The 57,671-nt window shown below is 59.3% G+C and carries 46 protein-coding genes and 1 pseudogene (2 of these 47 only partly in view); 19 read left to right on the top strand and 28 right to left on the bottom strand.

All coding sequences use genetic code 11. The features are described from left to right. The 4 genes from AS031_RS01235 to galE form a co-directional block, all read left to right on the top strand. On the top strand, positions 1-805 hold the 3' portion of the coding sequence (locus tag AS031_RS01235) for a hypothetical protein (protein ID WP_058266328.1). It extends 611 nt beyond the left edge of the window; only the last 805 of its 1,416 coding nucleotides appear in the window; its start codon lies beyond the left edge, outside the window; the stop codon is at positions 803-805. 75 nt (positions 806-880) lie between these two features. After that, positions 881-2,596 (top strand): GT4 family glycosyltransferase PelF, encoded by a 1,716-nt coding sequence (pelF, locus tag AS031_RS01230; protein WP_228379538.1) that lies wholly within the window; start codon positions 881-883, stop codon positions 2,594-2,596. Then, entirely contained in the window at positions 2,593-3,675 is a 1,083-nt protein-coding gene (locus tag AS031_RS01225) for a putative glycoside hydrolase (protein ID WP_058266326.1), read from the top strand. The genes pelF and AS031_RS01225 overlap by 4 nt, the downstream gene beginning before the upstream one ends. After that, positions 3,671-4,699, top strand: a complete 1,029-nt coding sequence (galE, locus tag AS031_RS01220) for a UDP-glucose 4-epimerase GalE (RefSeq protein WP_058266325.1) — start codon at positions 3,671-3,673, stop codon at positions 4,697-4,699. Before AS031_RS01225 ends, galE begins: the two co-directional genes overlap by 5 nt. Before the next feature lie 39 nt (positions 4,700-4,738). On the opposite strand, the gene AS031_RS01215 is transcribed toward galE, so the two are convergent. Then, the gene (locus tag AS031_RS01215; RefSeq protein WP_228379537.1) at positions 4,739-6,115 is read right to left on the bottom strand and encodes a DUF4832 domain-containing protein; all 1,377 of its coding nucleotides are present in this window, start codon (positions 6,113-6,115) and stop codon (positions 4,739-4,741) included. A 272-nt stretch (positions 6,116-6,387) separates the two neighbouring features. Here AS031_RS01215 and AS031_RS01210 point away from each other — a divergent pair, with 272 nt between their 5' ends. The 3 genes from AS031_RS01210 to AS031_RS19745 all read left to right on the top strand — a co-directional run bounded on the left by AS031_RS01210 (position 6,388) and on the right by AS031_RS19745 (position 8,624). After that, a complete protein-coding gene (locus tag AS031_RS01210; protein WP_306589352.1) occupies positions 6,388-6,852 on the top strand; it encodes an Hpt domain-containing protein in 465 nt (154 codons plus the stop codon). Between the two features lie 154 nt (positions 6,853-7,006). Further along, complete coding sequence (locus AS031_RS01205; RefSeq protein ID WP_058266933.1) at positions 7,007-7,471, top strand: Lrp/AsnC family transcriptional regulator; 465 nt, start codon at positions 7,007-7,009, stop codon at positions 7,469-7,471. A gap of 379 nt (positions 7,472-7,850) precedes the next feature. After that, on the top strand, positions 7,851-8,624 hold the full coding sequence (locus AS031_RS19745) for a hypothetical protein (protein ID WP_141688730.1): 774 nt from the start codon (positions 7,851-7,853) through the stop codon (positions 8,622-8,624). Positions 8,625-9,177: 553 nt separating this feature from the next. Here the strand turns inward: AS031_RS19745 and AS031_RS01195 are convergent. After that, a complete protein-coding gene (locus AS031_RS01195; protein WP_058266323.1) occupies positions 9,178-11,346 on the bottom strand; it encodes an acyltransferase family protein in 2,169 nt (722 codons plus the stop codon). 108 nt (positions 11,347-11,454) lie between these two features. Between AS031_RS01195 and AS031_RS01190 the strand changes: the two are divergent. Next, positions 11,455-11,904, top strand: a pseudogene (locus AS031_RS01190) (Lrp/AsnC family transcriptional regulator). 522 nt (positions 11,905-12,426) lie between these two features. Here AS031_RS01190 and AS031_RS19380 read toward each other — a convergent pair. Both AS031_RS19380 and AS031_RS01185 read right to left on the bottom strand, forming a co-directional pair. Then, the gene (locus tag AS031_RS19380) at positions 12,427-12,636 is read right to left on the bottom strand and encodes a hypothetical protein (protein ID WP_228379536.1); all 210 of its coding nucleotides are present in this window, start codon (positions 12,634-12,636) and stop codon (positions 12,427-12,429) included. A gap of 86 nt (positions 12,637-12,722) precedes the next feature. Continuing rightward, positions 12,723-13,967, bottom strand: a complete 1,245-nt coding sequence (locus AS031_RS01185; protein WP_228379535.1) for a MinD/ParA family ATP-binding protein — start codon at positions 13,965-13,967, stop codon at positions 12,723-12,725. Between the two features lie 958 nt (positions 13,968-14,925). Between AS031_RS01185 and AS031_RS19740 the strand changes: the two genes are divergently transcribed. From AS031_RS19740 to AS031_RS19730, 3 genes are all read left to right on the top strand, one after another. Beyond that, positions 14,926-16,452 carry a hypothetical protein gene (locus AS031_RS19740; protein WP_141688729.1) on the top strand — a complete coding sequence of 509 codons (1,527 nt, stop codon included), beginning with the start codon at positions 14,926-14,928 and terminating at the stop codon, positions 16,450-16,452. Positions 16,453-17,256: 804 nt separating this feature from the next. Continuing rightward, positions 17,257-18,378 carry a glycosyltransferase gene (locus tag AS031_RS01180; RefSeq protein WP_058266321.1) on the top strand — a complete coding sequence of 374 codons (1,122 nt, stop codon included), beginning with the start codon at positions 17,257-17,259 and terminating at the stop codon, positions 18,376-18,378. 152 nt (positions 18,379-18,530) lie between these two features. Next, the gene (locus tag AS031_RS19730; RefSeq protein WP_141688728.1) at positions 18,531-19,352 is read left to right on the top strand and encodes a hypothetical protein; all 822 of its coding nucleotides are present in this window, start codon (positions 18,531-18,533) and stop codon (positions 19,350-19,352) included. A 76-nt stretch (positions 19,353-19,428) separates the two neighbouring features. Here AS031_RS19730 and AS031_RS19725 read toward each other — a convergent pair whose 3' ends face one another. The 7 genes from AS031_RS19725 to AS031_RS01170 all read right to left on the bottom strand — a co-directional run bounded on the left by AS031_RS19725 (position 19,429) and on the right by AS031_RS01170 (position 27,833). After that, positions 19,429-20,454, bottom strand: coding sequence for a hypothetical protein (locus AS031_RS19725; protein WP_158505819.1), 1,026 nt, complete (start codon positions 20,452-20,454; stop codon positions 19,429-19,431). Between the two features lie 301 nt (positions 20,455-20,755). Further along, positions 20,756-22,036: a polysaccharide pyruvyl transferase family protein gene (locus AS031_RS19375; protein WP_158505818.1), complete on the bottom strand. Its 1,281-nt coding sequence runs from the start codon at positions 22,034-22,036 to the stop codon at positions 20,756-20,758. A gap of 29 nt (positions 22,037-22,065) precedes the next feature. Continuing rightward, the gene (locus AS031_RS19720; RefSeq protein WP_141688726.1) at positions 22,066-23,256 is read right to left on the bottom strand and encodes a polysaccharide biosynthesis protein; all 1,191 of its coding nucleotides are present in this window, start codon (positions 23,254-23,256) and stop codon (positions 22,066-22,068) included. Positions 23,257-23,285: 29 nt separating this feature from the next. Then, the gene (locus tag AS031_RS19370) at positions 23,286-24,479 is read right to left on the bottom strand and encodes a polysaccharide pyruvyl transferase family protein (protein WP_074446900.1); all 1,194 of its coding nucleotides are present in this window, start codon (positions 24,477-24,479) and stop codon (positions 23,286-23,288) included. Next, on the bottom strand, positions 24,476-25,777 hold the full coding sequence (locus tag AS031_RS19365; RefSeq protein WP_158505817.1) for a capsular polysaccharide export protein, LipB/KpsS family: 1,302 nt from the start codon (positions 25,775-25,777) through the stop codon (positions 24,476-24,478). Before AS031_RS19365 ends, AS031_RS19370 begins: the two co-directional genes overlap by 4 nt. A 25-nt stretch (positions 25,778-25,802) precedes the next feature. Beyond that, entirely contained in the window at positions 25,803-26,678 is an 876-nt protein-coding gene (locus tag AS031_RS01175) for an N-acetylneuraminate synthase family protein (RefSeq protein ID WP_058266320.1), read from the bottom strand. After that, complete coding sequence (locus AS031_RS01170; RefSeq protein ID WP_228379534.1) at positions 26,679-27,833, bottom strand: acylneuraminate cytidylyltransferase; 1,155 nt, start codon at positions 27,831-27,833, stop codon at positions 26,679-26,681. It abuts the gene before it with no gap. Between the two features lie 476 nt (positions 27,834-28,309). Here AS031_RS01170 and AS031_RS01165 point away from each other — a divergent pair, with 476 nt between their 5' ends. From AS031_RS01165 to AS031_RS01145, 5 genes are all read left to right on the top strand, one after another. Further along, a complete protein-coding gene (locus tag AS031_RS01165) occupies positions 28,310-29,770 on the top strand; it encodes a tyrosine-protein kinase domain-containing protein (protein WP_074446898.1) in 1,461 nt (486 codons plus the stop codon). 34 nt (positions 29,771-29,804) lie between these two features. Further along, complete coding sequence (locus tag AS031_RS01160) at positions 29,805-31,238, top strand: sugar transferase (protein WP_058266319.1); 1,434 nt, start codon at positions 29,805-29,807, stop codon at positions 31,236-31,238. Between the two features lie 76 nt (positions 31,239-31,314). After that, positions 31,315-33,147 carry a DUF4012 domain-containing protein gene (locus AS031_RS01155; RefSeq protein WP_228379533.1) on the top strand — a complete coding sequence of 611 codons (1,833 nt, stop codon included), beginning with the start codon at positions 31,315-31,317 and terminating at the stop codon, positions 33,145-33,147. A gap of 175 nt (positions 33,148-33,322) precedes the next feature. Further along, complete coding sequence (locus AS031_RS01150) at positions 33,323-33,922, top strand: LPXTG cell wall anchor domain-containing protein (RefSeq protein WP_058266318.1); 600 nt, start codon at positions 33,323-33,325, stop codon at positions 33,920-33,922. Between the two features lie 158 nt (positions 33,923-34,080). After that, complete coding sequence (locus AS031_RS01145) at positions 34,081-34,482, top strand: VanZ family protein (protein ID WP_228379532.1); 402 nt, start codon at positions 34,081-34,083, stop codon at positions 34,480-34,482. Positions 34,483-34,497: 15 nt separating this feature from the next. Here the strand turns inward: AS031_RS01145 and galU are convergent, their stop codons facing one another. The 7 genes from galU to glmS form a co-directional block, all read right to left on the bottom strand. Next, a complete protein-coding gene (galU, locus tag AS031_RS01140; protein ID WP_058266316.1) occupies positions 34,498-35,388 on the bottom strand; it encodes a UTP--glucose-1-phosphate uridylyltransferase GalU in 891 nt (296 codons plus the stop codon). 80 nt (positions 35,389-35,468) lie between these two features. Continuing rightward, on the bottom strand, positions 35,469-36,374 hold the full coding sequence (locus AS031_RS01135) for a nucleotidyltransferase family protein (protein ID WP_058266315.1): 906 nt from the start codon (positions 36,372-36,374) through the stop codon (positions 35,469-35,471). Positions 36,375-36,382: 8 nt separating this feature from the next. Further along, positions 36,383-37,921, bottom strand: a complete 1,539-nt coding sequence (locus AS031_RS01130; RefSeq protein ID WP_058266314.1) for a tyrosine-protein kinase domain-containing protein — start codon at positions 37,919-37,921, stop codon at positions 36,383-36,385. Continuing rightward, complete coding sequence (locus AS031_RS01125) at positions 37,878-39,137, bottom strand: ATP-binding protein (protein WP_176716488.1); 1,260 nt, start codon at positions 39,135-39,137, stop codon at positions 37,878-37,880. The genes AS031_RS01130 and AS031_RS01125 overlap by 44 nt, the downstream gene beginning before the upstream one ends. A 20-nt stretch (positions 39,138-39,157) precedes the next feature. After that, positions 39,158-39,436, bottom strand: a complete 279-nt coding sequence (locus tag AS031_RS01120; protein WP_058266313.1) for a PqqD family protein — start codon at positions 39,434-39,436, stop codon at positions 39,158-39,160. After that, on the bottom strand, positions 39,433-39,990 hold the full coding sequence (locus AS031_RS19715; protein WP_141688724.1) for a hypothetical protein: 558 nt from the start codon (positions 39,988-39,990) through the stop codon (positions 39,433-39,435). The genes AS031_RS01120 and AS031_RS19715 overlap by 4 nt, the downstream gene beginning before the upstream one ends. Positions 39,991-40,479: 489 nt before the next feature. Beyond that, on the bottom strand, positions 40,480-42,372 hold the full coding sequence (gene glmS, locus AS031_RS01115) for a glutamine--fructose-6-phosphate transaminase (isomerizing) (protein WP_058266312.1): 1,893 nt from the start codon (positions 42,370-42,372) through the stop codon (positions 40,480-40,482). A gap of 554 nt (positions 42,373-42,926) precedes the next feature. On the opposite strand from glmS, the gene AS031_RS01110 reads away from it, so the two are divergent. From AS031_RS01110 to AS031_RS01100, 3 genes are all read left to right on the top strand, one after another. Next, entirely contained in the window at positions 42,927-43,373 is a 447-nt protein-coding gene (locus tag AS031_RS01110) for a YdcF family protein (RefSeq protein ID WP_058266311.1), read from the top strand. 107 nt (positions 43,374-43,480) lie between these two features. Beyond that, positions 43,481-44,635, top strand: a complete 1,155-nt coding sequence (gene wecB, locus AS031_RS01105) for a non-hydrolyzing UDP-N-acetylglucosamine 2-epimerase (protein WP_058266310.1) — start codon at positions 43,481-43,483, stop codon at positions 44,633-44,635. Between the two features lie 521 nt (positions 44,636-45,156). Next, positions 45,157-46,323: a right-handed parallel beta-helix repeat-containing protein gene (locus AS031_RS01100; protein WP_074446896.1), complete on the top strand. Its 1,167-nt coding sequence runs from the start codon at positions 45,157-45,159 to the stop codon at positions 46,321-46,323. Positions 46,324-46,359: 36 nt separating this feature from the next. On the opposite strand, the gene AS031_RS20265 is transcribed toward AS031_RS01100, so the two are convergent. From AS031_RS20265 to AS031_RS01050, 10 genes are all read right to left on the bottom strand, one after another. Then, positions 46,360-46,614 carry a DapH/DapD/GlmU-related protein gene (locus AS031_RS20265; protein ID WP_058266308.1) on the bottom strand — a complete coding sequence of 85 codons (255 nt, stop codon included), beginning with the start codon at positions 46,612-46,614 and terminating at the stop codon, positions 46,360-46,362. 303 nt (positions 46,615-46,917) lie between these two features. Then, positions 46,918-47,790: a hypothetical protein gene (locus AS031_RS01090; protein WP_058266307.1), complete on the bottom strand. Its 873-nt coding sequence runs from the start codon at positions 47,788-47,790 to the stop codon at positions 46,918-46,920. Then, the gene (locus AS031_RS01085; RefSeq protein ID WP_058266306.1) at positions 47,783-50,065 is read right to left on the bottom strand and encodes a glycosyltransferase; all 2,283 of its coding nucleotides are present in this window, start codon (positions 50,063-50,065) and stop codon (positions 47,783-47,785) included. The genes AS031_RS01090 and AS031_RS01085 overlap by 8 nt, the downstream gene beginning before the upstream one ends. Continuing rightward, entirely contained in the window at positions 50,062-50,889 is an 828-nt protein-coding gene (locus tag AS031_RS01080; protein WP_141688722.1) for a hypothetical protein, read from the bottom strand. Before AS031_RS01080 ends, AS031_RS01085 begins: the two co-directional genes overlap by 4 nt. After that, positions 50,886-52,139: a UDP-N-acetyl-D-mannosamine dehydrogenase gene (gene wecC / locus AS031_RS01075; protein WP_058266304.1), complete on the bottom strand. Its 1,254-nt coding sequence runs from the start codon at positions 52,137-52,139 to the stop codon at positions 50,886-50,888. Before wecC ends, AS031_RS01080 begins: the two co-directional genes overlap by 4 nt. Before the next feature lie 18 nt (positions 52,140-52,157). After that, the gene (locus AS031_RS01070; protein WP_058266303.1) at positions 52,158-54,062 is read right to left on the bottom strand and encodes a glycosyltransferase family protein; all 1,905 of its coding nucleotides are present in this window, start codon (positions 54,060-54,062) and stop codon (positions 52,158-52,160) included. Between the two features lie 3 nt (positions 54,063-54,065). Then, complete coding sequence (locus AS031_RS01065; RefSeq protein WP_058266302.1) at positions 54,066-54,956, bottom strand: ABC transporter ATP-binding protein; 891 nt, start codon at positions 54,954-54,956, stop codon at positions 54,066-54,068. Then, positions 54,943-55,830: an ABC transporter permease gene (locus tag AS031_RS01060; RefSeq protein ID WP_058266301.1), complete on the bottom strand. Its 888-nt coding sequence runs from the start codon at positions 55,828-55,830 to the stop codon at positions 54,943-54,945. Before AS031_RS01060 ends, AS031_RS01065 begins: the two co-directional genes overlap by 14 nt. Then, positions 55,830-57,593 (bottom strand): glycosyltransferase family 4 protein, encoded by a 1,764-nt coding sequence (locus AS031_RS01055; RefSeq protein WP_058266300.1) that lies wholly within the window; start codon positions 57,591-57,593, stop codon positions 55,830-55,832. Before AS031_RS01055 ends, AS031_RS01060 begins: the two co-directional genes overlap by 1 nt. Next, on the bottom strand, positions 57,590-57,671 hold the 3' end of the coding sequence (locus AS031_RS01050; RefSeq protein WP_228379531.1) for a glycosyltransferase family 4 protein. The gene runs 1,109 nt beyond the window's last position; 82 of the gene's 1,191 nt are visible here — the last part of the coding sequence; the start codon falls outside the window, past its right edge — the gene reads right to left on this strand; the stop codon is at positions 57,590-57,592. The genes AS031_RS01055 and AS031_RS01050 overlap by 4 nt, the downstream gene beginning before the upstream one ends.

Here is a 57,671-nt window from a genome sequence, read left to right as displayed (position 1 = left end):
GGCCATCGCCTGGTCCGGCTACGCCGCCGCGCTCTTCATAGCCCCCACCGCCTGGTGGCTTCCGCCCGTGGTGGGCACACTGACCCAGCTCATCGCCATGCGCTCGGGACTCCGCCACCTCGGCTTCGCCCAGCGGCTGGGCATGCGCGTCGTCGGCCTCGACCTGGTCCGCGGCCTGCTGATGGGTGCGGTCCTCTGGGCGGACAAATTCGCCCTGTTCGCTGTGACCAAGGGCGACTTCAACGTCGTCGCCGTCTTCGCCGCCATGCTCCCGGCGGTGGTTGCCTACAACTTCTACTTCGTCCAGCTGGCTCCCACCGTGGACAAGGCCCTGGGCCGGCTCCACACGGACATTGCCGAGGCACCCATCAGCTCGCTAAAGGGCAGCTCACGCAGGCTCACCCGCGTTGTTGACCGCTCGGTCCTGCTGACAGGCGCCATCGCGGCACTGCTGACACTGGCGGTATCCCTGGTGATGGCCGGCGTCGACCCGGCCCAGACGTTCCTGGCCGTAGCTGCTTCCGCAGCCTCGTGGGGCTTCATGGTGCTGACCCTGCTCAGCTACGAACTGGACTTTATCGGCGAGAAGACCAGCCCCCAGATCCTGGGCGGAGTGCACCTAGCCGTGTGCGTCCTGGCCTTCGTGGCCGGCGGCCTGTTCGGCCCGCTGACGGGCGCCGCCGGCAGTTACCTGCTGCTGGGAACCGTGGACCTGGTCCTCATCGGCACCGCCTGGATGTTCTACAAGCACCACTGGAACCAGCCGGAATACACGCTCTTCTGGCGGCACGCCACCTCCTGGTGACCCGCCGCAAACAAACCCGCCCACACCACCTGAACCACACCAGCCGAATTACCAAGAATGCATAAGGGGAACATCTTGTACTCGACCGTGAAGCGCCCGAATGAACAGCACAAGGACGTCCTGCCCATGCGGCACGCCAAAGCCGCACCGGCTGCAGGACCTGAGTACGAAGACGTGGACGTGGCCATCGTGATGGAGTCCACCTACCCGTTCCTCAAGGGCGGGGTGTCCGCGGTGGTCCACGACATCGTGACCCACAACCCGGACCTGAGCTACGGCATCATCCACATCGCCTGGGACTCCAAGTCGCCGTCCACGGACCTGTACGGCATGCCGGCCAACGTCCGCTGGGTCCGCACCGTGTACCTCAGCATGGAAGAGCACCGGGACGATTTCCTTTCGGTGACGGCCAAGGACCTGGGCATGACCTCCCAGCAGCGCGAACAGCTCTCCCACCGGCTATTCGACGCGATCTATGCGCTCTCCGAATACGGCGAGGTCGAGGGCCTGTGGGAACTGATCGATGAGGGCCTGAACGAGCGCACCCGGCAGTACCCGCTCTGGGCGCTGCTGGGCTCCAGGGAATTCATGGAGGCGCTGCAGATGCGCATGCCCCAGCTGGACCTCTCCCTGGCCAACTCGTTCTGGACGCTGCGGAACTTCTTCTCGCTGGCCTTCGCGGTCCTGGGCGAAACCATGCCCCGTGCAAGCGTCTACCACGCACACACCACCGGCTACGCGTCGCTGCTCGGCGCGGCCGCGGCACGGGACCATGACACGTCCTTCCTGCTGACCGAGCACAACCTCTACGTCCGTGACACCGTCAACACGCTGCTGGACCGGAACATGGCCCTGTCCATCACCGAGGACGACTACCGGACCTTCGACGTCACCGCGGAGCAGCGCGCCTGGATGGCGTGGTGGACCGAGATGGGCCGCTTCTGCTACCCCAGCGCCCGGCTGATCACCTACCTTTACCCCAGCGCCATCACCGAGGCCGCCCGGCTGGGCACGGACATCGACAAGTCCGTGGTGGTTCCCAACGGCATGGTCATCGAAGAGTTCGATGACAAGTACCGTGCCCGCCAGCGGGCCCTGGCCACCATGGAAAAGAAGGGGTCGGACTACGTCTGGCACCTCGTGTACATCGCCCGGGTGGTGCCCATCAAGGGCCTCCTTGACCTGCTCTCCAGCCTCGAGATCCTGAGGGACCGCGGCTACCCGAACATCCACCTGGACGTCCTGGGCCCCACCGAGCACGTCCCCGAATACTTCGAGGCCTGCCTGGCCAAGATCGAGGCCCTGGGCCTGCAGGACCACGTCACCATCCACGGGACGGTCCACGTCCGGGACATGCTGGACCAGTTCGACCTGCTGGTGCTGCCCAGCTACAACGAGGGCCAGCCCATCGTGATCCTCGAAGCCATGGCGGCCGGCATCCCCACGGTGGGATCGGACGTGGGTGGCGTTGCCCAGCAGATCGCGGACAACCTCATCACCCCGGACGGGCGCACCATCGGCCCCTGCGGCGAGACCGTCACCCCCGGCGACGTGCACCAGATGGCGGATGGGATCCAGGCGGTCATCGGCAACCTGGACGAGTACGCAGCGTACGCCGCCAACGCCCGCACCCGGGTCCAGGAACTCTTCCAGATGCACGAGGTCATGTCCTCGTACAACCAGATCTACCGCGCCCTGGGCGACCTTCCGGTCGTGGCGGACACCGTGGCGAACACCGCAGAAAACACGGTGGAGCTCACCGACGGCCACAGGGTCCCGGCGGAGCTGTGAGCGGCGTCGGCGCCTGGATCAGGTACGGCGATCCGATCACCCCGGACCAGCTGGCCTTCGCGGCGGACCATTACCGCGCGGCGATCCTGCAGCCCTGGGAGACGGACGCGGCCTCGGAGCTGAAACGGCTCCGCCCGGACATGACGGTCCTCTGCTACAAGTGCCTGTCCTCCACCCGCGACTACGAGCCCGGGCCTGTCTACAGTTCCGGGGTCAGCCACCGGGAGGCCGAGGACGACGGCGGCACCTGGTTCGCCACCCGGCTGGACGGTTCCCGCATCCAGTGGAACGGCTATGGCGGGCACTGGCAGATGAACGTCCGCGATCCCGGCTACCGGGAGCGCTGGGTCCGGAACGTCACCGCGGAACTGGCTGACTCTCCCTTCGATGGGGTGATGGCTGACAACGACGTCTTCGACGACTACTACCAGCTGAACCTTCCCATCCGGGAGGCGGCGTCCATGGAGGACCTCCGGGAGGGGCTGGACCTGCTGGTCCACGCCGCCGGCCGGTCCCTGAACGGCGTCGGGAAAATCCTGGTGCCCAACATTGCGGAATCACGACGGCGGCCCGGGCGTTGGGCGTCGCACGCCGCCTACGGGGGCGGTTTCGAAGAGGTGTGGCTGGGTTTCGGGCCCACGGACCTTTTCGATCCGCACACCGCCGAGGCCCAGCTGCCGCAGGCGGAAGGTCCGGGCCTGTCCATCCTGCGGGTTCCCACCGACGGGGACGACTCCCACCCCAACTTCACGTACGGGCTGGCGGCCTTCTGGATCTTCGGCGGAGGCCGCGGATCCTTCTCGGCCACGGCCCACGACGACTACAGCCGCACCCAGCACATTCCGCAGCTCGACTGGAGCCTGGGCAGCCCGCAGGAGGATCCCCAAGGCCGCAACCACGTCTGGTCCCGGGAATTCAGCAACGGCTGGGCGGCAGTGAACTTCAACCAGGACGGCCGCCGCCGGCACAAGGTCAAAGTCCCCGCCGGCCTGGCGGACGCCGCCGGCAACCCGGCGCCGCGGTCCCTGGTGTTGCCGGCCCAACGGGGCGTTATCTATCAGCGAGGGCAGAACAATTAGGATTCTCATCACCGGCGGCTGCGGGTACATCGGATCGCACACGATCCTCCGCCTGCTCGAGGCCGGGCACGACATTACCGTCATCGACAACCTCAGCAACTCCCTGTCGGAGTCGCTGCTGCGCGTGGAGAAGCTGACCGGGCGGGACATCTCCTTCCTGGAGGGGGACATCGCGGACCGGACCTGCCTGCAGCGGATCTTTGAGCAGGACGCCATCGAGTCGGTGATCCATTTCGCCGGGTTCAAGGCTGTTGGGGAGTCCGTGGACCAGCCGCTGCGCTACTACGGCAACAACGTCAGCGGCACGCTGAACCTCCTGGAGACGATGGACGCCTACGGTGTCCGGAACCTGGTGTTCAGTTCATCCGCCACCGTGTACGGGGCGAACCCGGAGATGCCGCTGCGCGAGGACTTCCCGTTGCGGGCCACCAACCCGTATGGCCGGACCAAGCAGCACATCGAGGAAATCCTGGTGGACCTGCAGGCCGCTGACAGCCGGTGGCGGATTGCGCTGCTGCGGTACTTCAACCCGGTGGGCGCCCACCCCTCGGGGCTGATCGGGGAGGACCCGCAGGGCCCGCCCAACAATCTCTTTCCGTTCGTCACCCAGGTGGCGGTGGGCCGCCGGGACAAGGTCAGCGTTTTCGGCAACGACTACCCCACCCCGGACGGGACGGGGGTCCGGGATTACATCCACGTCATGGACCTCGCCGCAGGGCACGCTGCCGCGCTGGACTACCTGGCCGAACACCCGGGCCTGCACACGTGGAACCTGGGGACCGGCCGGGGCTACTCCGTCCTGGAAATCATCCAGGCCTTCGAGGCGGCCTCGGGTACCAGCGTGCCTTACGAGCTGGTGGACCGGCGCCCGGGAGACGCCCCCGTCAGCCTGGCGGATCCTTCCAGCGCCTTCCGCGACCTGGGCTGGAAAGCGTCGGAGACGCTGGAGAGCATGTGCGCCGACGCGTGGCGCTGGCAGCAGTACAACCCGGACGGGTACCGGGCAAAGGTCCTCCCTGTGTGAGGAGGCCGACGGCGGGACGCACCTGCCGCCGTCGGCCGTTCAGGGAGCGGGGAGGTACTTGCGGCCCAGGGTCAGCCAGCCGGTTTTGGTCTGGTCCTGGGTGGCGTTCGCGAAACGCAGCGGCATGCCGTTGGCCAGGGGATTCACGGGGCGCAGCAGCAGCGTGTAGTACCCGGGGGCCAGTCCGCTGACGCTGAGGGGTGCTTTCCACTGGACCGTCATCCCGGGCTTCACCGCAGGGAGCTTCCACGGCGTGGTCCAGGTCCGGGCGGTCTTTCCGGCAGCGTCCACGGCGGCGATCTGGACGGGCCAGTCGTAATAGAAAGGAGCCACCCCAACATTGCGGACCGTCACGCTGACATCGCTCTGGCCGCTCACCGTTCCGCGGGACACGGCGAAGGCTGTGGCCTGCAACCGGTAGCCGAGGGACTGCGACGCCGCGAGCGCGTTGCTGAGCGATTGACCGGTGTAGCCGGGGCTGAAGGCGTGCTGGTTCAGCAGCCAGGAGGCGTGGGTTGCCTTCACGCTGTCCGGAAAGTTGTTGTCCGCGCCGCTCTCCACCACAGGGCAGAGCATAGGGGCGTCGAAAATGCAGTGCTGGATCTCGGGCCGCAGTTCTCCGCCCACCGGCTGGGTAAGCCATTTGCTGGTGGCGCCGGCCTGGGCCATCTTGTCCATGAAGTGCCAGCCCGTTCCCGGGAGCGTGCTCACGGCGAACGAGTCGTCGTGGTAGCCCACGGCGAGGCTGCTGTTGGCGGCGTCGGGGTACCGCACCTGGAGCTTCGTCCTGGTGAACGCCTTGGTGTAGGCCTGCAGCACGCGCTGCTGGGACGCCGCGGATGCAAGCCAGTTCTCCGGGGACGCCCACCCGTCGTGGGGGTAGGTGTGCCATTCGCCCCAGAAGCCCAGGAGGCCCATTTGGATGAACCCGATCCGGGCATCGCCGTTGTACCGGGACCCTAGGGCGGCGATGAAACCGTCCAGGGCGTCCAGGAGTCGGGGGTCGTCATAGTTTGGGGACACGCTGATGCCGTTGTTGCCGTGATCCCAGTAGGCGCGGGTGGCAAGGCCCGAGTTCAGAAGGTAGGCGGGGACGCCGGATGGCCTGCCCGGGTAGTCCAGGTAGAACCGGAACACGGACTGGTGGCCGCGCGCGGCGATGGCGTTCAGCTGGGAGTCGAGGGCCGACCAGTTGTAGGTGCCGGGGCCGGTGACCACGGCGTTGACCGGCAGGTAGAACCACTCCATGGAGTGGGGCACTGCGTTGTAGCTGCCCGCGTAGGGGACGAATCCTGCCAGCGGGTTGGCCGCCGGGGCTGGCCCGGCCGCCAAGGGAACCCACTCCCCCGTGGTGTCGGCCGCTTCGGCCGCCGGCTCGGCGGATCTGGACGGGACCGTCAGCAAAAGAGCAGCCAACAAGAATGAAACAGAAACCGCAGTCAAAAGCCGTCCGCCCTGCCGGTGACCGCGCAGGCGATACCCCCATGTACCCATGTTCACTTCCCCCTGAGACCAAGCAGCGAAACCCAATAGTGAGACCAGGAACTTCTCACGCCGCTCCCAAACGGCGCGTCAAACTCAGTACTTCGGACTGATCCTAAAGCCAGTCACCACACTCTCCTCAAGGGTTTCCGGGAATCTTTTTGGACTCTTTTTCCGGACGCCCCCACTACCCCAAGGCAGATCGCATGACATCCATGACTTCCCCGTCCCCTTCGCTACCGGTCGATGGCGGGAAACCGGCTCCACCACGTACCGCCCTTGACCAGCCGCCGCTGGTGGACCCTTCGGTGCTTGAGCGGTTGCGGACGGAACTGGAGGACTCCTCCGGGTACACCCGGGTGTTCGTGGCCAACTACGTCAGGTGTCTCCCGGGCAGGGTGGAACGGCTCCGCGTCTCCCTCACCACCGGCGATTGGGCAGGATCCTTCGACGCCGTACTCAGCTTGAAGACCACCAGCCAGATGGTGGGCGCGGAACTGCTGGCATCCTTGGCTCTGGAGCTGGAGGCCGAACTGCGCAGTGCCGCCTCCGCGGACCCCACCGTTGCCCTGCCGCGGTACGCCGCGAGGTTCCTGGCACCGATCAACAGGTGCAGCACCAGGACCATCCGGAGCCTTGCCTCGCGGGGCCGCGGGTTGTGGGAACCGTGACCGTTCCACGCCGGCGGCGGCGCATCCCCAGCGGTCAAATCGAGCGGATTTGTATGCCTGCCCGGGGATCCCGTGGCGAAGTGCGCTTCCCGAACCTACACTGGGAGACGATTTGTAAGGGTGAGCCGGTTTTCCGGGACAAGAGGTGGACAACATGGCGGCGAGGGACGGCCGGGTGGAGCCGGCGGAGCTGGACGACATCGACCGGAGCATCATTGCGGAGCTGACCCGGGACGGCCGGATGTCCGTGACGCAGGTGGCCGAGAACGTCCACATTTCCCGCGCGCACGCGTACACGCGCATCAACCGGCTCACGGCGGACGGGGTGCTGTCACGGTTCACGGCGGTGGTGGACCCCATCAAGGCGGGGCTGAAGTCCTCCGCCTACGTGACGCTGAAACTGAAGCAGGACGCCTGGCGGGAACTGCGCGAGAAGCTCGGCGCCATCCCGGAGGTCCACCACATTGCCCTGGTGGGCGGCGACTTCGACGTAATCCTGCTGGTCCGCGCCGTGGACAACATCGACCTGCGCCGGGTCATCTTCGACCAGCTGCAGTCCATGCCCGGGGTGCTCGATACCCAGACGTTCCTGGTGTTTGAGGACGTGGATACGCGGTAGCTCGGCGCCAGATGTGGCGTTGCCTCGCCATGGCACATATTCAAGAAGTGCAGGTTTCTGCCACTTATGCCGGGGCGGATGCGGCGATTCGGTTGGACCGCCGCATTTAGGATCGGGGCCTGAATGTTCTCGATGCTGGCATGAAAGGTGACTGGACCGCGGATGACCGGGCAGCCCTTCAAGCTGCTATCGATGGGGTCAGTGCGGCATCGACCGGCAAACCCGCTCTCACTCTTCATGTCCCGTGGTCGCTACCGCGCCACCCGCCCCCTCACCGACCGGAACTCGGTGCTTGGTCATGAAGGACAATGTAGCCATCAAGATGGACGAGGGCGCTGTTCTGTAGCTGGAACCTACCGCCACACTATCGTCTACCCGCATGACCTTCGTGTCGCTGGGTACCTTGACAGCCGGCGTGAAGCGGGCATCCATCACGGGTCGCGGGGTGATTGATGCCTACCACCTCGACATCGCCGGTGATATGTCCTCCGGCGGCGTTCCCAACAATGGAGGTTCCATCTGGGGAGTCATGGACCGCCAGAACCACAACGACCCAACCGCCCACGTCGAGGACATCTTTGCCGGCGGTCGATTCACCATCCGCGACACCCGCATCGCCTTCGGCAGAACCAAGGCGTACAAGGCGAGCTGGCAGTCGCACCGCGAATACCCCCCCCCCCCCCCCCCGATCCCATACAACGACCTGACGCTGGATACTTGCTCCAACAGGATCATGGAGTTTGGGGAGACAGTCACCGGTCGCATCCGCAAACTCTATGTGCCGCTGTGCTACTTGGCGCCGCAGTTCCCCTTCGGGACAAACGACGTGCTGCTGGAGGACTTCACCGTCCTTTACCTTGACGGCGGACTCCGTGCTGGCCACGGCATACGATCTGACGCTCGCGAACCCCAACGTGGCGCCGCACTTCACCGCACCGACAAGCTCAGCGTCCGGAGCGCTGATCTCCGGCCTGGAGCCGCGGCCGGACTCGGTGGACACACGGCAGGTCCGATTCCGCAATGGGACGTTCAGCGACCAGCAGCCGAAGGTGAAGCGGGCCGTCCGCATGGCAGGACACGATGGCCGCCGTTTCTGCGACGTCCCGCGACATCCGCGCGGAGGAGACCATCTTCGACGGCAACGCGGACCTGACCCCTCCCTGCCTCCACGGTAGGAATTACGACGCTAAAGAGCATTGACCTAGGCCGCCCGTCGGACCTCAAGGGTGCCTAGACCGCCGCACCGAAGAGCCCGTCACGCCGCGGCACTGTGCTGTCCGCCCGGAAGAACGTGGATGAGAGTGATGTCCTCCACGACGGCTGCAGGATGCCGACGAGCTGTCTGTTGGTGCGCGCCGGCCGAACTAACGCATCGAGGCCCAAGTCATTTACGACGGCAGCACTGCTGGCGATATCAAATTCGGTCTCACTGCCCCGGCTGGGTCAACGCTAACATGGGGTTCCACGCTTGCGACGACCGGGCTGAGCTCCTCCACAGCGTCCATCCAGGCGAGCCCGGCTACGCTGGCGGGGACGATTGCGGGCGGCGCCAACCGAGCGGGAACGGACATTCACGCGCATTGTCGGGCTACTGACCGTCGACCCTGCCACGGACGGGCTGCTGCAGCTTCAGTGGGCACAAACGCATCGGCCCCAACCGCCAGCAAGGTAAACGCTGTCGGTTGGGTCCTGGTGACTCCGGTGGCTTAGCCCGCCGGGGCCTCGGATGCCTTGATGGCTTCGGCCATGATCGGGCCGAGGGTTTCTACGTAGGCACCCACAGGGTGGATGCCATCTACACGCACAGGGTTGTTCCCGATGAACGGGGGGCAGCCTTGTGCCGTGCAGAACCAGTCCCTTGTCACGATGTAGTCAATATTCTTCTGAGTCCGAGAGGCCGTCCCGACAGCCTTCTGTTCAGCGGCCGTGACATTTTCCCAGAACCCGGGAATTTTCTCGGTGCAGTCCTGTGGCTTGTTTACCGCGGTGACACATTCATTGAGGTTGGGCCCACGGGGTGGGACCCCGATCATGATGACGCGGTCCAGCGTGGACACCTGCTTAAAAAACTCCACGCCAGCATTGGTCCAGATGTCGTACGTCGTCTGGGTTGCTGGTCCGGATGGGGCTCCGGCGATTCGGCCGATTGCGTCCAGGTTGGCTGTGATCAGCAGATCGGGCTTGCGGTCATTGACCATCTGAATCGTCTTCGCCCGGTGGTCGTTGCACTGTTGGGCCGATTCCTTTGTGAGCGTCACGACGAACGTCGGGCACCCGGAGAGCGTGTACATTTCGATCCGGTAGCCCTGCGGTTCCAGAGCGCCTCGGATGGCGGGCATCCAACTAGCCGCCATGCTGTCACCAAGCACAATGGCCGTCTTTGCTGCGTCCTCCGAACCGTAAGTGCAAGTCCCCCAGTTCTTCTCCGTGACGCTGAGGCAGTTATCCCGCCACGTTTCCGGCGCCCAAGCCTTGTCGTCCAGAGCGTCCAGTGAAGGGGTCAGGTTATCCGGCCACTCACTGACGGCCAGTGACGCGTTGATCTTGGCTGTGAGCGCAGTCTGTAAGGTTGCCGGCCCGGCTGCCGCCGTTGCGCCCGGACTCGCGACGGGGGCCACTGGAACAGCTGCTGCGGAGACAGGGACCGGCCGAGAGTTGTACAAGGCCAGGCCGGCGCACGATACAGTCAGGATCGTAAGAAACACGAGCGCCGGGGTGGAAAGCCGCTTCAGCTCATCAGCGCGTCGCCGGCTGCGGGCCAGCTTGTCCTCCTGCCCCTTGCCGTTCAGCCACCGGGACCGGCGGATGGGATCTTCCAGCAAATGGTAGGAACAGGTGGATGTGAATGTCATCAGCGCTACGGCGGCGATGAAGTATTCAGGAGTTTTGCCCGGCATGATCGCGGCCAGCAGGATGATGACCGGGAAGTGCCAGAGGTACAGCGAGTAGGAGATGTCTCCGATGTAGCCGCTGACTCGGTTGGTCAGCAGGAACAGGTAACGGGCCTCGCCTCCAGTGCCTGCGAGGATGACAAGTGCCGTAGCGAGAACGGGGAGAGCGGCCCAGGGCGCGGGGAACGCTGCCTCAGTGGAAATCAGAAACACTGACGCGACGATGCCCAGGAGTCCCAGCCACGCGAGCGGTGTCCGCGCCCGTCCGGGCATCTTGGCTGCTACCCCCGCGAACACAGCCAGGAGCGCACCGACGCCGAGTTCCCATGTGCGGGAGAGAGTGGAGAAGTATGCAACGGTGGGATTGGTTGATGTTTCTATCACAGCCCAAGCGAAGGACGCCGTGACGATGATGATCATGGCGATTCCGACGGCACGGTGCGCGGCTCGCTTGTCCCACTGGGCCCGCCGTCCGCCCAGGAAGAAGATAAGCAGCATGATCCAAGGCCAGACGAAGTAGAACTGTTCTTCGACGGAGAGGGACCAGTAGTGCTGCAACGGGGAGATGGGGCCGGCCATCTGGAAGTAGTCTGTCCCTTGCGCGGCCATGTTCCAGTTGGCTGCGAAGAACGTCGCCCAGACCCCGTCCCAGAGTGTCGCTGTAGCCCTTGCCGAAGTAAAGAGGTAGGACGAAACAGCGACTGTCACGACGATGACGAGCGTGGCAGCGGGCAAGATGCGCTTTATGCGGCGCTTGTAGAAACTTGGAAAAGAAATCGTCCCCGTCTTGTCATGCTCGCGGAGCAGCAGTCCGGTGATCAGAAAGCCGCTGATGACGAAGAAGATGTCGACGCCGACGAATCCGCCGCTCGGCCAGCCAACCATGTGGTCGAGGACGACAGCAATGACTGCGAAGGCGCGGAGGCCCTGGATGTCAAGTCGGACGTTCTTGCCCGAACTTTCGCGGGCGATGATTTTAGCCATGGGGCGGCTAAGGCTTTTGAGCAGCAAGGATTCCCCCAGTTGAGACCCGGTTTGCTAGCATTCTACCGGGCAGATAAAGCCGGGAAAGCGCGTCCGCGGCCATCAGGCATCGCGGGAGGCGATAGAGTCATCGCGGAACTGGACGAAATTGACCGGAGCATCATCGCGGAGCTGACTCGGGACGGCTGGATGTCCGTGACGCAGGTGGCGAAGAACGTCCACGTCTCCCGAGCGCGCGGATCAACCGACTCATCACTGACGGGTTGCTGTCCAGGTTCACGGTGGTGGTGTGGGCACCATGACGGCGGGGCTAAAGTCTTCTGCCTTTGTGACGCTGGAACTGCAGCAGGCCGCTTGGCGGGAACTGCGCGAGAAGCTCGGCGCCATCCCGGAGGTGCATCGCATCGCCCTGGTGGGCGGCGACTTCGGCGTGATCCTGCTGGTCCGCGCCGTGGACAACATAAACTGCGCCGGGTCATCTTCTACCATCTGCAGTCCATGCCCGGACTGCTGGACACCCAGACGTTCCTAGTGTTTGAGGAGGTGGATACTCGGTAAATGAGTGGCCCGCCTTAGCCCTTTGGCCAGATCCTCGAAGCCGTCTTCACCGGGACGCCCCACCATCCAGGCCCGGTCGGGGAAGCCATGAATCTCTGCGATCTCGGACCACATTTCACCTGTGGCCCGGTGGATCGCCAGACTACCGGTATCAAGGTCTATGCGAAGGCCTGTGCCGGTGACCTCAACCGTGGCAATCACCGTGCCCGGGGTTGGTCGGCGCAGGACGTCCGCGTAGCCGAGGTCCTTCTCGCACCAGAGCCGATCATCCTGTCGAACAACCGGCCAAACGTAGCAGTTGAATGTGATGGGCCTACTCCCGCCGGCCCAGCAAGTCGGAACTGCACATAGTCGTTGAGGACAAATTCGACCGAGTACATCCGGCCGCCCACGAGCCGTGACAGAAGCGCATTCGGAACGTATGGCCTCATGATCCTCCCAGCTGTCAGCATGAGTAAGAACGATGAAGACTCTAACCCCTCGGGGCAGCGGTCCAGCGAAAATGAGCCCTCGTTAATGACCTCACGTGATGAGATAGTGTTGCTCGAGCTCGGGTGATCGGCCCACGGCGTTCCGTACGAGTGGCAGCTTGCCCGCAATAACTTTCAGTCCGATCGCCGGGAGCAGCACCACGGCCGCACCAACAGAAAGCGCGGTGAACGCTGCGATCTCCAGAGGTTCCCGCCCAGGCTGACGACGACGTCGGTGCGCTCTATCCATGAGTTCCATCATGGTGAGAGGTTAGGATCCCGTTACGGGAATGTCCTCGGTGGCCGCTACCTGTCTTTCGTGCTGAGAACTACTGGGAAGGGCGCGTACTACCGGTACCCGTCGACGATTGCCGCAGCAATTTCCTTGTACGCCCGCCGGGTTTCCGGCTTCAGCACGTCAAGGGTGACCAGGTCGCCGTCCGCCACACCGCGGTCGTGCGGCACTGCGATGAGCTCCCGACAGATGCCGGCCAGGTGCTCCTCGATGGCGTCTTTATCAACCCGGTTGGAGACTTCGTCCTTGTCCGTGATCACCACGATGGCGTTGCGGGCCAAATCCTCGTAGCCGTGACTTGCCAGCCACTGCAGCGTGCTCCGCGCACGTTTGGCGCCGGACACGGCGTAACCGGCGGCGATCACCAGGTTATCCGCGGACTGCAGGATCCCGCTCATGGCGTTGTGCGTCACGCCGGTGCCGCAGTCGGTGAGTGCCACCGAGTAGTAGCTGGAAATGAGCTTGCGGATCCGCAGGTATTCCTCGGCCGTCAGTGAGTCGGAGACCTCCGGGTCCTGCTCCCCCGCGATGAGGTGCAGCCGTCCTGCGTGGTGCATGTACCGGGCCAGGGCTGTCAGCGAGTCAACGGACTCGATGTTCTCGAGCAGATCAGTGATGGTCCGCGGGCTGGCCTGCTGGTAGATGCCTTCGCCGAGGGCGCGTTCCACGAGGTCGCCGGAGTCCGGGTTGGCGTCAATGGCGCACGGGGCGTCCCCCCGGTATTCGGCCAGGGTCAGGCCCACCCCTACTGTGGTGGAGGTCTTGCCGATGCCACCTTTGAGGCTGAGGATCGCTGTGTTGTAGCTGCCCTGCAGCTGCCGTGAGATCCGGCGGGCAAGCTCGTCCTCCTGCCGTTGCTTTGGACCGGGGCCCATGTTCCAGGCCCCGCCGGTCAGCTTGTACATGGCGCCGCGGAAACCGCCCACGGGGCGCGGCTTCTGCTCTTTGACGAACAGCCCGGGTGAGCTGATGAAGTCCGGCACGGGGCTATCGGCTATGGCCTCGGCTACTGTAGGCCGGCTGCGGCGAAACGTTGGCGCCTCGGAGGTAGTCTTCGGAGCCGGGATGGCGGCATCCTGCGCAGCGTCTCCCTGGGCGGCACGGCCGGGCACGGCAGCAACGGGAGCTGCCGGTTCTGCATCAGGTTGGGCGGAGGCTGGCAGCCGGGCGGGGACGGGCCCGGGGCCTGCCGGTTTGGCGGCGTCGGCTGCGGCTGCAGCTTCGGCCCAGGACGTCCGGCGCGTCACCGGGCTTCCGGCGTCGTTCTGTCGTGGCGTGTTGGGGGTTACGGCTGGCATGGTTCCTGTCCAGGCATCGTCCACTGAGCCGTCGGCGCGACGAAGGTCGCGGCGTCGGCGCAGCTGCGGCTGCCCTGCATCTTCTGCTGGGGCGCCTGCATTCTGATCCGCCGGTTGTGGCATGTCTGTCCCCCGGACTTTCGGCAAACTGTTATGCAGCATTAGTTCAAACAGTAAGTCTAGGTGGTTCAGCGGACGTGCTCAGCCAGGCTGTTTACTCAGTGGTGCGTGAGAGCGGCCGTCACCACCCCCGCCGTAAGGACAAGGAGAACGGCAAGCACTGTGAAGCCCACCCATTTGGGTCGACTTTTATGGGGGTTGATGTCAACATACGGCATGTTGACGACTATAGCTTTTCAGGTTCACTGCGAGGAGACGCGTCTACGCCTCTAACGGGAAGGATAAGAGGAAATTCGAAGGGTTGCTAAGAACGAATATCAGAGACGTGTCAGGACTACGCCCTTTGCCTGCCACAACCTCGTGCCACCAAGATAGGAACCACATACGGGCTGTGGCGATCTGACCAGCGTCATGAGTCAATACTCCAAGGACTAGCCAATCCTCCAAAAGTTGCATCTGCGGACGGGCCGCGCTCGCGGGCCTCTTAGGTTCTCTGCACTTCGAATTGTTAGTGGTTTCCGGCCACTCACATTCCCAAAATACCCTTCCAAACGGGCTGATATGCACATCCAAATGAGTCAGCCCGGCTATGCGGACGCCCGAGCGGATTGACACGAGCCAACAATCACTGCCGGTACTCCCCTGGCCCTCAGAGTGCGCGCTCCGAGTACTGCCGATAACCAAGTAGCGAATCAAGAGTTCTTTTAGGTAGACACCACTGTGGTCTCAACGAAACAAACAAAATACGGTTCATGAGGAGAGGAGGAGGACCCTACTTGAGGGTTCATCCCATCGCACCATTATTTATGGAAATTCGTACAACACCCAGCGAGTAGGCATGAAAATCGATTCGACAAACCAAAGCAGTGCCGCAGAAGACCAAAGGTCCCTTGGGCGTCGAGGCCTTCTACGATTTGGATCACTGCTGACGTCGATAAGTGGCGTCACAGCTATCGCGGCGTTCGGCGTCACACCCGCAGCTGCTTCGGACTTGTCTTCAACTACGCAGGCCATTACTGATTCTTCGGTCGAAACTTTGACCGCAACACTGGGGCTGAAAGCTTGGAAGATTGACCCCGCCGTCGCCTCCCTGCCACCCGGACAGCAAACAGCCTATTTCCAGAAACTATTCGCGGACATCGCAGCTCGAGGGGGCACCAATGTGGTAGAAGGAGGCGCACAGCACTTCATCGTTGCCCGCCAGAATACAACAGTCACAGGCCTGCAGAATATGGAAGTTCTATTTCTCTTACCCGCGAATACAACATTTAATGTACTAGACGGTTTCACGGTGGAACTTGACAAATCTACAACGCCTAACCCTTCCGGCCTATTGATGTTTCAAACGGGTGCAATGACGGATGATGGAACCGCGGCCCTGAAAGGTGCAACAATCGTAACAAACAACGAGACAATTGGCGGGGGTTCTATTTGGGCTTGGGGAAATCGCCGGCCCGAGCAATTCAACGCCGCAACACGAAACTTGGTTGTGGATGGCGTGACAGTGAAAGACACGCGCGTTGCAGTCACCAATGCGCGGCAAAGCCCCAGGGCACCCCTAGCCAATCAAGACAAGAACTGGCGGCTAACGAACGGTTACGTTGAAAAGTGTAACAACCGAGCCATCGAACTCTCACAGTTAGACGGAGCTCTTGTTGCAAATTGGGTGATGCGCGACGTTGAAACTGCTATTCATATTCTGGGGTACTCTAAGAACATAAGGCTAAGAAATATAGACGCCGTGACAAGAGGATCGGGGCTATGGATCAACTACGGATGCCAGGACATTGATGTGGATGGGTTGCGACTCCGCGTTGCTAGCGGGTTTGATCCATCATCGGGCACACTGGAATTCCATTCGGAACCTGCGCCAACGAGCTACACCGTCAGTAACATTAGATTTAGGAATGGGAGATTCGGCGTCTCGCCTACCGGAACTTATAAACGTTCCGTGACTTTTATGCTGCCAACAGGTGCAGTTCGGATGCTATGGGAGGATATCAAGTTCAAATCCTGCGAGTTCGACGGGGACGTAGTGATTGCCCCGGCAACAAACCGGATGGCGGGCGAAATCCGAAACGTTCGATTTGAAGACTGCGATTTCCACGGCAATATCATCAACCTTCCAACCGCCGATTATAACGCACACGACTTTCTGTTTGTAAATTGCAGCTTCACTTCAGCATCAACTCTCAAAATAAATGCAGACAATTTTCGATTTATAAACTGCAATTTTTTCCAGGCGCCCATGATTTCCGCAACGGCGAAAAACACGTACGTAAAAAATTGCGTGACGCCCAGCACCATTGTGGATAACGGATCCGGCAGCCTACTGGTGGGAAATGATGTTCTACCGCCGCATTAGACTAGGCAGTAATTGCCGCGCGCTGGCAGTGATCAACACTGGAGCAAGCTGGCAGTCTAAATCGAGTGCAAATTAACCAGATAGTCCGCTTTGGCGCCGACATAGAGGAGCTCGTAGTGGTCCGGGATTAGGTTCATGAGCTCCGTCCAAGCCTCGGCGGATGGCTCAGCCTCTACTTCAACCGTTACAGTGCTCGCACCCCTGATAACTGCAATAAGTTTCACACAATCACTATATTCGACCTAGGAGTCGTGCGGCCGTCAGGCGCCTGTCCTCCAGACTATCTAATGCCAATCTTCCGTCGTTGGGCGCCTCGATTCTTCGTGGCGGCGGTTGTTGATTGCTGGAAGCGGTCTTGATTCATGCATATGGATCACTGCTGCCAACTAGCACCGGATGACCGGAAATAGACGGAACCGAAAGTTCCATTAGTTCATAGATATTCGACACTCTCCTCCGACGGCCGGCACCACTCCAACTGTGGCTTACCCTTGCTAGGATTTCTTATTGAGCTAACAGCGGATCGCCCGATCCGGCAGGTCGAGCTTGAGCCGAATCTTTCGACCGCGAGCTGTGTCTCATTGCGATACGGGCGATTGGGATTGAAGTCAGATTGTAGATAAACTGTCCTCCGGCGTAATCGTCGAGCCATTTGTCATAGTGACCTATCTCTGTACTCGTTCAGCTTCGCCGCTGCGGCCTGAAGAACCGAACGGCGCGCATTTTTTGCCTCCGATCTGAGTCCAGTTGACGGAAGTAATGACCGATGCGTTGCTCAAGCGCCCTGGATGAGAGGACATCGTAGTGAAACCTTCCGTAGCCATCATCGGAACAAGAGGATATCCAAGCTACTACGGGGGCTTCGAAACTGCCGTCCGAAAGCTTGCCCCATTTTTGGCTGATGAAGGCTGGGATGTGACGGTCTACGGGCGTAAGGGAGCAACCCGAGACGACGATTCCTCCCGCGACACTCGGGTGAAGAGCCGACTAACAAACGGTTTAGAGACAGTTTCGCTGAGCACGCTGACATATGGACTCACGGCTTGTCTTGACGCTGCATGGCGAAAACCAGATGTCGCTCTTGTGATGAATGTGGCGAACGGATACTGGCTACCGATACTCTGGGCGCGCGGCATTCCGACGCTCGTCAACGTAGATGGCATCGAATGGGACCGTGATAAGTGGGGTCGAGTAGCCAAGTTGGTTTTCCGCCTAGGCGCTAAAATGACTTCCAAATTCGGTACTCGCATGGTCTACGATGCCGAAGCAATCGGCCAACGTTGGGCAAAAGAGTTTGGAGTAGATGGCGACTTCATTCCCTACGGCGGAGAAGGATCGCCCTTACTTCCAATTGAACCAGGGCTTGAGCCCCGCAAGTATGTTCTAATGGTGGCCAGATTCGTTCCTGAGAACACTGTGCCCGAATTTATGGCCGCAGCAGAACGGCTTGCCATAGACCATGACGTCGTTATCGTTGGGTCGTCCGGGTACGGAGGTGAACTTGAGGAACGCGTCAGCGATTTGGCGTCCGACAATCCCAAAATTCACTGGCTGGGCCATGTCAGTAATGACGCCCGTCTACTCTCACTATGGCAGCACGCAGGAGTATATTTCCACGGACATAGCGTTGGAGGTACGAATCCCGCTTTGGTTCAGGCTATGGCCGTCGGGGCGCCCGTTGTAGCACGCGACACCATCTACAACCGTGAGGTTTTGGAAGATGCAGGAATATTTACAAGCCCTTCACCCACGGACATCATCGATAATGTCAGCCGACTAATCTCGGACCCCATGAAGCAGGATGAGCTAAGCTCTCGGGCAATGGCACGTGCGCGCGAACACTACACTTGGGAGGCTGTCTGCGCGCTGTATGAACAGAGTCTTTTGCGCCTAGTTTTGCAGGCCAAAGAGACGATGCCCAAGTGAGCTTCGAAATTTCATTCTCTAATCCCTTGGGACGGACCCTCGCTCACTACGAGACGGAACTCTCAGACACCTTCCAACGTACAAGTGTAAAGAGTCATAAACTGCCTGCCAGAATAGTGGAGGGCAGGACGGGTGTCCTAGGGAAGGCACGCATGCTACGCGATGCCATTTACAATGTCTCCGAGCTGCGGAACGACGTTCATCCCAACTTGCAAATCTGGCCCAGCCTTGGTCTGCTCGAAGCCCGACTATGGGAGTCCGAACAAGCGCGTAACGTCGTTTTGATCCATGATCCAATTCCACTAAGACGACAGGTGGGTTTTGATGCGATCTCAACCCATTGGGCCTCCAAAAACGCAAAGCGAGTCTCCCCGCTGATCATGGTTCACTCGGACGATGCTCTTCGGGCAACAGAGCGGCTGTTGCCCAAGCATACGATCACCAAGGCACTTCATCCCATCAAAACAGCCCAAAATATGGGGGAGAAATCACCGGAGCCCCTTGTAGTCGTCGCGGGTCAGTACAAGCCGGAGCGTAATCTTGAGATACTCGCCGCCATAGGCCCGCATTTGAGAGCGAAGGGAATTCGAGCACAAATTTTAGGGCGTGGGTGGCCCGATGGAATTCCGGGCTGGACTGTTAGCGATAAGTTCGTCGCGGAAGACGACCTTGACGCCATCTTGGCCGCGGCGTGGTGTGTATTACTCCCCTACGATCTATACTTTCAAAGCGGCATAGCGATTCGGGCCCTGGAGAACGGGACGCTAACCGTTACACCTCGAACGTCGTTTGGCGAAGACCTCCTCGGCCTAAACAGCCCTTCAATAATTGACGACAAAAGATCACCGAGAGACACAATTTCTGCCATCGAATACACGCTGGATCACAGAGGCACGGCGGGGGAACACTTCACGCGTTACCGTGATTTAACAGATCAAAGTTGGCGGCGGGCATTGCTTTCGATATCTGACTGATCCTCCGCAAACTATGGGTTCAACGCCAGTTCCCACTAAGTCGGCTACGGGAAAAAGAGGCGGAAGTTTTTCGTACTTATCTGTAACGGCGACTTGTAGACCGCGAAGATCTAACCCGGTTCGAAGCTTCGAACGATGACATCCTGGATCGAAGTCCACCACTGCCACCATTCTCGCTGTTCAATGTTCCCATACAGGCCAAACACAGCGCCAACAAAATCCACATCCATGAGAATCCAAAAGCATTATTAAACTGCAGCATTGCAGGCCAGATCATGAGAGATACCCATATTGGCCAAACGGGAACCGAAGGATCTTTGAGCACCGTTTTAGGCAAGAGCCATGCAACAAGAAATGCAAAAGTTGCGACGATGAGCAAGCCGCCTAGACCGAACTTCCAGTACAACTCGAAGCCCTGAACGTTGCTGGTCGAAGGAACCTGACGAGACCGAGAGAAATCGAAAACCGATAGAACATCGCCCCCGAAGGGGAGAAAGTGATCGTTATTCGCTTGCCGAACAGCTGAAATGTCCCCTGTCCTAGTGTCAAGCGAATCATTATAGATTCTATCGCCCGTTGCAAACACGGCATCGAATACAAACCAGGCAGAAAATGCAGCGGGGACTGCAATGCATAGAACACGAATCCATTTACGTTCCGCGATAGACTCGAAACTCATCAGCATGGCACAGCCGCAGACGATCATTGCCGATCGAGTACCTATGAAAAAAACCAAAATAGCCAAAAACAAACCCGTTCTCCTTGCACCCACCCCTAAGGATGCGGCACACAGAAGGCTTGCAAACATTGCCAGCCAGGTCTCCTCATTAAAGAATAGAATCGGATGCGGGAGGCCGAAAGTGGTTTCACCGCGGGGATTAAGACCTGGGACCAGGACAAGTTGTACTAACGACGCCGTGAGCAGAGTCCAAGAAACAACAACGGTAAGACGACGAAGAGCAGAAAGAGGTAACTGCCTGAATACGCTCAGTGCTACGACCATAGTGAAAGCGTTCAGAACAATTTGGAGAAGAAATGACAATCGAACATCAGGTGATGTTAGCGTCATAGACGGCAAAATAGAGACGGCGGCAATGGCCATAAAGCACAATGAAACCGTCCGCACCCCTGAAGCCACCCTGTCATTATGAAGAAAGACTGGGAAAAAAGCTATCGCTATCAAGTGTGGAATGTAGAGATTTGCACTTCCTACAGTGATGGGAAACCGCTGAAAAGAGCTTCCTATTACGAATAACATGGCAACCCAAAACGCCACCCAATAGCGACGTCTGCCCGACTCGAGCCTGGACTGCTGCATACTATTCCTCATCCGTTTGTTAGCCCAACTGATGGCAAACCGTTGTTTGGTGTCGCGAAAGTTAACGAAGCAACAACTCTGATTGTCAGAACAAGACTGTGCTCTCGAGTCCCTGCCGTAGGATCGCTGCACAACGACGCGCTTGACCCTGCAGCTCATCCCGGTAGTCCGAAGCACTCCGGGCCGCAGTCAGCGTAGCATCGGTCAACAGTTCAACAGACGTCTGTTCATCGAACGTTGGATAGCACACAGGATCATCCTTGCCGAGCACCTGAAGCAATGACAGCGTCTTATGCGAGTTGGAGCCGAATGTCACAAGCGGCGTACCCACGCACGCCGACAATATAGACGGATGGTATCTCCCACTTACGAATGCCTGCGACGCTGAGAGCAACTGCATTCCCGATTTCAATGGCACATTTGCAGGCACAAATGGAACTTGGTTCGCTACAGCAACTCGCTCCAGCCATGCATCTTCGTCAGAAGTTGCAACCATTACCGGTTGAAACTGATTCGCAATCAAGTTCTGAACGAAGGACGAAATCCGCTGCTCGCGCAGCTGTGACCATTCACGCATCACGGAAGACCCAGAGATGCTGATGATTCTGTCACTTTCGCGCAACAGGGATTGAACACTCAGTGGGAGTCCCTCGGTGTCGGGGCTATAGCTCGACCCCACGACGTTATTCCATTCAGACCACCCAAAAAGCGCGTCCGGTAGCCAGCTAGCTGATAACTGTGGAAACCATTTCCGGCTCAACTCGAGGCTTACGGGATCGCGATAAATAATCGCGCTGCATTTCTCAAGCACGCTCCCCACTCCGTCTATGACCGACGGCTCGGCAGTACCATCACCGCGTGCACTAAGAATACTGTTCACAAGTACTGTAGGCTTCCCCAGACGTTGAGCGATAGCCATCATGATTAGAGACCGCCACAATGTTCCGGAATACCCCATGATGAAGTCGCCTTCACCGTTCATCCAAAACTCATCGCATTCCGAAATGCTCTCCACAATTGACTGTGCCCGCGCATTCCGATGATTCGTCAGTAGGATACGGTCGGCGTACTCCAGGACACGCGGGAACGGACGTGTTGGCATTACTGGCCTTGCCTTACGCACGTAGTTGGGCGCATATCGGCACCGTACTTTCAGCTTGTCAACGCGCGTAAATTCTCCAAAGCCGGCCGTGATGAATTCACCATTAATGGGCTGCACAAGTTCTGTATTAGACCGCGACGCGAGAAGCCCGGCTAGGGCTAGGCTTGTGCCACGGCCACCCCAGTTGGCCTTCGCTTTACCATCATGAAATCGAGCCAGCGCAATCCTTTTAGGCGTAGGACCGTCAGTTGTGCGGGTATCCATATGTTTCTCTATGGGACTCGGCATGATTTTTAGTTCCTTAAACTAAGGCGCTGTGACGCTGCCACGGCGATGAATCCGCCAAGCGTAACCAAAGCATATATCTCGGGCGAATCGGTTGGCCAAATCGAAAAGGCTATCAGTGTTCCGACCACTACCAAACTGTAGGCGGCTGATGAAACGTGAATCTTCTTCTCTCCGAGTGCTCGTGAACGCCAAGCAGTAATATAGATTCTCACTACGCCAACCGCCGTTAGAATTACCAATGTTTCGACAGCCAGATGGTAGCCGTCTTGGCCAATCAGAGGAAGTATCCAGGCGACGCCAACTGAGGCCGCTAAGGCCAGGACGAGGAACGCCGGAACCGAATACAGCATCCCGCGCATTGGACTCTGCTTTCCCGCCATAACCTTATTCGTAAAATAATTCAGAAGAGACACCGCCACAAGAAAGGCCATATCTACCACCGTTGATGCAATGGCGTAATTGGCAATCGCTTCCACGCCAGCATTTATACCTACCAAGTAACGAATAACGAATATAAATAGCCACGGTCCGATTTGGCTCGGAACACTCAATAAGCCCTCACGTATGGAAACAACGGAGCGAATCCGCGGTCGGCCCATTGTTTTCTGAAGATGCACTAGGCGTCGTGCAGCTAATGCAGAGATAACACTGAAGAAGGCCCACCACCCTAGTATCCCCGTGGCCTCAAGAACGCCACCAAGAATTGCGGGAAGTAACGCCACTGTTGCGCCGCTGTTAACAAGAAACATGATGAGCGATGCGGAAGCCCTCAGATTTAATCCCAACATAATTTGAGAACTAAACGTAGAAAACGCTGTAGCCGTAGAAATCACCGTTATGTAGACACAGGCCCAGAACCAGCTTTGCCCGTCAGTAATCGGTCGGCTAACTAGGAGGACCACACAAAAGCTGGGCAGTGTTGCAATGCCCGTCACATAAAGGCTTGTCCGCTGAAGAGAAGGTATGCGTTTCGCTCCATCAAAATGTGCAACACGCTGATACTGGAGGGGTAAACCGATACTCATCAACAGCGGCATCAGCGTGGACAACAAGGTGAAGAGGTTGAGAACGCCGTACTCTTCGGGAGGAATGTTGCCTACCAGAACCAAGAAACGGATCCCCGTCAGTCCGGCAAGCATCGCCGACAGGAGCAGGGAGATATAAGCAGGTCTGCGTCCTGCTTCAAGGGCCGCCACCAGCCGATTAGTTCGTGAGCGCCGCATTACTAGCTGGTGATGTCCTCTGGCCTCAAGACCGAACTGGAGTCGCGTCGCCCAAATATCGAACTCAGCTGGGCCAAGGGATCTGCATATTCCGATGGATACTGCCAGGTCTTACCTTCGGTTTCGGTAGAAGAACGCAATTGTTCCAACTTTTGCAACGACCCAATAACGTCAACCTTCGCACCACTTGTAAGGGCAGCGAGAGCTGGGTGGAATCGCATCGTCAATACCTCGTTGCAGGCCATGAGCAGCTTGAAAGGAACCTCAGATGAGGTCTGGTGATAGGGAACAACTTCCAGTTTCGTTACATCGCCCCCCTGTGTCAGAAACAAGTCGCGGAGATCCCTGCTCATGGCAACATCGCTCCAATGAAAGTTGAAAATCGAAATATGCTTTCCTTGTCGAGCCTGGCTAATCAACTGACTCGCTAATTCAGTTAGCTCATTTTGACGATTTAATTCAGCTTGAGCGTCCGCCTTCTTGAAGGTCGGCCAGCGGTGATGGTCTAGCAAGACGACTCCAACGCTTGACTTCACCTTTTTAATCGTTGGTGCCCAGCTTTCAAAAAGCACTATGGCCGGATCACGAATAAGGGTCGGCTTCGCTCCGCAATCTCTTACGGTCTCATAGCTTGCCGGATCTCGCACCGCTACTACGTCAACCGCGCGAAGCATCGATCGAACCGCTGTATTCACGACCTGGCTACTGTATAGGTTGGGAGAGACTCCGATCCCGTGGATCGCTATCGGTTGCCCCCTCAGCCCGCAGACGGCTAGCTTTCCGAGGTACTCCAGAATCAGTCTGTGCACATTCACGTCCGTACGCCGGCCTTCCAAGAGACCACCGCCGCCGAGAATCGCTATGTCTGTTTCACGAGATAATTTCAATATTTTACTGAGAGAGCGTAAGCCGCCGCCGACAACAACCGTACGGCCAACATTTTCATTCAACCTTGAGACGTCTTCAAGACGGGCGGCAATCAGTACTGATCCGTACGACTTCACACCAAGGGCAATTGCCTGACCAATGATGTCATCACCAAAGTTTCCATTGCCGTAAGCTCCGATAAGCAGAGTCCTCGGAGCCGTCCTCGTACGCGATGCTCGTTTCGACTTGTTCAACCGAAGTAACTGCGCCGCACAAAAGACGAAGGCCGAAAGCAGCAAGACGCGGGCTTGCCTTGCAAATTTTTTCACAGCTGCGTAACTACTTCCTGCACTGCATCAGCAAGCTTCTGCAAATTCTGACTGTCCATCACCAGTGGGGTGAAGGATCCTTCCCAGGACCACGATTTCATAGTTGTCACAAGTTGACTGATTTCGCTGGAACTTGGTTTGGTGCCGACTGTATCCTCGATCGCCTTGGCTATATCACGCGGGTCTGCTACATCAGTTGTCAGACCACGATTTCCATAAAATGGACGCCCGTACGACACCACGGGTTTCCCAGCTTGAAGGGCTTCAAAACCCAGCGACGATGCCAAGGTAAATACGATGTCGCAGCTTTCGATGGCTTCCGAAGCTGGCGTCCGGGCATCCAGAAAAGTAACGTTCGGCCTACTGGCCAAGTTGCGCCAAAGAAGAGTGTGATGCGCCGAGGCATGCTCTGGATGGGGTTTGACATACAACTGATACTCGGGAGGTATCACGGAGCTTACGTAGGAAAGCAGGCTGGCCTGGGGAATCGCATGCCTCTCACGGACTGCTACTTGGAAGTCTCGCTCATCGTGAAGGGGATAAAGCACCTTTACGTGCCCAGCTCGGAAGCCATCACTCTTCGTTGGTGTCCTCCGAAGCAATTCCTGCTTCATTACGGCGACTGCTTTTCGCGGAATCCAAGTAATCGGGTAGGTCTTTTCTCGCCCTACCGATTGCGCCCATAACCGGTGCAGCCCTTCAAGGGGTGACGATGTCTGTGGAGCTTGGCCATTTTTCCCAGGTTCGCCTGAACACTGAGAAGCCAACGTCTCTTCAGCCGCAGGCTTAAAACTCGTGCCAGCCCCTTCGTACGGTACAAATGGAGCGTCAAGTGAACGCAAAATTGTGAACCGTCCTGGAATGGGCACCGCGTTGAAATACGCAGTCTGCACTCCCCGACTTCTCGCTATTGCGTCACTGATTATGCGGGTTGTTTCGCCACCAACAGACGACACCACTAGATCAGGCTGAAATTCGTCGAATACCTGCGCAAGCGCAGCATAGACGCGCGAAACATGTCGTCTTTTGGACGCCACACCCGCGAAATGCCAATCCCTGTCGTAATCAGCAGCCATGGATATGTCAGCGATACCGCCTCCGGCGAGAACGTCAGCTACATCATGCTGCGGGCACACCCTTCCCGACATGCGTTCGAGCGACTCTGCGAATTTGGTGGCTAGGCGAGGCAACCAAGTAACCAAACGGGTCGCAATACCGTTAGCGCCCAGGCTCTTGGCGATCGTTTCGAAAGCCGGAACCTCTGCCTCTCCAACCGCAACGAACAGAACCTTCGTCACCGGTGGAATTGAATCAGACTCTCGTTCAGCCATCGACACGGCGAAGCTTACTCAAAGGTGCCAGCTCACCGGGGAAGACTCGTTTGACTCCATCGCCCATCGCCTGTTCAATTATCCGCGTATCGCGCACCAGGGCCGCGAATCCCTTCGGCTCAAGTGAGGCTGCATGATCGCTGCCCCACATAGCCCTATCAAGGGTGATATGCCGTTCTAGCGCTTCGGCACCAAGAGCCACCGCGGCAATTGAAATTTGGAGGCCCGGCTCATGTCCCGAATACCCTACAGGGACGTTGTAACGGTCCTTGAGCGTCTGAATCGTCCGAAGATTTGCTTCTTCGGCTGGGAGCGGATAGGTCGAGGTCGCATGTAGTATCACAAGGTTTTCGGTTCCGAGAATTTCGACTGCCGTGTCAATTTGTTGAATAGTTGACATCCCAGTAGACAGAATAATGGGCTTTCCCGTTTCACGGAGCCTACGCAACATCCCCAGGTCAGTAACGGACGCGGAGGCGACTTTGTGAGTAACCACTCCCATGTCTTCCAAGAAGTCAACGGACGGCTCATCCCACGGTGAGGCGAACCAGTCCAAACCCCGAGCCTTGGAATAAGTAGCGATCTCACTGTATTCCTCGGTCTCAAACTCAACCCGGTAGCGATAATCCAAGTAGCTCATGGTTCCCCAAGGTGTTTCCCGAGGAACGTCCTTCATATGTTCGGGTGTAGCGATAGCCGGCGTGCGCTTCTGGAACTTGACTGCCTGTGCACCGGACTCAGCGGCTACATCGATAAGTTTTTTTGCAAGCTCCACATCACCATTGTGGTTCAGACCAATTTCAGCAATTACGTAGACTGGCGCATCGGCACCAATCAGGTTTTCTCCAACTTTGACTGAATTACTCATTTAGTTTTCCTTTCGGCTGGCAAGTATTAACTCTGATATTTCCCTGATCGCACCGCGTCCCCCCGGGGCGCGCAGCCGAACTCTTGCATATTTCGCTAGTGCGGGATGTGAGTTTGGCACAACAACAGGCCAACCTACTAATTCAAGACACTGAATATCGTTAACGTCGTTTCCAACATATGCGACTCGGTGAAGGCTGATGGCCTGCTGATTGCACCAGTCGGTGAGGGACTTTGCTTTGTCATCGATGCCTTGGATGACGTCGACTTGCAACTTCTTACCCCTCGCTGCAACAACTGGGTTCTTTTCTTTGGAAAGAATGAGCATCGGCAACCCGATTTTGCGCAGCATCTCGACACCCATGCCGTCCGACCTGCTAACCCTCACGGATTCAAGTCCTGTCTGATCGACAGACACTAAGTCATCGGTGTGAACTCCATCGAAATCCATCACCAAGGCATCAATATCGAACCGATGCCGGTCGTTATCAAATATGTGCGCGCATTCTCGCGCAATCTCGAGCTGCGACGGGTTATCAATCTCCAGAGCCGCCGTCTCGTGTTCCGCCACCTGCAGCCCCACATGCCCGAAAAATCGAAACTCTCGCTGAATGAACCCGGACACATTCATAACATAGAATGCCCCGGTCTCCTGGTAGTTGGGCGTCCTGTCCTGACGCCGCGGTCGGTAACTGTGTTCATGGTTCACGCCCACTGCACCGCCCGGTGATTGCTCCCACAAGAACGCGTGCGTTTCGATCGCTGAAAAGACCACATCTTCGCCACCCGACAACACCCGATGGACTGCCTTGGCTATGTCCGAAGACGCAATGAAAGGCGAAGTGGCTTGTATGAAAACAAGAACTTCCGGAACAGTACCAAGTGATTGAAGTGCGTTGAGTGCATGCAGTAGGGCAGCCTCGGAAGTTGCAGTGTCTCCGGCCAACTCCTCAGGCCTCTCAATGACCTTGGCGCCGGCTTGTTGGGCGGCAGCGGCAATACTCGGATCATCCGTAGACACGTACACGTCGTCGACAGCACCCGAGTCGACGGCCGAGAGCACCGCACGCTGAATTAGAGGTATCCCCCCAACCCGCGCCAAGTTCTTTCCTGGAACTCCCTTTGATCCACCTCGCGCCGGAATCACAGCGATCACGCGTGCTGACAAAACCTACATCCCCCAAGACTCTCTTGCGTCCGTGCACCCAGGGACATGTTGTCATAGACTCCCAACGGGGTCACGAGATCACCTTAACAACTAATGACATCAACCGTAACTTTCGCCCCGTGCTTGTGTATTTTGCCACAAACAAGGGCACGCCAACGTGCCGCCTTCGCTGATGCCCTCTAGGCTGGGCTGGCATGAGTCATACCGTTCGGAATTGGCTCGCATTTTGGTCCACTTGTCCCAACGGGTATGGAACGACACGTTAAGCTCATCTGGAGGATTCGTACTCGTGCATACATGGTCGGATATGCTTGGCCGCGCCTGGACTTGCAAACATGTCTGGAGAACAAAAGGCGACTTCACAGCCCAACCACATACGTTCAGTCAGCATGCACGCATCGATACAATCTTGCTCAATAGACACATAGGTCCTTGGACAAGCAGCTAGAAAGGTTTCATTTCCCTTGGAGTTGAGCGACTACCTGCGCGTCCTGCGCCGCAACTGGACCTTGATACTGGCCTCTTTGTTACTAGGAGTGCTCGTCGCAGCCGCCGCATCCTTTTTGATGAAACCGACCTACAAGGCGCAGACTCAGCTCTTTGTTGCTATCCAGGGTTCAGGTTCGGTTTCGGAGCTGCAGCAGGGCAACACCTTCAGCCAGTCGCGCGTTCGTTCCTATGTTGAAACCGTCAGTACGCCAGCAGTTTTGCAGCCTGCTATCGATAGTCTTGGACTCCAGATGACGCCAGCTACTCTGCGAAGTAAAATCGAGGCAACTTCGGACCTCAATACTGTGATTGTGACAATCACAGCGGAGGACACATCTCCCGTACAGGCGGCGGCGATTGCACAGGCTGTCGGCACTAGCTTGGTTACGACTGTTGGCCAACTTGAAAGCCCTGCACAGGGTGGATCCTCTCCAATAAAGCTCTCCGTCGTGACTCCCGCAACAGCTCCAAGTACTCCAGCAACACCTAACACAAAACTGAACCTTGTACTGGGTGCAGCAGTTGGCATCGCCGCGGGTGTTGCGGCAGCGGTACTTCGTACGCTCCTTGACACTAAGCTTAGGGGCGAGTCAGAGCTGAGGCGCGTTACGGACGCCCCAATCCTTGGGGGGATTTCCTTTGACAACGATGCAACCAAGAAGCCGCTGCTCACCCAAGCACCGCCGCAGGGCTCCAGAGCGGAATCCTTTAGGCAAATTCGAACGAATCTGCAGTTTGCAAACGTAAATTCTGATTCCAAAGCCATTTTGGTCACTTCTTCACTACCTGGAGAAGGAAAAACAACAACAGCGACAAATCTCGCCATTGCCCTCGCTCAATCGGGGCAAAGTGTCGCTTTGGTAGACGCAGACTTGCGACGCCCCAGGGTGAATGACTATTTGGGCTTAGATCGCACTGCCGGTTTGACAACCGCCCTAATCGGTACGGCGGATCTTAGCGATTTGCTTCAAAGCTGGGGCGAAGATGATCTTCAAGTACTCACCTCCGGGCGAATCCCGCCGAATCCTAGCGAACTTCTCGGATCTGAGGCGATGAACATCCTAATCCGCAGGCTGGAACAGGCGTTCGATGCTGTAATTATTGATGCTCCGCCGCTGCTCCCGGTGACAGACGCAGCTGTCCTGGCACAACAAGTCGGTGGTGTTGTGCTCGTGGTCGGGTCTTCCCGAGTCAAGATTCCCGACGTCGAAAAATCACTTGCATCTCTTGAAATGGTCTCGGCCAGTTTGCTTGGCGTCGTGCTGAATATGGTTCCCGCAAGGGGACCCGATGCGTATGCCTACGCCTATCAAGACTACGAATCGGACGTTGACACGGTGAGAAAGCACACCAACGGGTCGCATGAAACAAACGATGAACGCCTTCCTCGACGCCCTGTGGCAGTAGCTAGCCGCAACCACATCAATAATGACTAACTAAGTTTTTACGGCCGAGAGAGGTATCACCGTTATGGGGGACAGCGGCGACTGGCGTGTGCGTACTTCCCGTTTATTGGGCGCTGTCGACGCATTTGTGGTTTGTTGGGCAGTGATAGGCGCGTACATTGTGCGTTTCGGTTTAGAGCCGAACTTTGCCGTTTTAGGGAACGATGTGGCCTATGGTGCGTTTTCCATCGGCTTAATTGTCGCTTGGTGGCTTATGCTCGGAGCCTGGAACAGCCGTCAGAGTAGGGTTTTAGGGTCGGGTCCTGACGAGTACAAGCGTGTGGCAGCCGCCTCTCTGTGGCTCTTTGGTCTTATTGCCATTTTCTCTTACGTTCTACGCGTGGATACCGCCCGGGGGTACGTGGGTTTTGCGCTTCCAGTCGGTCTAACGGGCCTCCTTCTCGCTAGGTGGCTTCTCCGTCAGCACCTGAACGTAGACCGTCTCCGCGGCGATCGGGTTTCGCGGCTACTGCTTTTGGGCGGCCCCAGTGCGGTAGCACATCTTGCACGTACCCTTTTCGAGGCGCCACACGCGGGTTACCTCCCGATCGCTGCGTACACACCGGGGGTATCGATAGGAACGTCGGAGAAAATCATTGAACTCCCCGTTGTTGGTCACGCCGCTGAAGTGCCATCTATTCTTGACGCAATTGACCAGACCAACGCAGATGCTGTCGCGGTCTCGGCGGGCGTCCAGTTGCACCCACAGACACTCCGACACCTCGGCTGGGAGTTGGCAGCAAAAAACGTCGCACTTATCATGGCGCCGGCACTGACGGATATTGCTGGTCCCCGCATACACACTCAGCAAGTGGCTGGACTACCGCTCATCCACGTGACCACTCCGACTCTCGAGGGTGGTCAACGCGTTGCCAAGAGGATGTTCGACATAGTCGTTTCAGGGCTCCTGATAACCGTCACTTTTCCTTTGATGGTCGTATTGGGACTGTTGATCAAGCTAGATAGCACCGGCCCAATACTGTTCCGGCAGAATCGCGTAGGCATGGAAGGAAGGCATTTCAAAATGTTGAAGTTCCGAACGATGATTACGGATGCTGAGCGCCTTCTTCCCGAACTGGCGAGCCGGAATGAAGGTAACGAAGTTCTTTTCAAAATGAAGAATGATCCTCGGGTGACTCGCGTAGGAAAGATACTTCGCCGGCTCAGCCTGGATGAGTTGCCGCAGCTCTTCAATATTCTTGGCGGCTCGATGAGTCTTGTCGGCCCGCGGCCTCCTTTACCCCAGGAAGTAGAGACTTACGAAAACGACGTCCGCCGCCGTCTCCTAGTGAAGCCCGGGCTGACTGGTTTGTGGCAAGTGAGCGGACGATCTAATTTGTCATGGCAAGACTCCGTCAGATTAGATCTCTACTACGTAGAAAACTGGTCTCTCGCCGCAGACTTAGTCATACTCTTGCGCACAGTCCGTGCAGTCTTCAGCAGTACCGGTGCCTACTAGGCATAGACCTCAACCACTTCCGCAGGATGCCGACTTCGCGCCGGATTCAAGTAGCTCTACCGACAGGACAGTATCAGTGAGCCAACCCCCTTCGAAGGTAGCGGATCCTACAAAGCGCAAGCGCCTGCTACGAAAAGCCGTCCTTTGGGGCACGCTCGTAATTACAGTATTGCTATTAGGTTCTGTTTGGCTTGCATACAGGGCTACGACAATTGTTTCATCACTTGAGTCTGCTTCAGATCTGGTTGCACAGCTTAGGAAACAGGTCGCAGCCAACGATAAGCAAAGTGCAGTGCTCACAGCCAATAAACTTCAGAATTCCACCATTGACGCGCGAGATGCGTCGGAAGACCCAATTTGGACTTTTGCTTCGACTCTTCCTGGTCTGGGCCCCAATTTCAGCGCACTGGCTGAACTGGCCCGATCCGCGGACGACATCGCATCCTTGGGCATCCTACCGTTAGTCAATGTCTATGATTCCTTGGATTGGGAAGCTTTCGTTCCCAGCGAGGATGGTACAAATCTAGAGCCGCTTCGTAGTGCCGCTCCGGTTGTTGGCAACGCGGCCTATGCAGTGAGTGCTTCCACTGAGCGCCTTGAGTCGATCGACACATCTACGCTTCTGCCCGAAGTCGCCCAACCCCTAACCTCTGCCCGGGAAGAGTTGCGATCGGTTTCCGGCACAATCGAGACGGCAGCTGACGCGTCGGAACTCCTGCCTGCTCTACTTGGTACCGAAGGACAGCGCAGTTACCTCCTCATGATTCAGAACAGTGCAGAATCAAGAGCCTCGGGCGGGATACCAGGTGCGCTAGCAATTCTCACTGTCAACCAAGGGAGACTTTCTCTCGGAGCACAGAGCAGTGCGGGAGATCTGGGCGTAATGGATCCTGTTCTTCCCCTCGACCCGGAACAGCGTCAGATTTATTCCGCTCGGCTCGGTAAATACATGCAGGATGTAAACCTAACTCCCGACTTTCCGACCGCCGCGTCGACGGCTCAAGCCATGTGGGAAGAAAAAACCGGCCAGAAGGTTCAGGGTGTAGTCTCCATCGACCCGGTAGTCCTGAGCTACATTCTGCGAGCTACCGGTCCCGTATCGGTCGACACCTCAAAGTCCGACGTCTTTCTAGCACCGGGACTCCCAAGTCAACTCACTGGTAACAACGTAGTTAAAACACTCCTTTCTGATGTTTACCAAGAGATTGCACAACCAAAGCTGCAAGACGCGTACTTCGCTGGGGTGGCCAGGGAGATATTTGTCGCTCTTTCCGGCGGAAAAGCAGATGCTAAGGGACTTATCAGGGGACTCACTCAGGGCGTCGAGGAACGACGCGTACTTATGTGGTCAGCGGACCCGAACGAGCAATCGAAAATCCGTAAATACAAAATTAGCGGATCGATAACCGGCCCTAGCGTCTCTGGCGCTGAATTCGGCGTTTACTTCAACGATGGTACCGGCGCTAAAATGGATTACTACGTAAAAAGAAGCGTGCAACTTACAAAGCAGTGTTCCAAGAACGGGTACGAACAAGTAATCGTACGCGTTGTCAGCACGAATACCGCGCCTCCTGATGCCGCCCATTCCCTTCCTGCGTACGTAACAGGTGGTGGACATTTCGGCGTTTCCCCGGGATCGGTCCAGACAAACGTCGTGGCTTACGGACCAGCTCAATCCGTAATCGAAACGACGAATGAGGACGGCCAGCGTGTAGCTTTCTCACCTCACTTTCACGACAACCGTCCAGTTGGCGTATATGCGGTCACGCTCGCCCCCGGTGAAAGTAAAATTCTGGAGTTCACGTTCGGGAAAATCGTGCAGCACACGGAGCCTAACGTAGCAGTCACGCCCTCAGTCCAACCTGTCAAGGACGTGACGCTTGCTACAGAAAGTGCTGCGTGCAGTTAACGGCAGGACGACCGGTTAACTCTATGTAAACCGACTGGATTGAGATTGCTCACAACGACGCTCAGGTGGTAAATTTTTCCTGGGATATCTATCCGTGGTTCTGCACTTGGTCTCGTGCGGAGGGGGCTTTTCCCAAAATCGGGTATCAAAACTTAACGTCTCCGGGGGGACACACATGAAGAAAACACTCGCAGCACTCGCGCTCGCAGGTTCCATCGCACTCATCGGCTCGGCGCCAGCCATGGCCGCAACCTACCCAGCACTTCCGCCGCAGGCAGCAGTTTCTGACGGCACCGTTGGCCCGGGCGAAACCTTCGTCTTCCGCGGCCAGGGCTTCCTGGCAGGCGAATCGCTGACCATTCGGGTCACGCCGGGCCAGGCACCTGCCTCCAACGGTGCCAACATCGCCGGCGGCCGCTCCGTCGCAGCACGAATCAGCGTGGTTACCGAGGCCCAAACCCTCAAGACAACAGCGGATGCCCAGGGCCGGTTCTCGCTGCCGATCACCATCAACGAGGCCGGCACCTACTCCCTCACCGCCACCGGCGACGTATCCGGCGTCACTGTCGGCCCTATCACGGTCACCGTAACCGCTTCCCTGGCCAACACGGGTAGCGCTCCGCTGGCCAACACTGGCTCCGGCTCAGGCCTGGCCAACACCGGTGCCGACTCCGGCCTGGTCCTCTGGACCCTGGTGGGCGCAGGCGCACTGGCAGCCGGCGCAACCTCCGTCGTGGTGGTCCGCCGCCGCGCCAAGGCTGAAGCCGCTGCCTAAGGGCATCAAGCAATAACACCAAAGAAGGTGGGTGGTCTCCAGAACGGAGACCACCCACCTCCTGCATTTAAGGCAGTGTGGTATCAAGTAGAACCATGAGAACGGAGCGCGTGAAGAATCTTCGCAATCGGAGGCTCTGGCAAAGTGTCCTGGCCGCCATGCTGATCCCCCTCGCACTCATAGCCTTCTGGCCAACCCCCGTCGACCGGCCTGTTCAAGGACTGCTCGCCGACACGCTGAACTTCCTCCACCATCACGGAATCCCCCGTTGGTTCCACTATCAATTCGCGGAAGCAACCGCCAACGTGGCGCTGTTTATCCCCTTCGGCTTCGTAAGTGCCCTTTCCTTCCCGGAAAATCGCTGCTGGCAGATCATAGCCCTCGGTTTCCTTGTTTCCAACTTCATCGAACTCGGCCAGCTCCTGTTCCTCCACGATCGCTTTGCCAGCCCCCTGGACCTTGCGACAAACACCGCCGGGGCCGCGGCAGGGGCATGGCTGGCATTCCTTGCAATTAAGCGGCTGGAGGCCCGCGACCTTGCGGCAGCGGACCTCCGATAAGGCTGGTTCCGGGAGTTAACTAACGAAGCCCTTGAGCCAGGTCTTCAAGTCTTCGCCGAACTCCACCCGCTCGGAAGCGAGGGTGATAACCGCCTTCAGGTAGCTGAGCTTGTCACCAGTGTCGTAGCGGCGGCCCTTGAAGACCACCCCGTAAACGCCGGAGCCTTCGCCCTCGCTGGCTGCAAGGGTCTGCAGGGCATCGGTCAGCTGGATCTCTCCGCCGCGGCCCGGCTCGGTGTTCTCAAGAACCCCAAAGACGGACGGGTGCAGGACATAGCGTCCGATCACTGCCAGGTTGGACGGCGCTTCGCCCACGGCCGGCTTCTCCACCAAGCTGTTCACGCGAACAAAGTCCTCGCCCTCCACAGCGGTGATGTCTGCGCAGCCGTAAGCACTGATCTGGGACGGATCAACCTCGATCAGGGCGATCACGGAACCGCCCGTCTTCTGCTGCACCTCCATCATGGTGCTCAGCAGCGTCTCGGCCTCGTCGATGAGGTCATCGCCGAGCAGCACCGCAAAAGGCTCATCCCCCACATGCTGGGATGCGCACAGCACCGCGTGGCCCAGGCCCTTGGCCTCCCCCTGGCGGACGTAGTGGATCGGTCCCAGGTTGGACGCGTGCTCCACCATCTGCAGACGGTCCGTGTCACCCTTCTTTTCGAGGGTGCTCTCCAGACCCGGTTCACGGTCGAAGTGGTCTTCCAGCGCACGCTTATTGCGGCCAGTGATCATCAGCAGGTCTGTGAGGCCAGCGTCAACGGCTTCCTCAACGACGTACTGGATGGCCGGACGGTCAACCACCGGCAACATTTCCTTCGGCATTGCCTTGGTGGCGGGCAGGAAGCGAGTTCCCAGTCCGGCAGCAGGAATGACGGCTTTGGTAATGGCTCTCCCCATAGTCATAGCTGAACCCTACAAATTCTAGGCCCTTAAAGACAATCGAAAGAGCTGAATTTCGGCACGATCAACCGGCGCATGGCAGCTCAAGCACGGTAATGACTGAAGTCTTTGATGATCTGCGGAAGAGCCTTCAGGAAGCGGGACCACCGCGCCCGGTGCAGCCCCAGCCGGCCGGAAAATGAAACGTCAGCATAGATGTCACCGCCCAGGAACGTCTCACTTTTGGGAGCAACAGACCGCCACAGCATCCCTGGCTTAGCCGGCCACGGAGCCTGCACCAAGGCCAGCAACCGAGCGCTTCCCGGTTCCCGTGCCAAAACTCGATTTCGCCATTCCGTTGACGGAGCAGGCCATACAGGTGCTTCTTCTCCAGGCACAACAGATTCCAGATAGGGACGCATAGCCGCTAGGGCACCTGCACGCGTCGATAGGTCTAAAACTTCGGATTCAAGCTGTTCCTGCTGGACCATAGCAGTGATGTAGTCGAGCTCCTGACGGCTTTCCGCGAGGTGTGGCGCACGTAGCGCGTGCAACACCAAAATGACAATACCCAGTGCCTTTGTTGGAACGCGCACCTGTTGCCCGGTGAGTAACAGCTCTTGGGTGTGCACCCACATCAGCTCAAAGCATTCACCGGCATGCTTCTCCATTCCGGGGAACCGGTAATGGACATCGATGCAGCACGGCCAGTCGGGATGATCCACCGTCACAGAGTGTTTGGGAAAGGCCCTACCATCCGGGTCCACCGGCCGGGCCCGCCACCCACGCTCCCGCAGTCCATCCAGCAGCAGTTCCAGGTCAGCAGGTGCCACGAAGACATCGACGTCGTTGGAGATCTTGGGTTTCCGCAACCCCAGCTGCACGCTGGCCGGGCCTTTGATGAAGAAGACCCGCACGCCAAGGTCCTCCGCCACCCGTGCCACCAGGGCATGACCCAGGAGGACGCCCTCGGCGACACTCAGGCCCGCTTCCCCCGCGCTCTCCCCCATGACGCTGCCTACACCCGCGCGCGGCGGCCGCTCAGGACCGCCTCCACAGTGCCGTCAAAAGCCGGGCCGGCCGGCACACTCGGCTGAACCTCCGGAGCGTCTGCCGTGCCCACAGAAGACCTGTACGTCCCGTAGTAGGTGTAGGCATCGGCGCCCCGGGTGGGAACGTAGTTCAGCACAGAGCCGAGAACCCTCCCCCGGACCTTGTCCAGGTTCCCCAGCGACTGGCCCACCTGATCCTGGGTGGTCCTGCCGGCCCTGATCACCACCACAGCGCCGTCCGCCACCCGGGACAGCACGGCGGCATCCGTCACCGGCAACAGCGGCGGAGCATCAATGAGCACAATGGCGTCCTCTGCCAGTGCCTCCAGCATGTTCTTCATGGCGTTGGAGCCCAGCAGCTCGCTGGGGTTCGGCGGGATCCGCCCGGACCCCAGCACCGCCAGGTTGGGCAGCGCACCCCACGGCTGCAGGACGTCAGCCAGCTGGACGCTGCCGGTGAGCACATCGGTGACCCCGGCTCCGGGGACCAGGTTGAAGACGTCCACCAGCGTGGGCCGGCGGAGGTCGCCGTCGACCACCACCACGTTCTCCCCCGCGGCGGCCATGGTGACGGCCAGGTTCGCCGTCACCGTAGACTTGCCCTCCGACTGCACCGAGCTGGTGACCACGATGATCCGCGGCGGCTGGTCCACGTCCAGGAAGCTAAGGTTGGTGCGCAGCTCACGGAGGGCCTCCGCCATCGCTCCCCCGGCGTCGTGGACCTGCGACGAGATCCCCGAATCCAGCACCGTGCTCTTCCCGTCCAGGCGGTGGTCCACCGGAAGCGTGCCGATCACAGGAACCCCAAAGAGCCGCTCCACGTCCGAGGCCCTGCGGATGCGCCGGTCCAGGTGCCGGCGGACCACGGCGTACGCCACACCCAGGGCCAGGCCCACCAGGGCGCCCAGCGCCAGGTTCAGTTTCGTGTTGGGGGACGTGGGATTGGTCGGCAGCACGGCCTTGCCCAACGGCAGGACCCGGACCGCTGTGGGGGTGCCAGCCGTTCCTGCCGCGGCATCAGCCGGAGCGGCTGTCTCGATGGCCTCCACCTGCGCCGCGAGCCCGTTCACCCACGCATCGGCCACCCGCTGGGCCGTGGCCGGATCACTGGACTCTGCCGTCACCCGGATCTCGGCAGTGTCCAGCGGCACCTTCACGCTGATGCTTCCCAGCAGGGCGTCCACGGACGTATCCAGGCCCAGCGCGGCGATGACCCGGTCCGCCACCAGCCGCGACTTGGCCACCGACTCGTAGTTCTTCACCTTGGCCTTCGCCAGGCTGTCACCGGCCAGCGACAGGCTGACGTTGTCCGAGCCGGGCGTAGTCACAATACCGCTGGAATCGGACGAATAGATCTTGGGCTGCAGGACGGTCCACCCCATGGCCGCCAGGGTGGCCAGCAGGGTGAGGGACACGATCGCCTTCCAGTACGTCCGGAAGATGCCCAGGTAGTCAGCCAGGTCAAGGCCGGTCGGCGCCTGCTCGGGCGCGGCTGCAGTGCTCATTGGGTGGTTCCTTCCAAAGTTTTCGGTTGCCGGAGCGTTGCAGGATCCCCGCGGCGGTGAGCTGCTCCACAGCACGTACGACGGCGGCCTCGTGGCCTTGGGGAGCTCCGTGGACGTCACGGACGGCTTGAGTGAGTTCGACAAGGCTGGCGGGCTTGCCCGCCGCTGCCCAGAGGACCGGGCCGATGCCGCCGAGGCGGACTACGGCGCCCTCGAGCACCAGCAGCAGGTCGTCACCGATGGTTACCGCGTCCGTGCAGCTTGCCCGGCGGACCGTACCCTCCGGGATACCCCCGTTAGGGGCGTTCTCCTGCGCTACGGGCCGCCATTCTGGTTTCGGGACCAGAGTGGCGTGGAACAGCGGTTCCAGGGCCGCTGGCAGGTCTGTGGCTTCGGTGTAGGTCACCTGCCACACTCCCCCGGTGGCGTCGATCAGCCGGCAGAGCGATTGGAGCGGCTGGGCAAGGGCCGCCTGCGATGAGGAATCCGGGATCAGTGCCAGGACGGCGTCGGCCAGCGGGACCTTGCTTAGGACTGGGACCACCGGCTCCGCACTCTCCACGCGGTCCAGCAGGACGATGGACCGGAGCTGGAGCTGGGCCGGGGCTTCCAGCAGGCCCAGGGCGTCCGGTCCCACCTGCTGTTTGGGGAGGCCGGGTGCCTGCTTGATGGACAGGGGTTTGGGATACGGAAGAACGGACCCGTCCGGCCGGATGGCTACTGTCTCATCCGTGACGTACCCGTACCGCCGTGCCAGGACCGACGACGCCGTGGTTTTCCCCGTGCCCGATTTGGCCACGAGGGCCACCACCGCCCCCGTCTCCGGGTCGGCAACGCCGCAGGCATGCAGCATGGTCAGGCTGCCCGCATTCGCGAGGATGGCGGTCAGCGTCAGCCGGGATGTCAGGCCCTCAGCCAGCTCCTCAAAGGAGGTGGCCCGCAGCGTGAACACCCCGCCGTCGTCCGTTGGGGTCCGGAAGGCGACCGCCGCAGTGAACCCTGAAGCAAGATCTTCTCTCGGCAGTGATGGGACCGGTTCCTGCAGCCCGGCGCACCGGGACCAGGCCAGTCTCATGCCGTCCCGCTGCGCCGCCGTCACGCCGTCTCCCCAGCGCACGGTGAACTGCACCCCCAGGATGTCCAGGGCCAGCATGTCCTCGCCGCCGGTCAGCCCACAAAGCCCGTCAGGCTGCCGGGCAACACCTGTGCTTGTCATGGTTCCCCCGCATCCCGCAGCTACAGCGTGCTGTGCGCGGGTTCGATCAGGCGCCGGGCCTCGAGGCTGGCCAGGAAGAGCTCGGCCTGCGCCTGCATCTCGCCCAGGACGTCATCGAAGGCGGCCTCCAGCTCGGCCAGGATGTCCTGCTCAGTCCGCTGCCCGTCAATCAGGTCCCAGATGGCCGCCGCCGGACCCTCGAGCACCACGGGCTGAATCTCATCTAGGTGGAGCAAGGCAACGCGGCCTCGGTGTTGTGCGCGGACCTGTGCCACGTCCGAACAGTGATTCCAGATCATGCGATAGTCATCTGTAGGCTCGCAGAGGCCAAGGCAGTCGTCCCGACTTGAACTGTGACCAAGTACGAAAAGACTCCAGCCTGTTGGGTACCCTCGTCGTTGTACTGGAACGTTATGGGATACTCGGCGGACGTTCCTCCGGTCAGCGTGAACGTTCTGGTCGACGTGCGAAGCGGACCCCAAGTGGTGGTTGGGCCGAGGGAGGCCGAGCCATTGGCTCCGAGACTTTTTGGTCCAATCCATGACTTGGCAGGAGTCGAGTCAGTGGCCGTGATGATGATCGACCCACTGATTGAGCCGGAAGCGTTGTTCACGATCAGCTTCGCGGGGATGACACCGTTTCTCGCGTTTCCCTGCCCATTGTTGCCCGATTGCGTAATTGACTTTGTTCGGGCAACGGACGCGTCGAATTCGAGTGTTACGGATGGCCCCGGCGAGGCCGAGGCGGGCGGTGCGCCAACAGCGGTGACCAGAACCGGCAGAGTCCAGGCAACACCCTTGACCACTCGGCGGCGGCTGAAACCGTCCTCATTGGTGTCGAGCTCGTCGTTCAAAATCTCAGTCAATGTGCCCCCACAGTTGATCTCGGCGTTGCCGGCCGCTGGGCCGGCGCGATGAAGCCGGAAGCCTCCGGCTGCTCCTAACTGTGGCGAACGCCTCTAAAGATTTCGGCAAACCAACCGCAAGGTTGCGTCAAGATCCACTCAACATGAAAGCGGTTTCACCTGCAGGAATGCTCGTGATCTGGCCATCAAGGGCACTTGGGAGCCAGATTTGCAGCGCCCTGTTTGAACCTTACGACTCGGTATGCCCTTCGCAGTCGCCGCAAAAAACGGTGTCAGTCAGCTCGCCGCAGCACTGGCACCGGTGTTCGAGCGCCTGGGGTTGAGTCTTGTATGAGGCCATGCGTCCATGGTGAGAGAGCAGCCGCCATGAAGAAAGGGTGGACGGTACTCGTATCGCAAAGGGCCCACTACTTGGGCCAAACCCGCTACTTGGCTCCGGCGGCCATCATGCTTGACGAGGGCCGCCGGAAGGCCCTGCTATTCGACGGTGACGCTCTTGGCGAGGTTGCGGGGCTGGTCCACGTCGTAGCCCTTCGCGGCGGCGAGTTCGGCGGCGAAGATCTGCAGCGGGACGGTGGTCAGCAGCGGCATGAGCAGGGTGGGGGTTTCCGGGACGTAGAAGACGTGCTCGGCGTAGGCCTTGACGGCTTCGTCGCCTTCCTCGGCGATGACCAGGGTCCGGGCACCGCGGGCACGGATCTCCTGGATGTTGGAGACCACCTTGGCGTGCAGCGAGTCGCGGCCGCGCGGGGACGGGACCACCACGAATACCGGCTGGCCCTCATCGATCAGCGCGATCGGGCCGTGCTTGAGCTCGCCGGCGGCGAACCCCTCGGCGTGGATGTACGCGATCTCCTTGAGCTTCAGCGCACCTTCCAGGGCCACCGGGTAGCCCACGTGCCGGCCCAGGAACAGCACGGACTTCTCGTCCGCCATGGACCGGGCCAGTTCACGCAGCGGCCCGGCGTTGTCCAGGATGGTCTGGATCTTCGCCGGGATCTTGTTCAGGTCCGCCAGGACGTCCGCGATCTGGCCGGAGAAGATGTTCCCCCGCAGCTGCGCCAGGTACAGGCCCAGCAGGTACGCAGCGGTGATCTGGGCCAGGAACGCCTTGGTGGAGGCGACGGCGATTTCCGGGCCGGCGTGCGTGTACAGCACGGCGTCGGACTCACGCGGGATGGTCGAACCGTTGGTGTTGCAGATCGAGATGGTCTTCGCGCCCTGCTCCCGGGCGTACCGGACGGCCATCAGGGTGTCCATGGTCTCCCCGGACTGGGAAATGGACACCACCAGGGTGTTCTCGTCCAGGATCGGGTCCCGGTAGCGGAACTCGTGCGCCAGCTCCACCTCGGTGGGGATCCGGCACCAGTTCTCAATCGCGTACTTCGCCACCGTGCCCGCATACGCGGCGGTGCCGCAGGCCAGGACGATGATCTTGTTGACCTTCTTCAGCAGCTCCGGATCAATCCGCAGCTCGCTCAGGGTCAGCTTGCCCTCGAGGTCGGAGCGGCCCAGCAGGGTCTGCGCCACGGCGTCGGGCTGGTCATGGATTTCCTTCTCCATGAAGGAGGAAAAGCCGCCCTTCTTCGCCGACGCCGGGTCCCAATCCACGTGGTATTCCTTGCCGGCGGCAGGGTTCCCGAAGAAGTCGGTGATCTCCACCGTGTCCGCGGTGATGGTAACGATCTGGTCCTGGCCCAGCTCCACCGCGCGGCGGGTGTAATCGATGAACCCGGACACGTCCGAACCCAGGAAGTTCTCCCCCTCGCCCAGGCCAACCACCAGCGGTGAGTTGCGGCGGGCAGCGACCACGACGTCGGGCTGGTCCGCGTGCACGGCCAGCAGCGTGAAAGCACCCTCAAGGCGCTGGCAGGCCAGCTCCATGGCGCGTGTCAGGCCGCCGTTGGAGACGTCCCCGCCAAGCTGGTTCCGGAAAATGTCCGCCAGCAGCGCGGCAGCAACCTCGGTGTCCGTCTCGGACAGGAACTTCACGCCCTTGTCCAGCAGCTCGAGCTTGAGCTCGGCAAAGTTCTCGATAATGCCGTTATGGATCACCGCGAGCCTGCCCTCATCGGCCAAGTGCGGGTGCGCGTTGCGGTCCGTAGGACCACCGTGGGTGGCCCACCGGGTGTGGCCGATGCCCGTCAGGGTCTCCGGCAACGGACGCTCCTCCAGCTCAGCCAGCAGGTTGCTCAGCTTCCCGGACTTCTTCCGCGCCTCAATAGCGCCCTCGGACACCACGGCAACACCGGCAGAGTCATAACCGCGGTACTCCAGCCGGCGCAAACCCTCAAGGACAACGTCCAAGGCGCTGTGACCATCAACCGCACCGTCAACAGAACGGCCTACATAACCCACGATTCCACACATAGGGCCTTAGCCTACCTATCTTCGAATCCCTCGTCGGCGCAAGGCCGGGCGCCGCCGGGATGTTCCTCGTCACACATGAAGCCAGCCCTGACGGCACGCGAGGGGCCAGCGGTCCCCCTAGCTTCCTCCGCCGCGCAGCGTGGGCACAGTCCAACAAACTGATGCGCGCAGTCAGCAACCAGATGGTCATCCGCGCGGGGCAACTTAATCCTCATCCAGTGTTTCTACCACTGAGTTGGTGTTCGTCCCGGACCGGCCAACGCAGACGGGGTCCATCTGCGCTGCGCCATTCGGACTTCTCACGGCCTCCGGTTGCTAGTACAGAGGCGCGCCCTGACTCCCGCGGCGTAGTTTTTTGGGTACGACCCACTCGGTTCCATCGCGCACTGATACTCATGACAAACTAGAATGTGCCCGATTCCGTTGGCTTCATACTTTTCGCGCGCCGGGCGCTCGCGACGGCCTGGATCTCATTAGGCCTGTGGCTTGCCCTTGCATTCTTGGTGTTCTACTGCCCACCAGCCCCATCAGCTTCACGGACCGACGCTGTCATCATGCTAGGCGGCGCGAGCACCGAACGGCTCCCGTTGGCTGAGGAACGGCGCGCATCGCTCGGTATACCCTTCCTTGTGATTTCGCATAGCAGCACCCCCGGCAACGCCAGCGCGGACGCCATGTGCCATGACGAAGCCGCGAAGCCACGTTGGCTGATATGCCTTGACCTCGAAACGAAAGATACCCGGGGTGAGGCCCGGGCCATCGGCCGCCTGGTTAATGCCCAGGGATGGACCGACATCACCGTTGTCACCTCCCGCTATCACGTGGCAAGGGCCGGGACACTTATAAGGCAGTGCACCCATGCCCAGGTGGACACTGTGGGATCAACCCCCGACTTCAACCCCAAACAGTGGCTGGACCGGTTCGTCATTGAGAGCGGCGGCCTGCTCGACGTGATACTGAGGCCGGAATGCGTCGGCGAAGCCAACGCTGACCGGCAATAGCGGCTCTCACAGCTGACATGCCTCCAGACACCCCGCGCAAATGCATGCTTCACGTGACGTTGTTGTAACATCGGGTGGTCACACACAGCCTTTCTTGGGGGAAATCCATGCCTACAGTCATGCCTATCTACGGCACGCGTCCAGAAGCCATCAAGATGGCACCCATTGTCATCGCACTGCAGGAATCCGCCGATTTTGACTGCGTAGTGACAGTAACGGGCCAGCACCGGGAAATGCTGGACCAGGTCAACGATCTTTTCGGCATCGTCCCCGACCACGATCTCAATATCTTGCAGCAGCGCCAGTCACTCTCGGCCATCATGACCCGAACCATTGACGGATTGGACAAACTGTTCACCGAAAGCAAGCCGGACGCGGTTATTGTCCAGGGCGACACCACAACCTCCACAGCGGCCGCCATTGCCGCCTTCTATCATGGCATCCCCGTAGTTCACGTCGAAGCCGGGCTGCGCAGCGGCGATCTTATGTCGCCTTTCCCAGAGGAAGCCAATCGGAAGATCACCAGCCAAATCACCAGCCTCCACTTGGCTCCCACCAGCACCAGCAAAGCGAATCTCCTGGCCGAAGGTATCGATGGAGCGAACATCGTGATCACCGGTAACACGGTGATCGATGCGCTGCTGACCACCGTGGACAAGCACGTCCCGTTCTCCGACCCACAGCTTGAGATGCTCGCAAACAGCGGACGCAGGATCCTTCTGGTCACTACCCACCGCCGTGAAAACCAGGGCGACGCCATGCGCGGCATGGGCCGTGCTTTGGCGCGAATTGCAGATTCAGAACCGGACCTGGCCATCGTTCTGCCGGCGCACCGGAATCCCGTGGTTCGTGAAGCTGTTCTTCCCGCCATTGAAGGCAAAGACAACGTCATTGTCACCGAGCCGTTGTCCTACGGCGAATTCACCCGTATGCTCTCGTTGTCCCACGTGGTCCTTACCGACTCAGGCGGGGTTCAGGAAGAGGCGCCCAGCCTCGGTAAGCCTGTATTGGTAATGCGTGAAAATACGGAGCGGCCTGAGGCAGTTGATGCCGGAACTGTCGCCCTCATCGGCACGGACGAAGAGAGAATCTTCAAAGAGGTTTACCGACTGCTCCATGACCAAGAGCATTACGATTCCATGGCAAATGCCGTCAATCCATACGGCGACGGCTTGGCGGCCAGCCGAACAGTTGCCGCAATTGCGCAATTGCTGGGTGTGGGACGCCGCACGGCCGAATTCGAGTACTCCGCTTCATTTTAGTTGCAGTTGGGCTGACTGCGGTTCACCTTCGGTCCCACAACCTAGGTGCTTTCGCCCAGGTCCCAGTGTTCCAACCGCAACAAACAGGTACTTCCCACTGTGTCTGATTTGCGTTCGCCCTCCTAGCTTATGGAGACGACGAAAGTGAGTTAGAGAGGCGCATATGTTTGCTCCAGGCACAGCATCCGAAATGACTACTTTCGGCACGGATGCGAGGGAAGAGCGCAATGGGTAGGGCATCGCGGGACAACTCCGCGTCTCCTCATCAGGGATCCCTCCCACGCAGGCGCGAACTACTGCGGCTGGGTACCTTCTTAGCGGCCCTGACAGGCACGTCAGCCGTCCAAGGCTTTGGTGTGGCTCCCGCTGAAGCTGCGTCGAATCCTCAAACTACAGGCTCTGGTTTTGTACCCTTGGCAGAAAAGGGAGCTGCCTACGGGGTGGCTACCTTAGATCCATCGTCCAAACTGCCTATGGGTCAGCTGCCGGATCTTTCAGCCACATTCGTCAGGAAACGCGATTTGAGCATCAACGCTAGGGATTATGGCGCGGTCGGTGACGGACAAACGGACGATACCAACGCGCTAAAAGCTTGGCTTGCAGCAGGCGGTGTAGCACTGACGGACGGAACGTACCGGATTACATCTGGCCTGACCCTTGCCGGAGACAACAGACAACTGTTGATGCGCAATGCGCGGATAATTGCCGATGCACAGGACATCATCGTCCTCACCGTGCTGGGAGCCAATGCCCGACTCACGGTTCACATCGATGGAAATAATAAGGCCAACTACGGCATCAAGGTCGCTGCAGCAGGGGCGCTCGTCGAGTCGAGCATCGTCGAGAATATCTACTCAACAACCAGCACAGCGCGGGGCATTGAAGTCTCTACTGGTGGAGGATGCGTCATACGCCAAAACATCATCCGCAACGTGAAAGCAACCGGAGATAAGGTCCTAGGAAACAACAACGGCGCCGCACGCGGGATTGTCCTGACGAACAACGCGGCTTCAACGAGCGAGTCGCTAATCACCGGGAACACCATTGAAAACATCACAGGCGAGGAAGGTGACGCCATCCAGATTCTGTTCTATGACGGATCAGCGTCGAACCCTCCTGCTGACGTCACGATCTCAGACAACGAAATCTCGAATGTGTCGCGACGATTTATCAAGGTGCAGGCCAGTGACGTGAGAATCGTCAACAACACACTGGGCCGAGGAGGCAACCAGTCCGCCTACCCTGCCAACTCGATCGACGTCATAAGGTCTAACTCCGTTACCATCTCAGACAATCGCATTTCTCCAAATGCCCTCGGCATGGCAATCAATCTAGTGGGCACGGAGGGGTCACCAGCGGCCGGTGCCATCGTCAAGAACAACGTTATAAGGCAAGACGACGGCAAAAACTTCGTCTCCATTTTCCTCAACTACGTCGCAGACAGCGTCGCAGCGAGCAATACGATATTTGGGGGCGGAACGGCAATTGCCATAGGCAACAGCAACGCGTTACTGATACAAAGTAACGCGCATCACGGCGGCGTCAACACAGCACCCTCGTTTAGTGCCAACACGACTAACATGGGCATCGTGATGCGGCTCAACGTAAATATGAACAAGGCCCGCACAGTCTGCGTAACAAATACGGGCACAGGGGCGCTCACGGAAATGAACTCCAGCCGAACCTGACCGCTCGTATTTGCTCGCGACCTGCCATGACCGGTGCTAAGGGAGGGCCTTGATGACTTTCGCCGGAACGCCTCCGGCGAGGCTGTTGTCCGGTACGTCAGCTGCGACTACGGCTCCGGCCGCAATGATGCAGCCTTTCCCGATGTTCACCCCGCCAAGGACGGTGACGCTTGCCCCGATCCAGGTGCCGTCGCCTACGTGGATGGGAGGCCACTTATTGGCCCCTCCACGCTTCTGCGTCGGTCCTACTTCGTGGGAATCAGTAACGAATCGCGTGAACGGGCCGACCATGACGTTGTTTCCCAGAGTCGTGTTGCTTCTGAGGTAACCGTCACGGTTAATCAGGCACCCGTCCCCTATGGTTACGGGTCCGGTAATTTCAGTCCCACGGTAGATGTTTGTCCGGTTACCAACCCGGATTTCGCGGTTCTCCCCGGACATGAACTGGACCGTGGGCGCGATATTGCAGTTCTCGCCGATAAAGGTGTCATTCGGGATCCAGGCCTCGCGTCGCGGAGCTGATGCGGATAAGAGTTGCCTAAGTTCTGCAACCTCCCTCTTCAGAACATCTAACTCATGTAAGAAGTCTTGCACCTAACGCCCGCCCTTCCCCACCGACGCAGGCCGGGCTTCTCCCCCAGAAGCGTGGCTGAATGACGCCACGCACTGATCCAGCATCTCCCCCACACTTTTCCTGGAGGGAACGGTGTGGGAGTCGGACTCATGGGTGAGGATAAAAGTGGCTCCGGGCCGTCCGTGCACCAGCTCATGGAACGGTTTGAAATGATTTTCAACGTGATGCCGGTCGCCGCTGTTCTGCACGTACACGAAGCGTGCTGTCACGGCGGGGTCTTTGTAGCGTTCCAGGACACTAACGCGGCGGCCATGGGCTTCTACCAGAGCTTCGAAGGAGTCGTACTGCGGAAAAACTGATGCGACGTATTGATCCGCAAAGACTTGGTAGTACTTGCCTATGGACACCTGCGGCGAAAATGCCAAAGCCACGGAGTTTTCAAGCTGCGCGGCGAGTGCAAGGGCAGCGAAGCCCCCTCCGGAAAATCCCAGCAGCAGCACGTTGAACGCCCCGCACTGCACCGCTGTACTGCGGATCAGAGCCGCATACCTGGACGTCAGATCGTCCGACTCGTTGCCGGTGTACCAAGCGAGCTTAAGGTCGTCGCTCGCCTGCAGGGCTGTGTCTGCCAAAAACAGCAGGCTCTCGGTCCGGTGACCGAGCGTTGTGGCCCACTCGAAGCGCGGCAGCGTGTAGACCTCCCGGTTGAGGGCACCGTGCAGTGCCACAACCAGGGTCGGGGAATCCTTCGGAACTACGAGGCAGTCCAAGGGGTAGCTTTCGCCTTGTCCCGGTTCCACGATGTGGCGCTCACGGCCTCGAACCCGCAGGTCTGCCACAGATGCCCATCGGCGGATTGGTGCCTTGTACTGTTCGTCCCAATCCTCACGCATGAACTTGCCCGGTCCTTCCTGCCTCTAGATCCTGCCGAGGTGTGGACGGGAAACGTGAGCGATGGATCTGATTGATGACTCCCAGGGCACCCGGTCCGTCGCCAACACGTGACATGTAGGCCAGAGATTCACGGCTCAGTGCGCTCCCTTCATCCACCAGACCCCATATCGGTTTGTCTGCCCCCTTGTAATCAGAATATTTAGAGGGAAGGAACGGATTGATGGACATTTCCCCTGTGCGCTCGACGTCGTTGACAAGCAGGACATCAAACTGCGTCGCAAGATTCAGGAACTCCAGGTACGGGCGGTATCCCTGCGACTTTACGACTCCGGCAAGGCCAAAGTTGTGAATCTGCCCTTCAAGCTCGTCGGGTTTGTTCGTGAACACGTGAAGGCGGAGCCGGCGGCGGACCTCGGGTGATGAGTTTGCCAGCGCCGTCAACACCTCATGAAGCCCGCGGTTCTCGTAAAATGCGCCAAAGTAGGCGATATTGACGACGGCTTCCGAGAGTGGGTACTTCGACGGGAGGATGCGATAGCTACGCGGAGGCAGTGTGGGGTGCACGCGCACGGTCGCCTTCTTTTCGATCATTTTCCTCAGCCGCTTATCGCTGACGTGATCCAACATGTACGAAAGCTGATTGGTGTTGGTGAAGACCAACTCGTCGGCCAAGATATAAGTCAAGTACTCGCACCAAGTGAAAAGACTGTCGGTTTCGAGGGCGGGAAAGCCTTTAGCCGTTACCGCGCGGCGCAAGACCTCGAATGCCTCGTCACGGACGAGATCTCCGCGGCGCATGGACCCGTTGGCGTCCGTGCTCAGCGGATCGGAGAACTCTGCCGTCCAGGTGACGCCGGAGTGCCTGATTTTGAACAGCGCGGCCAGGAAGTGCGAGCCCGGCCACAGCACGCGGCTGTATACGGATCTGTACCCTCCGATCAGAGCGTCGCGCCTATCGGCGATAGCGATGCCCTTTTCAACGAATTCAGAAATCTGCGACCAGCCTGAGAAGGATGCGGGTGCGTTGACTTCGATTGCCGCATCGACGAAGCGACCGGCAATGGCCTCCAGGTTGTTGTCTTTTCGGCGTACTGCCGACATGTTGTTATAGATGACATCAACGACGTTGCCGCGCTCCACAACCGCTTTGGCTGCGATCACGGCGCTCGTGTCCGAATATGGCGCGAAACAGTAGCTGATGACGAGATCCCGCGCAGTTCCCTCGTTGATCTTGGCCCAAGGGAAGTCCTTGAAATCAAAGGATTCAACGCTGTCTACGACCTTTGCGCGGTCTTGGGGGTGCTCGTCCAGGTAGCGCCTTACAAAATTCGACTGAGAACGAATCAGCCCTGACACGAGCACATCGTTTGCCGACGAATCCCAACTGCGCATGGCCTCAAGCTCACTGATGACCTCCAACCTCTGCTGGACCGCGAAGTCGAAGTCCAGAGGCTGCCGGGAAATTGATTCATCGCGCAGGACACGATAGTAAGCAGCGGAGGCGTCGTTGGATGCTACTACGGCGTCGAAGTTGTTTGTCACGGCCAGTTTAGCCATGAAGCAGATGTCCTCGCCGCTTCTGAGACCTTCGGAATAAGAGACCCGCCTGGCCGCGGCCGTTGGAATCAGCTTGCAAGCATTGAATCCCAGAATGCTGCTGACGGCATTGAACTTGAAAGTCTTGGACCCACGAGCGGTGATCTGCAGGTTCAGCGCATTTTGTAGATCTTCTTCCCCCATGCTGGAGACGTTGATGATGGGGGCCACGGAGACCGTGTTCGGTGCGGCGGACTCGAGCAACGCTGACAGAAACGCGGTCCCGACGTAGTCGTCGTCGTCCAAGAAGGTAAGGTACCGGAAGGTCGCCGCCATGATCCCCAGGTTGCGGGCCGCACCCGCGCTCGGCTTGCTCTGGTAAAGGATTCTGAAATTGTGCTCAGGGTGGGCCTCCCGCAGCGAGGTCACCAGGCCGAACGTACCGTCATCTTCGCCGTTAATCACGAGCACAATTTCAAACGAGGCAGGATCGAGCGCCTGCTCGATAAGGGATTGAAGGGTGACCAGGATGCGGTCACGCCCACGGTAGCTGGGAATGATGACACTCACCCCATTAACCAGGTCGGTGGAAGACTGATCCCCCGCGGCGGGACTGTTCTTCAAAGAATTCCGGAGGGCAGCTATTTCAGCCGTACGGGCCGTGCTGTCCAGAAGCATTGTCGCCCCGTAGTCCGGATCGGTCAGGACCATAGTGTTCGTCTGGCTAAGCTGCTTCACTTTTCGCCGTCTTTCGTAGCGCTGGCATTCTTGTTTCGGGGATTCCGACGGTCCCACATCCGAAGTGTCAGAGCACCCAGCCGGGACTTGGACAACGCCGCATACTTCCGCTCCAGGGCGTCATAGCGGCGCTTGAGAAGAACGAGGTCATTCTCCAACCGCTTGATGTCGGATGAGCGCGAATCTGCATTCGCGGTGCCGGAGCCCACGGCAGGCACAGCTTCCGCCGCAGGTGACAAAAGTTCGAGCACGCTGAGATGCTTTCGACGCAGCAACTCCAATTCCTGGTTGGCCCAAGCCGTGACACGCGCGTCGCCAGCCTCTGTTCGCCGCCGCATCAGGCTTCCGCCCACTTCAACGCCCGCCCTGAAGCTTTCAGGATCGAGGGTGACCCCAGAACCGGCAGCAGTTACCACGAAGGTATTCATGGTGTCGCCGCCGACGCTGTACACGGTGGAAGCATGCGGAAGACCGACAGTCTGCAACTTATCCAAAGTCTCAAACAGTGGAAGCTGGAGTGTCCAAAGGATCGGGAGGGAAGGGTCCAGGCTTCCTGATTCCAGCAGTTCCATGGCTAGGCCAAGTCCGGAAGAGGTCACCGCATAGTGGCCGACGCCAACCTCTGGCATGGCGAGGAAATCCTGCATGCTGCAAACAATGACAGCATCGGAGTGTACGGTGAGGATCTCCTCCGGAGCTGACTCAGTACTGCTCAGTACTACAGCTGGCCCTGCCAGCGGACCAGCTTCCGCGAGGTCCTCTGTCGCTTCAAGTCCAATGGTGCGTGCTGCAGTGGCAGGCAGGCCGGCGGGCAGCGAACTCATGCCAGGATCGCTCCACGGGTATCGATAACTGTCTTTCCCGCGAGAGAATCGGACGAGACATTCTTTACGTCATCGTGGTCCACCAAAACCACAACCACCTCAGACCTGTCTATCGATTCCTCGATGGACAACAATTCAACGTTGCTCCTGCCCGCAAGCTGGCGGGGAAGCTTTTGAATGTGAGGCTCCGCAACATTGATCTTCCTGTTTTGCAGCGCCTCAGCGAGGTGGTTTGCGATGCCAACAGCAGGCGATTCACGCAGATCATCAATGTTGGCTTTGAAGGCGAGACCAAGGACGGCAATTTCGGCGTCGTCCGCCACGCCTGCAAGAGCCGAAAGAATCTGTTGGAAGATCCACTCCGGCTTTGCATCATTCACTTCGCGCGCGGTGCGGATTAGACGTGCCTCATCGGGTGCGGCGGCAACGATGAACCATGGATCAACCGCGATGCAGTGGCCGCCTACACCCGGGCCCGGCTGAAGAATGTTTACGCGGGGGTGGTGGTTCGCCAAGCGGATCAGTTCCCACACGTCGATGCCAATTTTTTCGCTGATAATGGACAGCTCGTTCGCGAAGGCAATGTTGACGTCCCGGTATGAGTTTTCGACGAGCTTGGCCATTTCGGCCGTCTTATCGTCCGTTACGAGGATTTCACCCTGGCAGAAGACGGAGTACAGGTCTTTGGCCATCCTCGCAGCTTCCGGAGTGAGGCCCCCGACAATGCGGTCATTGGTTACCAGTTCGATCATGACCCGCCCTGGGAGCACCCGCTCCGGGCAATGGGCAAAATGGACCGCCTGCGTGCCGGGCGCTCCATCGAGGCTAAGATCAGGCCGCAGTTCGAGAATTACGTCGGCCATCCTTCGGGTAGCACCCGGCGGGGAAGTCGACTCAAGGATCACCAACTCGCCGCCCTGCAGCTGGGGCGCGATTCCCCGGGCAGCGGCCTCGATATAGCTAAGATCCGCGGACCGGTCCGATTGGAAGGGAGTGGGGACGGCCACGATGTAGGCCTGGGCCGCAGGCGTGTCGGTAGTGGCCTTAAGATGCCCCTGGCTGACTGCGCCGGCCACGTGAACGGCAAGATCTGGTTCAACGAAGGGCACTTCTCCACGGTTTACCGCGTCCACGGTGGCCAAGTTTACGTCAACGCCTACGACGTTGATGCCGTTGGTAGCGAGAACGGCCGCAGTCGGCAACCCGATGTAGCCCAGGCCTATTACTGCAACAGATTCGATGTTGGTCATTTTTTCCCCTCATTATTGTTAAACATCCAGGTGCTCTGCAGGATCGCCAAAAAAGGCGATCTCTCCAGATGCTGCCAGTTCTTCTTCTGAAACGTCCCAGGTATGCCCATCGGAATGGCGCATTTGGCAGAAGTTGTATCGGTCGGACGCGTAAACCCGGCCCCCGGCCGACGTCACTGCTTTCAGGAAGGCTGTGTCCTCTCCGCGGTTCAGCGGTTCAAAGGGGTGGGCCCTGAAGACGTCCCGGCGACCGGTGATCGTGGGCCCCATCACTGTCCGTCCGAAGGTATGTTCCAGGTGCTTCATCCGCAGGATGGTGGCCTTGTTCGATGCGAAGTGCATGTAGTGCGCGAGCTTTCCCACCACATCAGCCTGCGAATATTCCAGGGCATGGAGAAGATCCGCAAGATAGTTGGGCCCGTAATAGTCGTCGTCGTCCATTTTGCTCAAGACCTCACCGGCAGCAGCCCCGACGCAGAGGTTTAGGCAGGCGCCTAGGGGCAGATCGCGCTTTGCGGTAAGGACCTGGTACCGGTCAACGCCGTACCGTTCCGCCAGCGCATTGATTTCGTCCATGTCAGCAACGAAACCGTGCGTCAGCAGCACCAACTCGACGTCAACGCCCCGTTGACTGCCCACAGTAGCGAAGACGTGCTGCAGCTGCTGCGACCTGAAAGTGGACACTAACGCACTAACAGAAGGCAGCGCCACGGCGCTGGACCGCTCTGGCAGAACGGCGGCGACAACTGCTTCCGCCCGGTGGGCATAGGTGTGCGCCTTCCAGATTTGCCGCTGGCCCTTGTGGACTACCCTGTCGTTCAACTCTGGACTGCGGGCCAGCATACGGATCTGGTGATGTGCCTGCTCTTCCGAAGTGGCTACCAGCACTTCATCCGGCTCAAAAAAGTGGGCAATTGCAGCGCTGGGAGCGGATACCACAGGCGTTCCAGATGCCGTAATCTCGAAAATTCTCCGGGCACACATGCTGGGCGACCCGACGACTGAATTGACGTTTAGGAACACTTTGTAAGAACGGTACGCCGTGAGCATCTGGGCGTAGTCCAGGCTTCCCACAACGTGCTCACTGAACGGAACGGGGAACTGGTAGTTCGAATCCCCTCCGAGCTGCCTGGAGAAAATTTCCAGTTCAGGCCCATCGTGGCTGCCGACACTCCTGGCCGCGGCCAGCAGCATGTCCATCTGTTGGCGGCGCTCAGGGTACTTGTGCGCAAAGTACATCCCAGCAAACGCAACCCCGCGGCTGTGCCTGTCTGTGCTGATTCTGATGGGGTTGTGCAAAGCAGGCTGGGCCGCGAACGGTAGCGTCTGGACTCGGTCATGTCCCAGATCCGACTCGTAGAACGGAATGCGCCCCGAATCGCTGGTGAAGACGACATCGAACTGCTTTGCCGCCGGCAGGAAGTCTGCATAGTGCGGCGGGTCCTCTTTGTTCCAAAACACTGTGGGGATGGAGTGCTCACGGCACCACTGCATGAGTGCGAGAAATTCCGGCTTCGGTCCCGACGACCCGGTCAATTGGTACTTCCAGGACCCTTTGTTGCCGTTCCAGGCCGACTCCACGAACAGGAAATCGATACGAGTTTCGGCCAGCTGCCGGTGCCATTCGTCCTTTTGCAGGACCAAGAGGTTCCACTCGAATGAGAATGCCGAAGCAGAAAAATCGTCGAGAATGACGCCGACAGTCAAATCTTGGCGGCGTGGTTGACGATCGGGAACCCGGTATGGCGCGAACGACACCGCTTGCCCGTAGTTCCGCCGCGACTTCGCCCGCGCTGCAGTCACCGAACCGCTCCTGCCGGCCGCGTCCTCGATACGGCGCCGGCGCAGCCACTCACCGACCTGGGCAGGCCCTCCGGAGCGGAAATGCCAGGCCGCGGTGCGAATGGTTTTGATGACAGCCATGGATCAGCGCCCCTGCATCCGGCGTCCGCTGGTGCGTTCCAACACCTGGGTGGCAACGAGGTTAGCGCGGGCATCATCCTTGATCCTCGTGGCACTGATGTTGTTCCCCTTGGACAGGTGGGCAGAGAAGTCACGGTACCGGTCTGTGGTTTCCTCTGGGGAACCATCCATGATGAGTTCACCTTTGTCCAGCCATATCACACGAGTACACATGTCCCGAATGGTCTCAAGGCTGTGGCTGACAATGAACACGCAGCCTGCCTGCGCACGCAACTCATCCATTCTGGCCTTGCTGCGGCTGCTGAATTGGGCATCGCCTGTGTTGAGAGCCTCATCCACGAGGAGGATTTCAGGGTTGACGGCCGCCGCAATTGCAAACCGCAGCCGGGAGGCCATCCCTGATGAGTAGGACTTCATGGGGAGATAGATCGCGGATTCCAAGCCCGACAGCTCCACGATGCTGTCGAACTGCTCGTCGATCTGTTCCATGCTCATGCCCATCGCCAAGCAGCCGAGCACAACGTTTTGGTCTCCGGACAGCTCCGGAACGAGCGCCGCATTGACTCCCAGGAGGATCGGTGTGCTGGAAGCGTATACACCGCCTTCAGTGGGTGCCGTCTGCCCGCTGATGAGTTTCATCATGGTGCTTTTTCCGGAACCGTTTCGGCCAATGATGCCGACCGATTCGCCCCGCTCCACCACGAGGGACAGTTCTTTAAGAGCCGTCACGGTAACCCGGCTGGGCCGTCCAAGCGCCTTCCGGAGCCGGCCCTTCAGCCCCCGGGCGGCACCGGACCTCTCATCGGAGGACTCCACTTTATAGGTCATTTTGACCCTATCGATGACAACGCAGGGCGGCCCATCGAGAAAGAAGGTTTCGTCAATCGCGGCCATATGTCTCTTCTCCTTTCCAAAAGAAAAAGAAGCCGATGACAAGGGCTCCCAGCGCTACACACGCCAGGCTGGTCCACGAATGCCAGCCCGGGAGCGTGTCGTAGAGTACGCACTTCCTTACGATGTCGATGACGTTGAAGAGCGGGTTGAGCGTCATGATTTGAAGAAGGGTGGGGTCCGTGATGAACCGTTCATAGGAGTAAAAGACGGCTGATGCGTACATCCAGGCGCGAAGGATAAACGGCAGCAGATGTGTTACATCGTGGACCCGTGCGATAACCCTGGCCAAAATCATGCCAACGCCCAGGTTAAAGATTCCCTGCAGGAAGACCGCGGGAATCACTAACAGCCAAAGCCAGGAGATTGTTTCGGCCGGCGGGAAGACCACGATGATCAGCAGCATTCCAAGGATCAAAGGTACTGCCGAGAGCAGCTCCCGGATGTTGGCCCCCAAGGGCAGTGCGGCCCTCGGAAAGTTAAAAGCCTGGACAACTGCCTTGCCAGTGCGGATGGAACGGGCACCGGCCGTGATGGCACCTGAGCTAAATTGAAAGAGGAAAATACCTACCACCAGATACCCGACGAAGTTCTCGATCCCTTTGCTGGTTTGCAGCAGAACGCCGAAGATCAGGTAGTAGGTCAGCCCGTTGAAAATCGGGTTGAGGAGAAGCCACAGGCTGCCTAACCGGTCCCGCCGAGTGCCGCTCTGTACCCTGGCCCTGGCGTCGTAGAAGATGAATTGACGGTAGGCCCAGAGCTTGCCGACGTATTCGAAGAACCCCGGCCGGGATCCGACACGGGTAAGTTTCCTCATGTCCACTGAGAGCGGCTGGATGGCCGCAGGCTCGGGCAGCTTAGCCTTCTTTGCGGACACTAGCGGGCTCTCCTCGATTGATCTTCTGCAATGGCCTGGTAAGACCGAACGGTGGCGGCAGCATTGGCGGCCCACGTACGGGTGGCCAGCACCCGCTGACGCCCAGCGTCTCCCAAGGCGTCCCGGAGGACGGCATTCTGCAGGAGGGGAGCCACAACGTCCGCCAAAGCGGCTGGGTCATCGGCAGGCGCCAACAAACCAGTATGACCGTTGTGGACGATTTCAGCCAAAGCAGGTAAGTCGCTGGCCACCACCGGCCGGCCGCTGGCCATCGCTTCAACCGGCTTTAAGGGGGTAACAGATCGGGTGACGTCCAGGTCCTTACGCGGTACCACGAAGACATCCAGGGCTTGGTGGTACGCGCGGGCTAGATTTGGCGTGACCAGCCCAGTAAAGGTGATGCGCGATGCTAAACCGCTCCTTCGCGCTTGCTCTTTCAGGGACGGAAGGGATACGCCGGACCCTACAATCAACAATTTGAGCCGGGGAAAGACCGGTGCCAAGAGCGTGAAGGCATCGATCAGATCGTCAAGTCCCTCATACGGGACGAGGCTGCTGACGGTGCCTATGATTTGGTCGTCGGGGTCCAGCCCCAGCTGTATCCGGGCGTCGGCAAGATCGAGGGGTTCCCGAAGATATTCGCCGCCAACTGCGTTAGGTGCGATGATGATCTTTTCCTCCGGAACCCGGGCAGCCATGATGTTCTTCTTCATAGCTTCGCCGAGTGTCACTACCAAGTCAGCAGACTGCATGAGATCCGCTTCGCGCTCCTGGAACAGGGTGTACCGCTCGCTCTTGATGGCTTCCGGTCCCCTGGTTGACGCCCATGTGTCGGCAAGTTGTCCGCGAACTTCATACACCCAGGGAATACCAAGCGCATTGGCTACTGCCCTTGCAACAAGCCCGTTTACGTAGTGAGTGGTGGTGTGAATAACGCTGGGCCGGAACTCGAGGGCGAGTTGCAACAATTCCTCGGCCTGCTGCTGCAAACGTCCGGTGGGCGTTGGAGCCAGTTTCGCGGGGAGCAGGCGGCGGTATGTGACGCCATCAACCACATCCTCGCCGCGGGCGGCGATCTTTCCGACCATTACGGGGTACCCGACACGGGTGACCGCAAGTGGTTCCCAGCCCGCTTCTTTTTGGGCCAGCAGAATCGAGTGCGACCGCTGGGCGTAGCCGCTTCGGGTGTGCGGAAGGGAATTCGTAAGCAGGTGAAGCACACGGTCCGGAACGGGGACCATGGGCGCGCTCCGAAGCTTCGGAGTCCACCCCCGCAGCAACTCCGCTTCCGACTCCAGGCGCTGGCGCTGCCCCTTTCGTCCCCCCGCGGGCTCCTCTTCCCCCGCGAGTGCAGCAATGGCATCGCTAACCGAGCCGGAGTACCAGCGGCGCCTGGCAAGGACCGCCGGATGGCCCTTTCTACCCGAGGAGCCGGCCAGCAGCCGGTCGGCATACCCCGGTTGCTGGGCCGACAACGCAATGTCCGCCAGTTTTACCGCCGAGCGGGGCAGGGGTTTGCGCTGGAGCGCCAACTCAAGGCGTCTCTGCAGGCCCGTTTGATTTCCGCTCAGAAGTTCAGCGACCAGGACGGGTACGGCAATAGAACCTTTCGGAGTGCCCCCAAGGAATCGCCGAGCGGCAGGGATGACAAGCCGCGCGGGGAGCCTGCGCGACGTTTGCAGGATGAAATGAAAAGGATCGTCCGCCAGGTTCTCAATCACAGTCCGGCAGGTGAGGCGCAGGTTTCGGTATAGAGGACTCATGCCCGCGCTCCGTCCCGAGCCACGAGGTCCAGCAGGAGGTTCATGTATCGATGGGAGAGGACGCCATAGTCTGCGTGC

The organism is Pseudarthrobacter enclensis (genome assembly GCF_001457025.1).
GTDB lineage: Bacteria > Actinomycetota > Actinomycetes > Actinomycetales > Micrococcaceae > Arthrobacter > Arthrobacter enclensis.
Note: the sequence above shows the minus strand (reverse complement) of the source record. Positions and strands in the feature narration are given on the sequence as shown.

Coding starts and splice junctions, on each gene's coding strand:
- AS031_RS01150 (WP_058266318.1), top strand. CDS start 33,323: ATGAAGAAAACACTCGCAGCACTCGCGCTCGCAGGTTCCATCGCACTC.
- AS031_RS19740 (WP_141688729.1), top strand. CDS start 14,926: ATGAAAATCGATTCGACAAACCAAAGCAGTGCCGCAGAAGACCAAAGG.
- AS031_RS01125 (WP_176716488.1), bottom strand. CDS start 39,137: ATGACAAGCACAGGTGTTGCCCGGCAGCCTGACGGGCTTTGTGGGCTG.
- AS031_RS01055 (WP_058266300.1), bottom strand. CDS start 57,593: ATGAGTCCTCTATACCGAAACCTGCGCCTCACCTGCCGGACTGTGATT.
- AS031_RS01205 (WP_058266933.1), top strand. CDS start 7,007: ATGGCGGCGAGGGACGGCCGGGTGGAGCCGGCGGAGCTGGACGACATC.
- AS031_RS19725 (WP_158505819.1), bottom strand. CDS start 20,454: ATGGCCATTGCCGCCGTCTCTATTTTGCCGTCTATGACGCTAACATCA.
- AS031_RS01120 (WP_058266313.1), bottom strand. CDS start 39,436: ATGATCTGGAATCACTGTTCGGACGTGGCACAGGTCCGCGCACAACAC.
- AS031_RS19730 (WP_141688728.1), top strand. CDS start 18,531: ATGCTACGCGATGCCATTTACAATGTCTCCGAGCTGCGGAACGACGTT.
- AS031_RS19375 (WP_158505818.1), bottom strand. CDS start 22,036: ATGGATACCCGCACAACTGACGGTCCTACGCCTAAAAGGATTGCGCTG.
- AS031_RS19745 (WP_141688730.1), top strand. CDS start 7,851: ATGACCTTCGTGTCGCTGGGTACCTTGACAGCCGGCGTGAAGCGGGCA.
- glmS (WP_058266312.1), bottom strand. CDS start 42,372: ATGTGTGGAATCGTGGGTTATGTAGGCCGTTCTGTTGACGGTGCGGTT.
- wecB (WP_058266310.1), top strand. CDS start 43,481: ATGCCTACAGTCATGCCTATCTACGGCACGCGTCCAGAAGCCATCAAG.
- AS031_RS19380 (WP_228379536.1), bottom strand. CDS start 12,636: ATGATGGAACTCATGGATAGAGCGCACCGACGTCGTCGTCAGCCTGGG.
- AS031_RS20265 (WP_058266308.1), bottom strand. CDS start 46,614: ATGGTCGGCCCGTTCACGCGATTCGTTACTGATTCCCACGAAGTAGGA.
- AS031_RS01175 (WP_058266320.1), bottom strand. CDS start 26,678: ATGAGTAATTCAGTCAAAGTTGGAGAAAACCTGATTGGTGCCGATGCG.
- galU (WP_058266316.1), bottom strand. CDS start 35,388: ATGACTATGGGGAGAGCCATTACCAAAGCCGTCATTCCTGCTGCCGGA.
- AS031_RS01130 (WP_058266314.1), bottom strand. CDS start 37,921: ATGAGCACTGCAGCCGCGCCCGAGCAGGCGCCGACCGGCCTTGACCTG.
- AS031_RS01160 (WP_058266319.1), top strand. CDS start 29,805: ATGGGGGACAGCGGCGACTGGCGTGTGCGTACTTCCCGTTTATTGGGC.
- AS031_RS01110 (WP_058266311.1), top strand. CDS start 42,927: ATGCTAGGCGGCGCGAGCACCGAACGGCTCCCGTTGGCTGAGGAACGG.
- wecC (WP_058266304.1), bottom strand. CDS start 52,139: ATGACCAACATCGAATCTGTTGCAGTAATAGGCCTGGGCTACATCGGG.
- AS031_RS01090 (WP_058266307.1), bottom strand. CDS start 47,790: ATGCGTGAGGATTGGGACGAACAGTACAAGGCACCAATCCGCCGATGG.
- AS031_RS01185 (WP_228379535.1), bottom strand. CDS start 13,967: ATGCCAGCCGTAACCCCCAACACGCCACGACAGAACGACGCCGGAAGC.
- AS031_RS01065 (WP_058266302.1), bottom strand. CDS start 54,956: ATGGCCGCGATTGACGAAACCTTCTTTCTCGATGGGCCGCCCTGCGTT.
- AS031_RS01145 (WP_228379532.1), top strand. CDS start 34,081: ATGCTGATCCCCCTCGCACTCATAGCCTTCTGGCCAACCCCCGTCGAC.
- AS031_RS01210 (WP_306589352.1), top strand. CDS start 6,388: ATGACATCCATGACTTCCCCGTCCCCTTCGCTACCGGTCGATGGCGGG.
- AS031_RS01070 (WP_058266303.1), bottom strand. CDS start 54,062: ATGGCTGTCATCAAAACCATTCGCACCGCGGCCTGGCATTTCCGCTCC.
- AS031_RS01080 (WP_141688722.1), bottom strand. CDS start 50,889: ATGAGTTCGCTGCCCGCCGGCCTGCCTGCCACTGCAGCACGCACCATT.
- AS031_RS01195 (WP_058266323.1), bottom strand. CDS start 11,346: ATGGCTAAAATCATCGCCCGCGAAAGTTCGGGCAAGAACGTCCGACTT.
- AS031_RS01135 (WP_058266315.1), bottom strand. CDS start 36,374: ATGGGGGAGAGCGCGGGGGAAGCGGGCCTGAGTGTCGCCGAGGGCGTC.